Source organism: Micromonospora sp. AP08 (assembly GCF_008085935.1).
Classification (GTDB): domain Bacteria; phylum Actinomycetota; class Actinomycetes; order Mycobacteriales; family Micromonosporaceae; genus Micromonospora; species Micromonospora chersina.
This window is the reverse complement of record NZ_VSEZ01000009.1, coordinates 112,293-167,641: the sequence shown is the minus strand read 5'-3', so window position 1 is coordinate 167,641 and position 55,349 is coordinate 112,293. Positions and strand designations below refer to the sequence as shown.

The following is a 55,349-nucleotide window of genomic DNA, read 5'->3' as shown; positions in this document are numbered from 1 at the left end:
TTCAGCAAGGTCTGGTCCCAGCAGTTCGTGCTCTGGCTGCTCCCGCTCGCGGTGCTCGCCCGGCCGCGCTGGGGGGCCTTCCTGGCCTGGCAGGTCGCCGAGGTCTGCTACTTCGCCGCCTTCTACGGCGAGCTGCTCGGGGCGGCCACCACCCGGCCCGTCTTCCCCGAGGGCGTCTTCGTGCTGGCCGCCAGCCTGCGGCTGATCACCGTGGCGGTGCTCTGCGGCTTCGTGATCCGGGACATCCTGCGCCCCGAGCGGGACGCGGTCCGGGACACCTACGCCGACGACCCGGACGGCGGAGTGCTCGACGGCGCCGAGGACGCGCCCTGGTACCAGCGCTGGCGGCACCGTCCCGCCGCCCTCGACCGTCCCGCCGAATCGGTCACCGCCTGACCGGACCCCGGTCAGAGGCGGTAGACCACCGCGTCGCCGACCTCTTCCCGGGTCACGCCCAGCCCGTCGATTGGCCGGTCGAGCATCCCCTCCCACGGGGTGCCGCCCAGCCGGTCGCGGAGCACCACCACGTTCTTCACGCCCCGCCGGCGCAGGTAGTCGACACTGGCGAAGTCGGGGAAGCTGACCGTGGCCTCGCGTGCCTGGGCCTGGGAGTCCGGGGTGAACCCGCTGCCGCCGTTGACCATCCGCTGGAACCGGTCGGTCGACCAGAGCATCACCGGCTGGTCCAGGTTCTGGCTGCTCGGCAGCACCAGCATCGGGCCGTCCACGGTGCGCATCACCGCGGGCTGCCGCGGCACCACCGGGTGCGGCGTGACGTTCAACCCCTCCACCACGACCAGCAGCAGCGGCACCAGGGTGGCCAGCCGCAGCCACGGGCCCGGCCACGGCGGGACCCGCTCGGCGGCCAGCTCGCGTACCCGGGCGCAGAACGCGGTCACCGCGCCGGCCGCGAGCAGACCGAGCAGGAGGGTCGTCCAGAGCATCATCCGGCCCGGCGTCCGCAGCCCGTTCCAGCCCGGCAGGTGTTCGAAGAGCGGCACGTAGGTGAAGCGACCGTCGAGGAACCGGGTGCCCATGGCCAGCGCCATCGTGACCAGCACCCCGGCCAGCAGGAAGAGCCGGTGGCGGACCCGCCAGACCGAGAAGAACAGCCCGCCGGCGGCCAGCGCGTAGAGCACGAAGCCCGGCAGCAACGTCATCTCCGGGTGCCAGGGCAGCGCGGCCCGGGCGCCCTCGTGCAGCGCACCCCAGATCCGCGACTCCGCGGGAGCGGTGAAGAAGCCGCTGGCCGGCGGCGAGTAGAGCTGGATGTCGCCCAGCGTCCGCGCCGCGTTCGGGTGCAGCTCCGCCACCTTGAAGTACGGCACGGCCAGCGCGGCGCCCACCGCGGCGAAGACCAGCCCGCCGAGCAGGTCGGCCAGGAACAGCCGCCGGCCGAACGGGCGCTTCACCCGGCGCCGCCGCACGAACCAGACGACCGCCGAGACCAGCACGACACCGGCCAGCAGGTACGCGAACGGCAGCCCGATGCCGAAGCCGAGGCTGAGCTGCCAGGCGGCCACCAGCCAGCCGGCGAACGCCCAGCCGGCGTGCCGGCGCCGCGGCCGGTAGCCGTGCCGCAGCGACCAGCCGTGTCCCCGGGCCAGCATGGCCAGCGCCAGCGGGATGCCGCCGTTGGAGAGGATGTGCAGGTGCCCGGCCTGGGCCAGCAGCCACGGGGCGTACGCGTAGCTCGCCCCGGCCACCGCGCCGCCGATCCGGCCCGCGCCGAGCTGCCGTGCCAGCGCGTACGCCCCGAACGTGGCGAGCGCGTGGGCCAGCACGAACATGATGTTGTAGCGCAGCAGGGCGTCCTCGGGGCCCACCCCGATCATGCCGGCCGGGGCGTACCCGAGCAGGGTGTCGGAGAAGGCGAAGCTCCACGGCTCCGGGAAGAACGTGTTCGAGCTCCACAGCTGCCCCGGGTCGGTCAGCAGGATGTGCCCGGACCAGGCCAGCTGCCAGGACTGGAGGCTCGGGTCCCAGTAGTCCTGCGGCAGGGTGTAGCGCGGGTAGCGCAGCGTGGGCCAGGTCATCAGCACGGCCAGCGCCAGCGACGCCACGGCGGCCAGGGTCCACTCGTGCACCAGGAACCGGCCCACGGCGCGGACCGCCCGGCGCGGCCGGGTGAGCACCGGATCGGGGGCCGGACCGAACGCGGTCCAGGGATCACCGGCCTCGTCGCCCGCCTCGGCCTGTTCGCCCGTCCTGGCCCTGCTGTCAGTTCGGGCCTTGCCGTCAGTTCCGGCGATCGCGATCTCGGCCTTGCTGGGCTCGGCGCGGCTGGCGGTTCCGGCTTCGTCGTCGCGCCCCGCCTTGCCGCCGGTGTCGGCCCTGCCGTTGGCCCCGGCCTTGTCCACCGGCGCGCCGCCCTCGCTGTCAGTGGCGGTGCCGCCGTCCGCGCCGCTCCCGCCGGGCGGGGTGGCCGTGTCGGTGCCGCCTCCGACGTCCGGAGTCGCGTCGGGCGGGGTGTCGCCGGTGGCCGGTCGCGAGGCGCTGCCGGCCCGGCCGCCGGCCGCGTCGGACTGCTCGGTGGTCATGCCGCGGCGCCCAGCTGTCCGCGCAGGAAGGCGATGTCGGCGGCCTGGCCCTCGACGCCGCCGGGGGTCTCCACGATGACTGGCGCGCCCGCCGCCCGGATGACCGCGACCACCAGCTCCGGGTCGATCGTCCCGCCGGTCAGGTTGTCGTGCCGGTCCTGGCCGGAGTTGAACGTGCCCTTGGAGTTGTTCGCGTGGATCAGGTCGATGCGGCCGGTGATCGCCTTCACCCGGTCGACCAGCCCCAGCAGCTCCTCGCCCCCGGCGTGGGCGTGGCAGGTGTCGAGGCAGAAGCCCACCTCGTAGTCGCCGAGGGCGTCCCAGAGCCGGGCCAGCGCCTCCAGGTGCCGGGCGCACGCGTTGTCGCCGCCGGCGGTGTTCTCGATCAGGATGGGGAGCGGGAAGCCGCCGCAGTCCGCCGCGTACGCGAAGGTCTTCCGCCAGTTGTCGAAGCCGACGGCGAGGTCGTCACCGGCGTTGACGTGGCCGCCGTGCACGATCAGCCCCTTGGCGCCGACCGCGGCCGCGGCGGCGGCGTGGCCGAGCAGCAGCTTGCGGCTCGGGATGCGGATCCGGTTGTTCAGCGTGGCCACGTTGATGACGTACGGCGCGTGCACGTAGAGGTCGACGTCGGCCGCGCGCAGGCGCTCGGCGTCCTCCCGCGGCTTCGGGGCCTTCCAGCCCTGCGGGTCGGCGAGGAAGAACTGCACCGCCTCGGCGTCCCGGGCGGCCGCCTCGGCCAGCGGGTCGGTCGGATCGACGTGGGCTCCGATTCGCATGCAGGGCAGCCTACGTCGCGCCTCCGACGCACGGGGCTCGCGCACGCGGGGGTTGCGGGAACGGATCGCGTCACCACCCGGCCCGGCGGTCGTTGTCCGAGGTGGGATCGATGGTCGACGCTCCGCCCGGACGCGGGTCCACAGCGCGTACGGGCGAAGGGGAGGCCCCCGGCAACGGGACGCCCCGCCGTGCGGCCCGGCACGACGGGGCGGGATCCGGCTCGTCAGACCCGACGGCTCGTCCGCGAGCCAGCTGGGGTGAATTCCTCCATTTCCCCCAAGAGGTGACGAGAGCCGTTGTATGGTCAGACCAGGTAACAACACGATAAAGCTCCGCGGGGCGTCCTCGATCCAACCTCATCGGTGTGGTCGTTCCTCCCCAGGTCCCACCCAAGGAATGCGGACGGGACGCCCCGCGGCCCTGTGGACAGGGGTCCACCTTCCGGTACGCGAGCCGGAGGTGGGCCCCTGTCGTCGCGCCCGGACGCCGTGGACGACCGGCCCGGGCATGATCGTCCGGACCGGGTATCCTGGTCCGGTTGTCCGCGTCCGGCCGGGTTCCCCCGGCACCGGTCACGGGCAGCGACGCACGACCTCCTGCCACGGAAGGACCGTGGCCGCTTAGCCCACAGGAGGTGAGCACGTCTTGCGTCATTACGAAGTCATGGTGATCCTCGACCCCAGCCTCGAGGAGCGCACCGTCGCCCCGTCGCTCGACACGTACCTGAACGTGATCCGGACCGCGGGTGGCTCGGTGGAGAAGACCGACGTGTGGGGCCGCCGGCGCCTCGCGTACGAGATCAACAAGAAGGCCGAGGGCATCTACGCCGTCATCGACCTCCAGGCGTCGCCGGAGGCCGTGGCTGAGCTGGATCGTCAGCTCCGACTCAACGAGTCGGTGCTGCGCACCAAGGTCATCCGCCCGGAGATGCGCTGAGCATCTAGACCCGGCACGTCCGGATCAAGCCTCATCGACGCTGTCGGAGGGCTCTGAGAGCCTGTACGGCACAGAGATGAGTGCGCGAGGAGATGGTCATGGCAGGAGACACCACCATCACGGTCATCGGCAACCTGACCGATGACCCCGAGTTGCGGTTCACCCCCTCCGGGGCGGCGGTCGCCAAGTTCCGGGTCGCCTCGACGCCCCGCTTCATGGACAAGGCGTCCGGCGAGTGGAAGGACGGCGAGCCGCTGTTCCTCTCGTGCACGGTCTGGCGGCAGGCCGCCGAGAACGTCGCCGAGTCGCTGCAGCGCGGCGCCCGGGTGATCGTGTCCGGCCGGCTGCGTCAGCGGTCGTACGAGACGCGTGAGGGTGAGAAGCGCACCGTCATCGAGCTGGAGGTCGACGAGATCGGCCCGTCCCTGCGCTACGCCACGGCGAAGGTGCAGAAGATGTCCCGCTCGGGCGGCGGTGGCGGCGGCTTCGGTGGTGGTGGTGGCCAGGGTGGCGGCGGAGGCAACTTCGACGACCCCTGGGCCTCGGCTGCCCCGGCCCCCTCGCGCGGTGGTTCGGGCGGAAACTTCGACGAGGAGCCCCCGTTCTAATGGCGCCGAGCGCCCGCGATCGCAAACCAGGAGCAAGAGCAATGGCCAAGGCTGCGGCACTTCGCAAGCCGAAGAAGAAGGTGAACCCGCTCGACAAGGACGGGATCACCTACATCGACTACAAGGACACCGCGCTGCTGCGCAAGTTCATCTCCGACCGCGGCAAGATCCGCGCTCGGCGGGTGACCGGCGTGACCTCGCAGCAGCAGCGGCAGATCGCCCGTGCGGTCAAGAACGCCCGCGAGATGGCGCTCCTGCCGTACACGGCCACGACCCGCTGAGAGGAGGCACCGACATGAAGATCATCCTGACTCAGGAGGTGTCCGGCCTCGGTGCCCCGGGCGACATCGTCGAGGTGAAGGACGGCTACGGCCGTAACTACCTGCTGCCGCAGGGCTTCGCGATCGCCTGGACCAAGGGCGCGGAAAAGCAGGTCACGGTCATCCAGCGGGCCCGCGCGGCCCGGGAGATCCGCGACCTCGACCACGCCAACGAGGTCAAGGCCCAGATCGAGGGTCTGAAGGTCAACCTGAAGGCCCGCGCCGGCGACGGCGGCCGGCTCTTCGGCTCGGTCACCCCGGCCGAGATCGTCGACGCCGTCAAGGCGGCCGGCGGCCCGACCCTGGACCGTCGTCGGCTGGTGCTGCCCAGCCACATCAAGTCGCTCGGCGCCTACCCGGTCAGCATCCGGCTGCACCCCGAGGTGACCGCCAAGTTCGACCTGAACGTGGTCAAGGGCTGACACCCGCACAGCACGACGGAAGGGCCCGCACCGGCATCCGGTGCGGGCCCTTCCGCATGTCCAGGCGAGGACGCCCGTCGCCCCGTCAGCCGATCGGCTGGCCCGTCACCGCACTGATGATCACCGTGGACAGGCCGCCACCCACCACGGCAGCCGCCAGCGCCACCGTCGCCGACCGCCAGGTCGTGCCGACCCGGCGCAGCACCACCGCCACCACGAGACTGCTCAGCAGCGCCAGCCCGAATCGCGGCGCGCCCGCCACCAACGAGGCGACGGCGCGCGCCCGCGGCGAGTCACAACCGCCCCCGGTGATGTCCGTGACGCACCCCGCCGGCGGCTGCCCGTCGAGGAACAGCAGCCCGACGAAGAGCAGCAGGGCCGGCACCAGGTAGCACGCGGCCGTGTAGACCAGCGGCCGCAGCGGCCCACCCGGATCCGGGTCGAGCAGGTCGTCCTCCAGCCGGCGACTCCACGAACCACCGCCGATCGTCTCCACCCGCTGCCGCAGCGTCGACGCCCCGGCCCGCCCCGCCCTCACCGGCTCCACCGGCCGGCGCCGCGGCGCCGGCCGCGGCGCGGTGTAGGCGACCATCGGTGACCGAGGGGCCGACGGCGGCGTCTCCGTCCAGCGGGGATCGTCACCGGCCAGCCGCGTCCCCGACCAGAACCCCTCGGCCTGCTCCGGCGACGCCCAGCCCTCCCGGGCCGGCACCGGCGGCGCCGTCCGGTCCCACGCGTCGACCTCCGCGTACCGGTCCCCGGCCCCGGTCTCCCGGACCCGGTCCCACTGGCCCGTGTCCGCGTAGCGGTCCCACTGGCCGGTGTCCGCGAACCGGTCCCACTCGCCCGTCTGCTCCGTGCGGTCCCAGCGGCTTCCGGCCTGCTCCCACCGGCTGGCGGCGGGGCGGCCCCACGCGTGCACACCCGACGCGTCCCACGGGTCGACCGCCGGCTGCTCCGCACGATCCGGCTCGGCCGCCCGGCCCCGCTCCCACGGGTCCACCGCCGGACGCGGCCACGAATCCGCCGCGCGCCGGCTCCGCCGGGTCGGCCGCTCGGCCGCCCACCGGTCACCGTCGTCACCCGACTCGGGCGCCTCCTCCAGGCCCGACCAGGTCACCTGCGGTCGCCGGGTCGCCGCGCGGCGCGGCCGGCTCCGCGGAGTCACACCGGAGACCGGCTCGCCCTCGATCCCGTCGGCCCGCCGGCTCCCGACGTACCCCTGGTCCTGCGGGGTCTCCAGGGTCCACTCGGCGGTGTGCTCCGACACCGGGCCCGCGCCGATGGCCCGCAGGTCGCGGCGGTCGTCCTCCCGGCGCCAGCCGGCGTCCGCCCGCCAACCCCCACCCGGGGGGTACGACGGCTCGACGTCGGCGCCGTCGTCCGGAGCGGCGTGCCGGCCCCCGCCGTCCGCCCGGCGGATCCCGGACTCCAGCGCCCAGCGGGGCAGATAACTGTCGACCGGCTCGTCCTGGCCGCGCTCGACGGCACGTCGGCGGCTCGGTGTGCGGTAGCTGTCGGGGGCGGACGACTCGACCGGGAGCGGATCCGCGGGAGCGTGCCAGGAGGCGCTCGGCCGGCGCTCGCGCGGGCTGTCCTCCCCGCTTCCCCAGTCCCGGTGTCTCACGGCCGGAGCGTGACCCTTCTCAACCGAAAGTGCAATCCGCTGTCCAGGTGTAGCCGTTCGCAGAGATAGTACGGGACGAACGTCGCCAAAGCTCGACCCGAAATCTTCCCTCCACAGGGTGGGGATCGCAAAACCGCAGGTCAGCGCCGAGTGGCCCAGAATTCCCCATCACTTATCCACACCCTGTGCACACCCTGCGCACATGCCTGTCCACCGGTGTCCACAGGTTGTCCCGAGGCTCATCCACCGGTGCTGTTGAGGGGCTGAGCTCGGGTTCCGTATCGTTGGCCCCCGACCGTCCGGGCGATGGCCCCCGACCGACCGGAGGGTCGTCGGAAGTTGTCACACCCCGGCGGTAGAGCTGGAACCGATCCGACGCAGCAAGGGGGGACCCGTGTCGGTCACCGACGAGACGCGCTCGGAGCGGGCCGGGGGGCAACAGCCCGCGCCCGCGCAGCGGGACGGCCAGTTCGAGAAGACCCCGCCCCAGGACGTGGCCGCCGAGCAGTGCGTCCTCGGCGGCATGCTGCTCTCCAAGGACGCCATCGCGGACGTCGTCGAGATCCTCAAATCGAACGACTTCTACCGCCCGGTGCACGCCACCATCTTCGACGCGATCCTCGACATCTACGGCCGGGGCGAGCCCGCCGACCCCATCACCGTGGCCGCCGCGCTCGCCGACTCCGGCGACCTGGCCCGGATCGGTGGCGCGCCCTACCTGCACACGCTGATCGCCAGCGTCCCCACCGCGGCCAACGCGGCGTACTACGCCCGCATCGTCGGTGAGCGGGCGGTGCTGCGCCGGCTGGTCGAGGCCGGCACCCGGATCGTCCAGCTGGGCTACGGCACCGGCCAGGGCGGCAGCCGCGACGTCGACGACATCGTCGACCTCGCCCAGCAGGCCGTCTACGAGGTCACCGAGAAGCGGGTCAGCGAGGATTTCGCCGTCCTCGCCGACATGCTCCAGCCGACGCTCGACGAGATCGAAGCGGTGGGCGCCCAGGGCGGGGTGATGACCGGTGTGCCCACCGGGTTCAGCGACCTCGACCGCCTGCTCAACGGCCTGCACCCGGGTCAGCTCATCATCGTGGCCGGCCGGCCTGGCCTGGGCAAGGCGCTCGCGCTGGACACCCCGCTGCCCACCCCGGACGGCTGGACCACCATGGGCCAGGTGCGCGTCGGCGACGAGTTGCTCGCGGCGGACGGCACCCCGACCACCATCACCAACGTCTTCGACGTCATGCACGACCGCCCCTGCTACGAGGTCGAGTTCTCCGACGGCTCGGTGATCGTGGCGGATGCGGAACATCTCTGGAAGACGACCACCCGGGCCAGCCGCCGGCAGCCCGCGGCGCGGGCCCGCCGCTACTGGTCCGAGACCTCGCTGGCGAGGGTGCGGGCCGTCGAGGCGGCGGCCGGCATCGAGCCGCACCGCCTGGTCACTCTCGCGCAGACCCTCGACCAGGTCGGTCCCGAGTTCCGCAACGTCCTGCACACGGTGGCCCAGCAGGTCGGTACGAACGGCCGGGTGAGCCGTCCGGTGACCCGGGCCGGCAAGGTACGCAACTGGACCGCGCCCGGCTACCCCGCCGGACCGCTCCTCACCGGTCTTCGGGAGCGGGCCGAGCGGCAGGTCAACCCGGATGCCAGGACCAGTCACGACGGGGTGGTGACCACCGCGCAGATCGCGGCCACGCTGCGGACGGACACGGCGGACCGCCGGCTGAACCACGCGGTGGAGAACTGCGCGCCGCTCCAGCTACCGGAGCGGGAGCTGGTGGTTCCCCCGTACACCCTCGGGGTGTGGCTCGGCGACGGGAGCACCGGCACCAGTCGCTTCACCACTGCGGACGCCGAAATGGTCGATCTGGTCGCGCAGGACGGCTTCGTGGTGCGCCCCAGCGGGCCGATGGTCTTCACGATCGTGCTGCCCGCCGCCCCGGCGACCGCGGACCGGACCTGCGTCGACTGCGGCATCTCCACCCGAGCGCTGCGGGAGAACCCGGCCACCCGTCGGTGCACCGGCTGCCACGACCGGAACGGTTCCTTCCTGGCCCTGCTCCGCCGAGCCGGGGTGGCGCATGAGAAGCACATCCCGCAGGACTACCTCCGGGCGTCGGTGGCCCAGCGCCGGGCGCTGCTCGCCGGGCTGATGGACACCGACGGCACCGTGGCTCCGGCCGGAAACCTCCAGTACACGTCCACCTCCCGGCGGCTCATCGAGGGCGTCCGGGAGCTCGTGGTCAGCCTCGGCTACCGGTGCACGGTCAACGAGAAGCCGGTACGCGGGCGGACCCGGGCCTCGTCGACGGCCTACACCCTGAACTTCTCCACGCCCGACCCGGTCTTCCGGCTGGAGCGGAAGCGCACCGCGCACGCGGCACGGCGCCGGACGGCCTCGGACGTCCGCACCACCTCGCGCTACATCGTGGACGTCCGGCCGGTGCCGAGCGTCCCGGTGCGCTGCGTGACCGTGGACAACCCGGACCATCTCTACCTGGCCGGCCGTTCCATGATCCCCACGCACAACAGCACGGCGAGCATGGACTTCGCCCGTAATGCCGCTATCCGCTTCAACCAGGCGTCGGCGATCTTCTCGCTGGAAATGAGCAAGGTCGAGATCGTCATGCGCCTCCTCTCGGCCGAGGCGCGCGTACCGCTGCACGTGCTGCGCAGCGGCCAACTCTCCGACGACGACTGGACCAAGCTGGCCCGCTGCATGGGCGAGATCAGCGAGGCGCCGCTCTTCGTCGACGACACGCCGAGCATGAACCTCATGGAAATCCGGGCCAAGGCCCGGCGGCTCAAGCAGAAGCACGACCTCAAGCTGATCGTGGTCGACTACCTCCAGCTGATGACCTCGCCGAAGCGCACCGAGAGCCGGCAGCAGGAGGTCGCGGACCTGTCCCGTGGCCTGAAGCTGCTGGCCAAGGAGGTCGAGTGCCCGGTGATCGCGGTGAGCCAGCTGAACCGTGGCCCGGAGCAGCGCACCGACAAGCGCCCGCAGCTGTCCGACCTGCGTGAATCGGGCTCGATCGAGCAGGACGCCGACGTCGTCCTGTTGCTGCACCGCGACGACTACTACGACAAGGAGTCGCCGCGGGCGGGCGAGGCGGACTTCATAATCGCCAAGCACAGGAATGGCCCGACCGACACGGTCACCGTGGCGGCTCAACTCCACCTGTCGCGCTTCGTGGACATGGCCATCGTATGACCAGGGTTGGTCGCCGGCTGACTCCCGCCGAACGGGAGGAGATCCTTGCCCGGGCGACCAGTGGCGACAGCATCACCGCCATCGGCCTGCGCTACGGGGTGACGAGGCAGGCGATCCGGGGCCTCCTCCGTCGCAACGGAGTGCCGCCCCGTCGCGCGGGCACATTGACGGACGCCCAGAGATCCGAGGTTGTCCGCAGGTTTCTCGGTGGAGCGTCGCTCAGCCAGATCGCTGCGGACTTCGGCGTGACGGCCCCGTCCGTTCGTGGTCTCGTCCTTCGCCGAGGCATCCAGATCCGGTCGGTGTCAGAGGGTCTGCGGCACGACGCCTTCGACAGCTTCGAGCCGGACACCTGTTACTGGATCGGGTTCCTGTTCGCCGACGGATGTGTCAGCTACCGCCCGGGTCACATTCCCCAGATCTCCGTCGGCCTGGCCGAGCGGGACCGGGACCATCTGGTGGCGCTCCGGAACTACCTGGGCTGTGACAACAGCATCTCGCGCACGAGCCCCACTCACGGGTCGTGCCAGTTCTCGGTGCGCTCACACCGGCTGGCGGACCGGCTCGTCGAGCTGGGTCGGTACAAGCAAGCGATCGACGAACGGCTGGTGGTCTCACGCGACTTCTGGCGCGGCGTCGTTGACGGTGACGGATCGCTCGGCATCTACCGGCGCCCTGCCCCGAGCACTCGGTCCTTTGCCCAGTTCAGAGTGGTGGGCCGGCGCCACGTGATGGATGCGTTCGTAGCCTTCCTCGAAAACGAAGGAATAACTGGCCTGTCGGTGCGGCCGCACCGGAGCATCTTCACGGTGGGGACCACGTGTGGGCCGGCCGAGCGGATTGCCGCGCTGCTCTACGTGGATGCCGCGACAGCTCTTGCCCGTAAGGCCGAGACCGCCGCGCGGATGATTGCGCGGCAGCGCGAGGGCGCGTGAATCGCTAACGTCCGCCGTCAGCCGAGCAGGGGGAACCAGCCGGCGGCCTCGCCCAGTTCCAGCCGGTCGCGGTCGGTGAGTGGCACCCGGCCGGTGGCCTTGAGCAGGTAGTCCCGGTCGTCCCAGCCGGTCGGCCGGACCGCGTCGTCGCTGAGCAGTCCGTCCACGGTGGCCACCGCCACCCGAGTGGGCGCCGCGGCGGGGAGCGGAGCGTCGGGCAGGTCCACGACCAGGTCCAGGTGGTGGATGACCGCCTCGGTGGTCAGGGTGGCCAGGAGATCGGGTACGCGCAGGACGTGCCCCTGCGTGGTCACGTACCCGTCGGGGTCCGCGGCGGCGGCGGCCCGGGCGGCGGCGGGCGCGGTGTCGGACCAGATCCGCACCACGCCGCTGGGCCGGTCGAACGCGGCGGCCGAGCGGCGGGCCCACCAGGCGTGCTTGACGCTCGCGTCGTCGTCGCCGCCCGGGGAGAACGCGCGCCAGTAGCTGACGTCGTCGACGTCGGCCGGGCCGGGTGCGGGGCTGGCGAGCGCGACAAGTGCCCGTTGGGCGTCGCAGAGCACGTGGAAGAGCAGGTCGGCGACGAGCCAGCCCCGGCAGCGGGTGGGTCGTTGCAGGCCGGCGTCGTCGAGTGGGGTCACGACGGCGGTGATGCCGTCGTACGCCTGCGCCAGCGCCTCGTGCTGCCGGATCGCGGTCATGTCGTGCAGCCTGCCACGGCGTGGCGGGGTCGGCACGACGGCGACGCCGGGCCGGTGGGTCGCCGGCCCGGCGTGGCGGCGGTCAGTCGAACAGTTCGCCGAGGAAGCCGTGGTGCTTCTTCTTCCGCCGGTAGTGGCCGTGGTAGCCGTAGTGCTGCTGGCCGTAGGCCGGCTGCGGGTAGCCGTGGCCGGGCGGCGGCGGAGGGGGCGGGGGGACGGCGCCGTAGCCGGGCTGGTGCGGGGCCGCGGCGGGCGGGGGCGGCGGGGGCGGGGTGTAGCCGGCGCCGGCCGGGGCGGCCTGCCGCGCGCCGTGCTGCTGGTTCCAGTTCGCCTCGGCCTCGAACAGCTTCTCGAGCTCGCCGCGGTCGAGGAAGATGCCGCGGCATTCGCCGCACTGGTCGATGATCACTCCGCTGCGCTCGTACTGGCGCATCTCTCCGTGGCATTTGGGACAGGTGAGCTGCATGACACCGAAGGTACCCGGTGAAATCACGCGGTGGCGGTGAGCGCTTGCGTCACCTCGTCGTCGGAGACCTCGTGGAAGTCGTCGTAGTACGCCCCGACGGCGGCGAAGTCGGGTGGGATCTGGGGGCAGACCACCTGGTCGGCTTCGTGGGCGAGCATCTCGTACGCCTGGTCGGAGCCGACCGGGACGGCCACCACCACGCGGGCGGCGCCCAGGTGGCGGGCGACCTGCACGGCGGCGCGGGCGGTGGCGCCGGTGGCCAGTCCGTCGTCGACGATGACGGCGGTGCGTCCGGTCAGGTCGAGCTGCGGGCGGCCGCCCCGGTAGAGCCGTTCGCGGCGGTCGAGCTCGGTCTGTTCGTTCCGGCTTACCTCGGCCCGCTCGTCCTCGCCGATCCGGCCGGCGACCATCTCGTTGAGCACCTGCACGCCGCCGGGGCCGAGCGCCCCGTACGCCACCTCGGGGGCCCAGGGCACGCCGAGCTTGCGGACCACGAGCACGTCCAGTGGCGCGCCGAGTCGTTCGGCGATCACCCGGGCGACGGGTACGCCGCCGCGGACCAGCCCGAGGACGATGACGTCGGGTCGGCCGGCGAGGTCGCCGAGTTGATCGGCGAGCATCCGTCCCGCCTCGGCCCGGTCGCGGTAGGTGGTCATGCCTCAGGTCTACGCCCTCCGGCGGGGCCGTGCCGGCCAGTTGCGCGAAAGCCGGTCAGGCTGCGACGTCGGGGCGGCGTTCGGCGAGCGCCAGGGCGGGGGCGGTGACCAGCAGGGCGAGGGGGTAGAGCAGGTAGCCGAAGCGGGTCGAGGGCATCAGCAGGATCGCGGCGAGTAGCCCGTACCCGCAGATCAGCGCGGTGGCGGCGGCGGTGCGCGGCGGGCGGCGCAGCAGCCGGACGGCGATCGCCACGGCGACGGCGACGAGCAGCGCGGCGGCGATCAGGCGGCCGGCGGGCAGCGCGGTCGCGATGAGGTGGCCGGGGAACGGGGACTGCGCGGGGCTGGTCACCAGCCCGTGCCCGAGCGGGAAGCGCAGGACGTTCTCCACCAGGGCGTCGCGGTCGACCAGCAGCACGGGGAGCAGCGCGAGGACCGGCAGGCCGAGGGCGCCCAGGGCGGTGCGCAGGCCCGCCCGGCGGGTGACGGCCCAGCAGACCAGCACGACGGCCACGGGCCAGGCGAAGAGCTTCAGCGCGCCGGCTGCGCCGACCGCGAGGCCCGCGCGGCCGGGCCGGCCGGCGGCGGCGAGGGCCAGGGCGAGCAGGCAGAGCGCGAGTACGGGCAGGTCGTCGCCGCCGGTGGCCAGGGTGAGCGCGCAGATCGGCAGGACGGTGGCGGCCTGCACGGCGCGCAGGACGGCGGCGTCCCGCCGGGGCGCGGCGGGGCCGGCGGTGGTCCGCAGGGCGAGTACGGCGGCGGCCAGCGCCAGTGCGGTGACCAGGGCGAACCAGACCCGCGCGTCGGTCCACCAGGCGTCCGCGGCGGCCCGGGGCAGCCCGAACAGCGCCATCCCGGGCTGGTAGGGGGTGTAGCCGAGCAGTTGCTCGCCGGGGGGCAGGGCGGCGATCGCGTCGTGCCCGAGGTAGGGGGTGCCGTGCTCGGCGAGCCGCGTGCCGGCGTGTTCGACCACGACCACCTCCTCCTGCGCCCGGTCGGTGCGTCCACCGGCCCGTTGGATGCTCTGCGCGACGACCGGCAGGAGGGCGGTGGTGGCCCAGGCGAAGCCGGTGACGGCCCAGCGGGCGGGCAGGCTGGCGAGGGGGGTGCCGGGGCGCCGGTGTCGGGCCAGGAGTTGGGCGGCGGCGGCGAGGGCCGCCAGCGCGTACCCGATGGTGGCGAGCGTGCCCCAGGCGCGGTGCGGCAGCAGCGTGGAGGTGGCGGCGGTGACCGCGGCGAACACCGCGGAGACGGCGTAGAGACCCAGGTCGAGGGGGAGGCCGCCGCCGGCGGTGTCGACCGCCTGCCAGCGGCGGGTGGCGGGGGTGGTCCGGTCGGCGTCGGCGGTCACGCCGGCCAGTTTGGCAGACCCGCGGATCTTGGTGGGTCGCGTGGTCAGGGAGCGGGGGTGGCGGTGCGGTTGCGGCCGCCGCCGGTGCGGCGGCCGGGCAGGCGGATCACCGCGCCCGCGTCGTGTAGCGGCGGCGCGAGGGCTCCCGGGCGGCCGCCCGCGCCGCGCTGGAGGGCGGCGAGCAGCGTGCCGGACGGCAGCGGCCGGGCGAACAGGTGGCCCTGCCCGGCGGCGCAGCCCAGCTCCCAGAGGGCCCGCCGCTGCGGCTCGCTCTCCACGCCTTCGGCCACCACGGTCAGGTCGAGGCTGCGGCCCAGGTCGAGGGTGGAGCGGATCACCGCGGCGGCCTCGGCCGTGCTCTCCATCGCGGTGACGAAGCTCCGGTCGATCTTCAGTTCGTGCACCGGGATCCGGGAGAGCAGCGAGAGGGAGGAGTAGCCGGTGCCGAAGTCGTCCAGGGCCAGCCGTACGCCGGAGTCGCGCAGCCGGCTGAGCACCCGGTCGACCACGTCGAGCTGGCTGAGCGTCAGGGTCTCGGTCAGCTCCAGCACGAGCCGGTCCGGCGGCAGGTCGTGCGCCCGCAGCCGGGCCAGCACCGCCCCGGGGAAGCGGGCGTCGAGGAGGCTGCGCGGCGACACGTTCACCGAGACGGGCAGGTCGAAGCCGGCGTCCCGCCAGGAGCCGGCGGCGATCAGGGCCTGGTCGAGGATCGCCTCCGCGAAGGCGGGCAGCAGTCCCGAGCGCTCGACCGCTTCCAGGAACCGCAGCGGGTCGATCATGCCGTGCGTCGGGTGGTGCCAGCGGGCCAGCGCCTCCGCGCCGATCACCTCGCCGCTGCCCAGGTCGACGATCGGCTGGAAGTTGACGGTGAACTCATGGTCGGCGACCGCCCGGGGCAGTTCGCCGCCGAGGGTGAGCCGGCCCAGGTCGGCGGTGTCGCGGGTGGGGGCGTACGTGGCGATGCGCTGGCCGGCCCGCTTGGCCTGGTACATGGCCACGTCGGCGCGGCGCAGCAGCTCGGGCATCCCGCCGCTGGCCGGGGCGACCGCGATGCCGCCGCTGGCCTCCACGCTGATCCGCATGCCGTCCAGGTCGAGCGGCTCGTGCAGCGCGGCCAGCAGCGCCTCGGCGCGGTGCGCGGCGATCGCCGGGGCGGGCAGGCCGCGCAGCAGGACGGCGAACTCGTCGCCGCCGAGCCGGGCCACCAGGTCGTCGGGGCGGGCCGCGCCGCGCAGCCGGTCGGCGACCTGCGTCAGCACCCGGTCGCCGGCGCCGTGCCCGAGGGTGTCGTTGACCTCCTTGAAGTGGTTGAGGTCGATCAGCACCAGGGCGGTGACGCCGTCGGCGTGCCGGTTGGTGAGCTGCTCGGTGCCCTCGTCGAGCAGGTGCCGCCGGTTGGAGAGCCCGGTGAGGGCGTCGTGGGTGGCGGCGTATGCGTGCTCGTCGGCGATCCGGGCCAGCTCGGCGTACGCCTGCGCGTTGCGGACCGCCGTGCACAGCGCCGAGGCGAAGGTGCGCAGGGTGTACTGCTCCCGCTCGGACAGCTCGACCGGCCCGGCGAACCGCAGCCGCAGCACGCCGAGGTCCACCGCCCGGTCGTGTCCCTCCAGCGCGACCGGCATGACCCTGCCGTCCACCGTGCTGGGCTCGGGAGTCGCCCCGTCGTACGCGATGCCGCCGGCGTTGCCGCGGACCGTGCGTCGCCGGTCGCGCAGTTCGATCTCCACCTCGTCCGCCGAGAAGAGTTCGGCGGCCTCGGTGACGGCGGTGGTCAGCACCTGGTCGAGGTCGACCACGTTGAGCGCGTCGGTGGCCCGGGCGAGTCGCTGCCAGGCGTGCTGCTCGGTGCGGGTGCGGATCCGGGTCGAGTAGGCCAGGTGCAGGCTGAGCACCAGCGGCGGCACGGCGAGCAGCAGCCGGGGGTCGACCGACAGGATCGCCAGGGTGCAGGCGGTCACCACGAACCGGACAGCGAAGCCTGCGATCCGCAGGTCGAGGTTGGTGCGGAACTGACGACGCACCTGGGTGCCGGAGGCGAGAGCGATGACCGGGATCGCCAGCAGGTCGTCGATGAGTGCGACGACCAGGTAGGCGATGCCGAGGGGCGCCAGCATCACCAGTGGGTGCTGCCCGGGCCATGTCCAGTCCAGCAGGGCGAGAACGGTGCCGGCGCCGGCGGCGACCAGGACGTTCTTCCCCACGCCGAACGCGATCTTGATCGGCGACAACCGCAGGGACGCGAGCGCGATGCCGACGGCGGTGCAGAGCACGACCCAGTGCACCGACATGATCGCGGCGCCGATGACGATCGCGGTTTCGTTCCAGCTGATCGACTGGGTCGTGGACCGGATCCGGATCCGTGCCTTGACGAGGGTGCCGACCGCGATCATGAAGGTCAACATGGTGAGAGTGGCGACGTCGTAGGCGGACCTCGGGGGCTCCCTGAGGAGCGCGCCGGGGAGGGACGTCACCACGACGACGGCTGCCACCACGACGACGAGACCGACCAGCAGCCGCAGCCGCCTGTCGGTCTCGATCTCACGTCGCTGGGAAAGAGTCACACCGCTCCCAGTACTGCGCCGGCTGTGGCAAGAGACTACCTCGGACGCCGGTGGTCCTGGATCCGCTTTCAGTTCCAGTCGGTACCGCGCATGTTGCCCGCCTCCTTCGACCCCCGGCGCCTCAACAATTTGGGCGCCCCTTCAGACGAAAAGCAGCTTAGGTCAGGAAGGTGGCGTTTAGAAGGCATATATGTAACTATATGCAATATCAGCGAATGTGATGGCTTATCACGACTATGCGTTCACAGAATGTGTGCGGAGCGCGTCGGCTCCTCTCCTTTCCGTGTCCGATCAACTGCGGAACGCGTTCCCGGTCTGGAGTGCCCTGTCGTGCTGCTCACCAGTCTCGCCGTTCGTCGGGCGGTTGCTCATCCGCGCTTCAGTCCGACTCCTTCCCGAAGCAGTGGAAGTGGTGCGACCGCAGCTTCCCGGCCATCGCCTTACGTGCCGATGGCGCTGCGTTCCGTGGGCGAAAGGCCGTGCATATCGACCACCGAGGAATCCCGAACACCTAATCGAAACAGGAACGGCGAGGTAGGGCAAAGAACGCGCACCGTGATCGCCCGTTTCCCCTTGTCGAGTGGAGGAATTGACAGCGCCGGACAGGTCTCCCGCAGGCGGCGAGGGACGGACGTCCCGAAGCTCCGCGGGCGCGACGCGCCTCCGCCGGGGCGCTGCCGCGGTCGTCCGACGGATAGGCTCGCGCCGTGACCGAACCCGCGCAGCTCACCCACGTCGACCCGGCCGGCGCGGCCCGGATGGTCGACGTCTCCGCCAAGCCGGTGTCCGGCCGGCTCGCGGTGGCCGCCGGCCGGCTCCGCACCACCGCCGAGGTGGTCGAGCTGCTGCGTCGCGACGGCCTGCCCAAGGGGGACGCGCTGGCGGTCGGCCGGCTGGCCGGGATCATGGGGGCCAAGCGGACACCCGACCTGATCCCGCTCTGCCACCCGATCGCCCTGCACGGCGTCACCGTCGACCTGCGTCTCACCGACGACACGGTCGAGATCACCGCCACGGCGCGGACCGCCGACCGGACGGGGGTGGAGATGGAGGCGCTCACCGCGGTGGCCGTCGCCGGGCTCGCCCTGGTCGACATGGTCAAGGCGGTCGACCCGGCTGCCTCGGTGGACGCCGTCCGGGTGCTGCGCAAGCAGGGCGGCAAGACCGGCGAGTGGGTCCGGCCGGAGGACCGGCCGTGATCCGGGGCCGGGTGATCGTGGCCTCGAACCGGGCCGCCGCCGGGGTCTACGCGGACACCAGCGGCCCGCTGCTCGTCGCCGGCCTGCGGGAGCTGGGCTGCGAGGTCGACGAGCCGGTGGTGGTGCCCGACGGCGACCCGGTCGGTGCGGCGCTGCGCGCGGCCCGCGACGAGGGCGTCGACGTGGTGCTGACCAGCGGCGGCACGGGCGTCACCCCGACCGACCGCACCCCCGAGGTGACCCGCGCCGTGCTCGACTACGAGATCCCCGGCATCGCCGAGGCGATCCGGGCGTACAGCCGCGACGCGGTGCCGACGGCCGCGCTGTCCCGCGGGCTGGCCGGGGTGGCCGGCCGGATGCTGGTGGTGAACCTGCCGGGCTCGCGCGGCGGGGCGAAGGACGGGCTGGCGGTGCTCGGGCCGATCCTGCGGCACACCGTCGACCAGCTCCGCGGCGGCGACCACTGACCACGCGCGGCCACTGGGCCGGCGATAGGCTCGGTCGATGAGCACGGAAACCGCCGCCGCCGCGGCCGAGGTCGTCGCGCCGTCGCCGGCCGGCTGGGAGGAGGCCCGCTCCCGGGTGTACGCGGTGGGTCTCGCCGCCGCCCTCCCGGCGGTCAGCCGGCCGCTCGCCGACGCCGACGGGCACACCCTGGCCGAGCCGCTGACCCCGCGGACCGACCTGCCGGCCTTCCCCACCTCCAGCGTGGACGGCTGGGCGGTGCGCGGGGACGGCCCGTGGCAGGTGGTCGGCCGGGTGCTCGCCGGGCACACGCCGCCCCCGCTGGAGGCCGACGGCAGCACGGTGGAGATCGCCACCGGCGCGATGGTCCCCGAGGGCGCGACGGCGATCCTGCGGATCGAGGAGTCGACCCGGACGGCCGACGGCCGGGTGGCCGGCACGCCCCGTCCGGCGCCGGAGTGGCGGGAGCCGGGCGAGGAGGCGTACGCCGGGGAGGAGCTGTTGCCCGCCGGCACGCCGGTGGATCCGGCGGTGCTCGGCCTGGCCGCCTCCTGCGGGCACGACACCCTGCGGGTCCGCCGCCGGCCCCGGGCCGCGCTGCTGGTCTTCGGGGACGAGCTGCTGACCTCGGGCCCGCCGGGGGCCGGCCGGGTCCGCGACGCGCTCGGCCCGTCGGTGCCCGCCTGGCTGCGCCGGTACGGCTGCCAGGTGCGCCCCGCCGACGTGGTGGGCCCGGTGGCCGACACGCTGCCCGCCCACGTGGCCGCGCTGCGCGCCGCGCTGGCCGACGCCGACCTGGTCTGCACCACCGGCGGCACCATGCACGGCCCGGTCGACCACCTGCACCCGACGCTGGAGGCGCTCGGCGCCGACTACGTGGTGAACACCGTGGCGGCCCGGCCGGGCTTCCCGATGCTGCTGGCCCGGCTGGTCGACGACGACGGCGGGGTGCGCTTCGTGGCCGGGCTGCCGGGCAACCCGCAGTCCGCGGTCGTCGCGCTGGTCTCGCTGGTCGCGCCGCTGCTCGCCGGCCTGCAGGGTCGGCCGATGCCGGTGCTGCCGCAGGTCACGCTTGCCGAGCCGGTCCCGGGGCGGGGCGATTACACCCACCTCGCGCTGGTGCGTTGGGACCGGGTTGCGGGCGCCGCGCACCCGGTCCGGCACGTCGGCTCGGCGATGCTGCGCGGCCTGGCCGGCGCGGACGGCTTCGCGGTCATCCGGCCGGGCACGAGCGGCGCGGCCGGCGACCGGGTGCCGGTGGTGCCGCTGCCGCTGACCCCCGGGGAGCGGTCGTGGTGAGCGCGAGGAGTGAGCCGGAAGGCGACGCTGTGAGCGCGGCCGCCGGCGTGGTCCTCGGCGCCGTGACCGACCGGCCGTTGGACCTGGCCGCGCACGAGGCGGCGGTCGCCGACCGCCGGGCCGGTGCCGTGGTCTCGTTCCAGGGCGTGGTCCGCGACCACGACCACGGCCGCACGGTCGACCTGCTGGAGTACGAGGGCCACCCGACCGCCGAGGCCGTGCTGCGTGAGGTGGCGGCCGGGGTCGCCGCCGACCCCGAGGTGTACGCGGTGGCCGTGTCGCACCGGATCGGCCCGCTGGAGATCGGCGACGTGGCCCTGGTGGCGGCGGTCAGCACGGCGCACCGGGCGGCGGCCTTCGCGGCCTGCGCGCGACTGGTCGACGAGGTGAAGGCGCGGCTGCCGATCTGGAAGCGGCAGGTGTTCGCCGACGGCACCGAGGAGTGGGTGAACTGCCCCTGACTCCTCAGCGCCGGGCGGCGAGCTGTGCCGTCCGGGCGAGCCGGTCGTGGTAGAACGCCGGCTCGGCGCCGGGACGCCACGGCAGCGCGGCGACCAGCACGATCAGGGCGATCGCCAGGGAGTTCTCCATGAGCGCGCCGAACAGGCCGTCCTGGTAGTGGGACACCTCGGGGAGTTGGTGCTCGTACGGCCAGATCGGTGAGATCAGGAAGAGCAGGTAGAGCCCGAGCGCGCCGACGCCGTGCCGGAGCCCGGTCAGGGTCGGATACCAGATGGGCGGGCGCAGGGCCGGCACCCCGGTGGCCGGCGGCGTGCCGGTGGCCCGGGGCAGCAGGCCGCGGCTGGCCTCGCGGCGGCGTACCGCGGCGTCGGCCAGCACGATGACGGCCGGGATGACCCAGACCAGGTGGTGCGACCAGGAGATCGGGCTGATCACGTTGGCGGTGAGCCCGACCAGGGTGAACGCGGTCAGCTCGTCGCCGTCGGCGCGGGCACTGGCGGCCCGGGACAGCCCCAGCGCCAGCATGAGCACCGAGAACGCCAGCCAGAGCAGGCCGGGCGTGTCGATCGAGTCGTAGAGCCGGGCCAGCAGGCCGGCGAGCGACTGGTTGGCGGTCATGTCCGCCGCGCCCACCCGCTCGGTCTGCCAGAGCACGGTGGTGAAGTAGGTCCGCGACTCGGCGCCGACCAGCCCGAACGTCGCGATGGTCACGCCGACGGCGGTGCCGACCGCGGTGAGCGCGGCCCGCCACTGCCGGGTGATCACGAGATAGCCCACGAACAGCGCCGGGGTGAGCTTGACCGCGGTGGCCAGCCCGATGCCGACCCCGGCCCAGGCACCGCTGTAGACGAACCGGGCCAGCGCCGAGTCGGCGGTCTCGTAGTGGGTGCCGCGCCGGGCCCGCCAGCGCAGGCCGACCAGGTCCGCCATGATCAGCGCGAAGAGCAGCAGGTTGACCTGGCCGTAGCCGAGGGTCTCCCGGGACGGCTCGATGGCCGCGGCCAGCGGGGTGGCGATGCCGACGGTGAACCAGAGCGACCAGCCGAGCCGGTCGACGATCGGGCGCAGCAGTGCGGCCAGCACGACGGCGAGCGCGGCGATGCTGGCCAGCGCGTTGAGCCAGCCGGAGGCGTCGACCGGCAACCAGGACATCGGCAGCATGGCCAGGCCGGCGAAGGGCGGGTACGTGAAGCCCAGGGTCGTCGACGGTGCGATGAAGTCGTACAGCTCGTTGCCGCTCGCCCAGTACACGACGGCACCGTGGTAGATCTTCATGTCGAAGAAGTTGTACGGCCGCCCGAAGGCGCCGATGGCGAGCCAGGCGGCGTAGGCCACGGCGGCCACGATGCCGGTCCGTGTGACCGTCCTGCGGTCGATCCCCCGCGTCACGCGTTGGAGGGGAGCGAGGCGGTCCGTCCGTCTACCGACTGTCGTCGGCATGGCGTGGCCACCCCCGTACCAAGGTCGTCGTCCTGCCCGTCCAGGTCCAGCACGGAGCCTAGAACGGCGCCTCACGTCACTGCCTCCCGCGTTATGCGACCGTGTCCGATCCCACACGTGTTTTTGACATTTCCGCCGGGTTAACGGGTCTCGGACGGTTCAGGTGATTGGTGGCCTTGCGGGGGGTGGTGGCCGTATAGATGCAGGTCAGCCTGGGATTCGACGGGCGGTGGCCGCCGAGCGTACGGCGATCTTCGCCTCGCGGCGTGCGGTCCGGACCGCGCGCTGCACCGAGCGGCGCGAGTGGTTGATCCGGTGGCCGGTGCGCCAGCGGAGCCCCGGCTTGCCCTCGGTGTCGGCGGCGGCGAGCAGGAGACCGCCGAAGAGCCCGAGGTTCTTCAGGAAGTGGATCTGGTTGTTGTTCCGTGCCGCCGGGTCGTCGGTGTTCCAGAAGGGATGGCCGGCGGCGGTGGTCGGCACCAGGGTGGCGGCGAGGACGAGCGCGGCCGGCCGGGTGAACTTGCCGGTCGCCAGCATCAGCCCGCCGATCAGTTGGGTGGCCGAGTTGGCCCGGACCAGCGTCGCGGTGTCGGTGGGGAGGCGGGGGTTGAGGTTCTGGATCAGCGGCGTCACCTTGTCGGTGATCGGCTGCGCGGCCGGGACGAGCCGTCCCGGGTTCCGCAGGTTGCGGGCGCCGCTGACCACGAAGATGCCGCTCAACATGACGCGGGCGAGGGAGCGCACGGGCTTCATGGCTCAGTCATACCCCGTCGCAGACTTCGGCACCCCTGCAACACCCGAAAGGGATCGGCCGACGTGGACGTCCGCGCGGCACCGATTTCAGCGACCGTCGCGGATGGACGGCCTCCGCACGGTAAGGTCGCGCGGGTGACGACCCTGCGACTCCGACCCGAGGACCCGGCGGACGAGGCGCCGGTCGCCCGGGTGCTGGCCGCCGCGTTCGCCCGCCCCGACGTGACCACCCCGCCGGAGGTCGGGCTGGTGGAGGACCTGCGGCGCAGCGACGCCTGGATCCCGGAGCTGGCCATGGTCGCCGAGTACGGCGGCGAGGTGGTGGGCTACGCGCTGCTCACCCGGGTGCAGGTGCGCACCGACGGCGGCACCTGGCCGGCGCTGGCGCTCGGCCCGGTGGCGGTCGCCCCGCACCGGCAGCGGATCGGGCACGGCGCGGCCGCGGTGCAGGCCGCCCTGGACGCCGCGACCGAGCTGGGCGAGCGGCTGGTGGTGGTGCTGGGCGACCCGGCTTACTACCGCCGGTTCGGGTTCGGTCCGGCGGACCGGCTGGGGCTGACCAGCCCGTGGTCGGGGCTCGGGGAGCCGTGGCAGGCCCTGGTGCTGCCGCCGTCCACCAGCGACGAGCCGCCGCCCCCGCCCGGCGAGGTGGTCTTCCCGCCGCCCTGGTCCAAGGTGTGACCGGCGGTCAGGCCGGCTGGGTGCGCAGGTAGCGGCCGAAGTGCGGGACGGTGAACGCGACCGTCCCCCGCTCGCCGGAGTAGATCAGCCCCTTCTTGATCAGAGCGTCGCGGGCCGGTGAGAGGCTGGCCGGCTTGCGGCCGAGCGCCCGGGCGATCTCCGCGGTGGGCACGGCCGCGTCCATGTCGTCGCGGCCGCTCTCCTCCCCGTCCACCAGCGCGAGCGTCGCCATGGCGCGCATGTACTCCCGCTCGGCCGGGGTGGCCCGCTCGAACCGGGAGCCGAAGAAACCCACCGCCAGCTCGGCCTCCGCCTCGGGCGCGGCGACCCGCACGTCCGCCGCGGTGATCGGCGAGCGGGGGGCGTGGTCCCAGGTGGCCTTCCCGTACGCCTGGACGAAGTACGGGTAGCCGCCGGACTTCTCGTAGAGCAGGTCGAGGGCCTTCTGCTCGTACTCGACCTCCTCCCGCTCGGCCGGGGCGCAGAGCGCCTGGTCGGCGGCGATCCGGTCCAGCCGGTCGATCCGCTGGTAGCGGAAGAGCCGTTCGGAGTACGACTTGGCGGCGCTCAGCACGGCCGGCAGGTGCGGCAGCCCGGCGCCCACCACGATGAGCGGCGCGCCGAGCTGGGACAGCTCGTGGCAGGCGGCGCAGAGCGCGGACACGTCCTCCGCGCCGAGGTCCTGCATCTCGTCGATGAAGATCGCGATGCCGGTGCCGACGTCGGTGGCCACCGCGGCGGCGTCGGTGAGCAGCTCGACCAGGTCGATCTCGATGTCGCCGGAGTCGGCGCGGCCGCTGCTGGCCGGCACGTCGATGCCGGGCTGCCAGCGGTCGCGCAGCTTCGGGGCGGCCCCACCGCGCCCGGTCGGCGCGGCCCGCTGGGCGAACGCCTTGAGCACGCCGAGGAAGGCGTCGATCCGGTCGGGGGCGCGGTGCCGGGGAGCCAGCTCGCGGACCGCCATGTGCAGGGCGGCGGCGACCGGCCGGCGCAGCGACTGGTCCGGCCGGGCCTCGATCTTGCCGGTGCCCCAGAGGTGGTTGATGGCCTGCGAGCGCAGCGTGTTGAGCAGGACGGTCTTGCCGACGCCGCGCAGCCCGGTGAGCATGAGGCTGCGTTCCGGCCGGCCGCGGGCGATCCGCTCCAGCACCACGTCGAACACGTCCAGCTCCCGCCCCCGCCCGGCGAGTTCGGGCGGGCGCTGGCCGGCGCCGGGGGCGTACGGGTTGCGGACCGGATCCACGAATCGCACAGTATCGGGCCGTCTAGCGGCGGGGCTAGACATGCGTAGATGCGACTACCGCGTGTCGGGACCGTCGAGACAAAACTAGGGCTATCTAGCCTCAACGCTAGACAGCCCTAGTTTTGGCTACGGGCCCTACCGCCGCTTGAGGCAGAGCACGAAGTCGAGCGTGTCGAGCTGGCTGTCGAAGAAGTACCAGTCGGTGTAGCCCTCGACCTTGGCGCACTTCGACTCGGCGTCCTTCTTGCCGCTGGTCGACCCGTCGATGCGGCGCAGCACCTGGTAGGTCTTCGCGCCGCACTCGGCGATCACCAGCTTCGGCTGGGCGGAGCCGCCCTCGTTGGCGACGCACTGGCCCGCCTTCACGAACCGCGGGTCCGTCGAGGACGCCGGGGCCGGCGGGGTGGTCGCCACGTCGGCCGGCTCGCTCGCCGCCCCGGTCGGCTCGGCGGCCGGCGTGGTGGAGGACGCCGTCCCGCCCGCCGGGGTCGCGTCGTCCCGGCCGAGCACCCAGTACGCGCCGGCGCCGCCGAGCAGCAGCACCGCCAGCACGACCAGCACCACGAGCAGCGGCCCCTTGCCCCGCTTCGGCGGCGTCGGCTCGGCGTACGGCGGCTGCCCGCCGTATCCGGGGTAGCCCGGATCGGCCGGGTAGCCCTGGAAGGGCGGGGCGGCGGGCGGCGGGCCGGCGTTCCAGGCGGTCGCCGGCTCGTAGCCCTGCGTCGGCTGGTCGTAACGCTGGGCGGGGGGCTCGTAGTGCTGCGTCGGTGGCTCGCCCCAGCCGCCCGGCTGCCCGCCGTACCCGGGGTCGTAGCGCGGATCGGCCGGCGGAGCGTACCCGTCGTCGGGGCGCCGCCCACCCCACGGCTCCGGGGAGCCGCCGCCCGGTGGTCCGAAGTTCGACATGAACGCCCTCCTGCGTACGCCAGTGCTGAGAGGCCGGCCACCAACGGGGGACGCCGACGCAGTGGTCACCGTAGCGTGGTCCACCGATGAGCTCACGCCCCACGAGTGCGACGCCCGCACCCGACCGCCCCGCCGCCCCGACCCGCCCGGCCCTGATCTGGACCGCGCTGGTCCTCGTCTACGTGCTCTGGGGCTCGACCTACCTGGGCATCCGGGTCGCGGTCGAGTCCCTGCCGCCGCTCACCTCCGCCGCCCTGCGGTTCGCCGCCGCCGCGGCGGTGCTCGCCCTGGCGCTGCGGCTGCGCCGGGGGCCCGGCGCGCTGCGCGTCGACCCGCGGCAGCTCGGCTCGGCCGCGCTGGTCGGCGTGCTGCTGCTGGCCGGCGGCAACGGTCTCGTGGTGCTCGCCGAGTCCGGCCCCGAGGGCACGGCACTGCCCTCCGGCATCGCCGCGCTGCTGGTCGCCACCGTCCCGCTCCTCGTCGTGCTGCTGCGGACGGCCGGCGGCGACCGGCCCCGGCCGTGGACCTTCGCCGGTGTCGCCCTCGGCTTCGTCGGTCTCGTGCTGCTCGTCCTGCCGAGCGGCGGGTCGGGGAGTGTGCCGCTGGTCGGCGCGCTGACCGTGGTCGCGGGGGCGGTCAGCTGGTCGGTCGGCTCGTACCTCTCGAACCGGATCCGGATGCCGGACGACCCGTTCGTGGCCACGGTCTACGAGATGGTCGCCGGCGCGGCGGCGCTCGCCGTGATCGCCACGGTCCGGGGTGAGCTGCACGGCTTCTCCCCCGCCGAGGTGACCGGCCGCTCGTGGGCGGCGCTGGTCTACCTCATGGTGGCGGGCTCGCTGGTGGCCTTCACGGCGTACGTCTGGCTGCTGGCCCACGCCCCGATCTCCCTGGTCTCCACCTACGCGTACGTGAACCCGGCGGTCGCCGTGGCGCTCGGCGCGTTGCTCGCCGCCGAGCCGGTGACCGTGCAGGTGCTGCTCGGCGGCGCGGTGATCGTGGCCGGCGTCGCGGTGGTGGTGAGCACCGAGCGCCCACGCCGGTCCGCGGCACCAGCCGTCGACGGGGCGGCCCCGGAGGCGGCCCGCCGGTAACGTTCGGGCCCGTGTCGGCCGGGCTGGTGACGGGTGTGGCGCTCCTCGGCGCGCTGGCCGGCCGGGCCGCCGGCCCACTCGCCCGGGTCTTCACCGACTCTCCGCCTCCGGCCGTCCGGTCCCCCGGGCCGGTAGTCCCCGTGTCCGACCCTGACCTGGCGGCCGCCGCGTTCGACAGCGGACGTCCCGCCGACGACCTCGGGACCGGTCGCGGAGCGGGGGCGGCGGCGCTGGCCGGAACGCTGGTGTTCGGGGCGCTGGCCGCCACGCGGGGCGGTGACCCGGCGCTGCCGGCGTTCCTGGCGGTGGCCGCCGTCGGGCTGGCGCTCGCCCTGGCCGACCTGGCCTGCCTGCGGCTGCCCGACCCGCTGGTGGCCGCCGCGGCGGCAGCGGCCACGCTCGGCCTGGTCCCGGTCGCGCTGGCCGGCACCCCGGAACGCCTGCTGACCGCCCTCGCCGGCGCGGCCGTCTCCTTCGTCGGGTACCTGCTGCTCGCGCTCCTGCCCGGCGCCCGGCTCGGCTTCGGCGACGTCAAGCTCGCCGCCGCGCTCGGCCTGCCGCTCGGCTGGCTGGGCTGGCCGACGCTGGGCCTCGGCCTGCTCCTCCCGCACCTGCTGAACGGGGTGGTGGTCGTCGCGCTGCTCGCCGCCGGCCAGGTCCGCCGGGACACCCCGCTCCCGTTCGGCCCGGCGATCCTGGCCGGCGCCTGGCTGGCGGTCCTACTCGTGTGACGAGGGCGCGCGCCCGAGCCGGATCGCGAGGGTGGGTCGGGGTCCCGTCACCGCGGCGAGCCGGCGCCGAGGGCTCAGATCAGCCGGAGCTGCCGGTCCTTGGGGCGGCGGGGTTCGGTGTCGCCGAAGCGCTCGAACAGCCCCGGGTCGATCACGTCGAGGAACGGGGAGGGGCGGCACTCGCGCTCGGACCCGTGCCGGGTGCGCCGGGCCGCGTGGCTCACGTAGAGCCGGTCCTGGGCCCGGGTCAGCCCGACGAAGAACAGCCGCCGCTCCTCGGCCACCGCGTCGTCGTCCGGCTCCTGGCCCGGCCAGCGCAGCGGCAGCAGCCCGTCCTCGGCGCCGACCAGGAAGACCACCGGGAACTCCAGCCCCTTGGCCGCGTGCAGGGTGAGCAGGGTGACCGCCTCGGCGCGCGGGTCGAGGGCGTCCACCTCCGCCCCGGTCGCGAGCTGGGCGAGGAACAGCCCGAGGTCGTCGCCGCAGCGCCGGGCCAGCGGGGTGAGCAGGTCGACCGCGGCGCGGACGTCTTCGGGGCGTACCGCGCCGGAGCCGTCGAGGGTCGGCACGGCGAAGCGCTCCGCCACCAGTTGGCCGGCCAGGCGTACCCGGGCGGGTAGGGAGCCGTCGAGCCCGGCGTGCCGCAGCTCGCGGGCGATGGCCGTCACGCCCGGCCGGTCGCGCAGCCGGTCGTGCGAGCGCTTCTGCACCGGGATGTTCGCCCGGGCCAGCGCGTCCACGATGGGCGCGGCCTGCGAGTCGGTGCGGTAGAGCACCGCGATGTCGGAGAACGACAGCGACGTGGCCCGCCCGTCGATCCGCCCCGAGTCGAGCGAGCGGTGGGAGAGGCCGCCGACCAGGTCGTCGATGGTGCGTACCAGGAAATCGGCCTCGTCGGAGACGGAGGTCGCGGCGTAGCGACCGACCAGCGGCGCCTCCGGGTCGAGCCGGGCCGGGTCGAGGCGGCGGCCGCGGACCAGCGACGACGGCGCGATGGCCTGCACGGCGGCGGCCAGGATCGGCGCCGACGACCGGTAGTTGCGGTTCAGCCGGACCAGCCGGGCGTCGGTGAAGTCCTGGGAGAAGCGCAGAAAGTAGCCGACGTCCGCGCCCCGGAACGAGTAGATCGCCTGGTCGGGGTCGCCGATCGCGCAGAGGTTGCCGTCGGCCGGGCTGAGCAGCCGGAGCAGGTCGTACTGGACGGCGTCGACGTCCTGGTACTCGTCGACGAAGATCCACTTCCAGCGCTCGCGGTACTCCTTCACGAGCTTCCGGTCGCCCTTCAGCAGCGCCACCGGCAGGGTGAGCAGCTCGTCCAGGTCGACCAGGTCCCGCTTGCGCAGCAGCGCGGCGTAGCGCTCGTCGTCGTCGCCGGCCTCCGCGCGGGCCGCGGCCCGGTCGGCGTCGTCGGCGATCCGGAAGTCCGCCGGCAGCCCGGCGGCCTGCGCGTTCTCCCGCAGGATGGTCAGGCCCAGCGAGTGGAAGGTGCCGACCGTGACGTCCTCGGCCACCGGGCCGAGCAGCCCGTCCAGCCGGTGCCGCAGCTCCTCGGCGGCCCGCCGGGTGAACGTGATCGCCAGGCACTGCTCCGGGAAGACGTTCAGCTCCGCGCAGAGGTAGGCGATCCGGTGGGTCAGCGTGCGGGTCTTCCCGGTGCCCGGGCCCGCCACGATGAGCAACGGACCGCCGGGCGCGGAGGCCGCCACCCGCTGCATGGCGTCGAGCCGGTCCAGCAGGCCGGTGCCGACCTCCTCCATCCCGGCGAGCATCGGCTCGAACGGCTCGTGCGGGGAGGGCGCCGGCGCGATCGGTGGCGGGGGCGGCGGGGCCGGCTTGCGCTTCGGCTCCGCCTTGGCCGCCGGCGCGCGCCGGGCCTTCGGCTTCGGCGCCGGCTCCGCGGGCTTCCGCTGCGCGGGCACGGGTACGTCGAAGAGCGCGTCCTGACCGGCGCCTCCGCCCGACGAGCCCAGCTCGGCCGGGTCGAAGAGGGTGATCACGCCGTACTCGCCGTCGTAGCCGGGAACCCGGCGCACCTCGCCGCGGCGCAGCCGGCCGATGCCCTCGGCGAGCAGTTCGCCGCCGACCCGGCCGATCTCGTCCAGCGGGGTACGGGTGAGGATGTCCAGCTCCGGGCCGAGCGCTGCGATCAGCTCGTGGAGCTTCCCCTCGACCTTCTTGGAGCGCGCGCCGACCTGGTTGAGCTCCCCGAGGATCTCGGCCAGCGGCACGAGGTGGGTCACCTCCCGGGCGTGCGCCGGCCGGTGCCCCTCGGGCCGGTCGGCCAGCTCCGCCACCCGGCTCAGTACGCCCACCGTCAGCGGCTTGCCGCACTCCGGGCAGCGCCCGCCGGCCTCGCGGGTGCGCTCCGGGGACCAGTTCACCCCGCAGAGCCGGTGCCCGTCGGCGTGGTACTTGCCCTCCTCCGGGAAGAACTCGATCGTGCCGGTCAGCCCGTCGCCGGTGCGCAGCGCCTCGCGGATCGCGAAGTAGTCGCGGGCCGAGTTCAGGACGCTGGCCTCCCGGGCCAGCGCCGGCGGCGAGTGCGCGTCCGAGTTCGACACCAGCTGGTAGCGGTCCAGGCTGCCGACCCGCCAGTTCATCTCCGGGTCGGAGGACAGGCCGGTCTCCACGGCGAAGATGTGCTCGGCCAGGTCGGCGTAGCAGTCGGCGATCGCGTCGAAGCCGGACTTCGAGCCGAGCGCGGAGAACCAGGGCGTCCAGATGTGCGCCGGCACCAGGTAGCCGTCCGGGCTGGCCTCCAGGGTGATCTCCAGCAGGTCGCGGGAGTCCAGCCCGAGGATCGGGCGGCCGTCCGAGCCCAGGTTGCCGATCCGCCCCAGCGCGGCGTTGAACCGGGCCACCGCGTCCAGGTCCGGCAGGTAGATGAGGTGGTGCACCTTCCGGGTCCGGTCGTCCCGCTTGTAGATCGTGGAGATCTCCACGCTGAGCATGAACCGGACCGGGTCCGCCTCCGCCTCGCTCGCCAGCCGGGGCGGCAGCCGCCGGGCGATGTCCCGCTCCGCCTCCGGGCTGAGCCGGTAGAGGCCGGGCTCGGCCGGGTGCAGGGTCTCGCGCAGGTGGTCTTGCCAGGCCGGGTGGGTGAAGTCACCGGTGCCGAGCACGCCGATGCCCTTGCGTCGGGCCCACCAGCCGAGGTTCGGCAGGGTCAGGTCACGGCTGCACGCGCGCGAGTACTTCGAGTGGATGTGCAGATCCGCGACGAATGGCGGGAGGCCACCGGGGGGTACGGCGCTGAACGGAGGCACGCCGCATCCTGTCACGGCCGGTCCCCTGCCCGCCCGCCGCCACGCGTACGCGTGACGTGAGCAATGCGGTGCTGGACCCGGCGGCCGGGACGCGCTATGGGGCGCGCAGCTCGACCAGGGTCACCTGCGGCGGCGCGCCCACCCGGACCGGCGGGCCCCAGAAGCCGGCCCCGTTGGTCACGTAGACCTTGGTGCCGTCCACCTCGCCCAGCCCGGACACCACCGGCTGCTGGAGCTTCACCAGCAGGTTGAACGGCACCATCTGGCCGCCGTGGGTGTGCCCGGAGAGCTGGAGGTCCACGCCGAACTTCGCGGCCTCCTGCGCGGCCACCGGCTGGTGGGCCAGCAGCACCACGGGGCGGCTCGGGTCGCGGCCGCCCAGGGCGGCGGCGTAGTCGGCGGGGGCGGCCAGGCCGGTGCCGGCGGCGGTGACGTCGTTGACCCCGGCCAGGTCCAGCACGCCGCCCCGGGCCCGGATCTCCTGGCGCTCGTTCTGAAGCACCCGCAGGCCGAGCCGGTCCACCTCCCGCACCCACTCCTCCACGCCGGAGTAGTACTCGTGGTTGCCGGTGACGAAGAAGCTCCCGTAGCGGGAGCGCAGGTCGCGCAGCGGTTCCGCGGCCGCGCCCAGCTCGGCCACCGAGCCGTCGACCAGGTCACCGACGACCGCCACCAGATCGGCGTCGAGCCGGTTGATCATCGCGACGATCCGCTCGGTGTGCGCCCGGCCGCGTAGCGGCCCGAGGTGGATGTCCGAGACGGTGGCGATGCGCAGCCCGTCCATGCTGCGAGGCAGCTTGGCCAGCGGGATCCGCACCCGGTCCAGCCGCGGCGGTCCCATCGCGGTGCGTACGCCGTACCCGGTGACGCCCGCGGCGGTGAGCCCGGCGAAGATCGCGGCCCCCCGGGCGAGCAGCAACCGGCGGGACGGGTCGTGGTCCGGCCGGTCCCCGGCGGCCCGCGGCCCGCTGTCCCCGCCGACCGGCGGCTCGGCCGACCCGGCGGACTCCGCCTCCACTGGCGCGGCGGGCGGCTCCGCGAGCGCGACGGGCGACGTGGCGGTGGGGCCGGTCGCCGCCGGTTCCGCGACGTGGCCCGTCGTGGCGGTGTCCGCCCGGCCGCCGCCGCCCGCCGGCAGCACGGCCGGCTCCCCGACCGCGCCGGTCGCGGCCCGCTCGCGGCGGCGCAGCACCAGCTTCGCCACCGCCACGGGCACTTCGAGCACCAGCAGCAGCACGAGCAGGTAGAACATGAGGGCCAGCCACAGGTAGCCCGGCCAGGCCAGCCAGTACGAGCCGTTGCGGGTGCCCACCATGGTCGCCGGCACCAGCAGCGCCAGCAGCAGCGCGGCCACCCCGCCGGCCTTCCGCCAGCGGCCCGGCCGGGTGGTGTCGCGGACCAGCCGCTTCCACAGGTAGAGGTGGATCAGGGCGGTGACGAGCACAGCGAAGCCCACGAAGGTCGCCATCGCCAGCACGGGAGCCTCCTCAGCCGCCCGCGAAGGGCGGCAGCACGTCCACCGTCGCCCCGGCCGGCAGCGGTGCCTGACGATCATGGCAGGCCAGCCCGTCGACCAGGAAACTCGCCGCCTTCAGCACCACGGCCAGCCGCTCGCCGTGCCGCTCGGTCAGCTCGTCGAGGAGTTCGTCGAGCGACCGGCCGGCCGGCGCGGTCTCCTCGGCGCGGCCGGCCGCGGCCCGCGCGCCGGCGAAATAGCGGACGGTGAGCTGCACCGGTCAGCCTCCGATCGCCGACATGGGGCGGGCGGGTTGCAGGAAGGTGGGGTCGTCGATGCCGTGCCCGGCCCGCTTGCCCCAGGTCGCGGCGCGCCAGCGCCGGGCCAGCTCCTCGTCGTCCGCCCCGGCGCGCAGCGCGCCGCGCAGGTCGGACTCCTCGGTGGCGAAGAGGCAGTTGCGGACCTGACCGTCGGCGGTGAGCCGGGTCCGGTCGCAGTCGCCGCAGAACGGCCGGGTCACGCTCGCGATCACCCCGACCCGGGCCGGCCCGCCGTCCACCAGCCAGGTCTCGGCCGGGGCCGCGCCCCGCTCGCCCGGGTCGGCGGTCAGGGCGAACTCGGCGCGCAGGGCGGCGAGGATCTCCTCGGCGGTGACCATGGTGGACCGGTCCCAGCCGTGCTGGGCGTCCAGCGGCATCTGCTCGATGAACCGCAGCTCGTAGCCGTGGGCCAGGGCGAACCGGAGCAGCGCGGGCGCCTCGTCGTCGTTGACCCCGCGCATCAGCACGGCATTGATCTTCACCGGGGTCAGCCCCGCCGCCGCCGCGCCGGCCAGCCCGGCCAGCACGTCGGCGTGCCGGTCCCGCCGAGTCAGCTCGGCGAACCGGGACCGGTCCAGGGTGTCCAGCGAGACGTTGACCCGGTCCAGCCCGGCGGCGCGCAGGGTGGGCGCCAGGCGGTCCAGGCCGATGCCGTTGGTGGTCAGCGAGATGCGCGGGCGGGGCGCCAACGCGGCCACCGCCGACACGATGCGGGCCAGGCCCGGGCGGATCAGCGGCTCGCCCCCGGTGAAGCGGACCTCGGTGACGCCGAGCCGGTGCACCGCCACCCGGATGAGCCGGACGATCTCGTCGTCGTCGAGCAGCTGCGGCCCGGCCAGCCAGGGCAGCCCCTCCGCCGGCATGCAGTAGGTGCAGCGCAGGTTGCACTTGTCGGTCAGCGAGACCCGCAGGTCCCGGGCGATCCGGCCGTACCGGTCGACGAGGACCCCGTCGGTCGTCATCGGCGCGGCGGTCACCCGTCGACCGTAGCGCGTCCGGTGCCGCGCAGCGCGGCGCGGGCGGCGGAGTCCACGGCCGCCCGGTACGCCGCGCCGAACAGCGCGGTGTGCACCAGCAGCAGGTGGAGCTGGTGCAGCGGCACCCGCTCCCGCCAGCCGTCGGCCAGCGGCCACGCCTCCCGGTAGGCGGCCGTGATCCGGTCGAGGTGCGGCGGGCCGCCGAAGAGGGCGAGCTGGGCCAGGTCGGTCTCGCGGTGGCCGCCGTGCGCGGCGGGGTCGACCAGCCAGACCCGGTCGTCGGCGCCCCAGAGCAGGTTGCCGGGCCAGAGGTCGCCGTGGATCCGGGCCGGCGGCTCGTCGCCGCCGAACTCGGCGATCCGGTCGACCAGGGCCTCGACCGGGCCGGCCTCCGCGCGGGTGAGCGCGCCGTTGTCGACCGACATCCGCAGGTACGGCAGGAGCCGCCGCCGGGCGAACCACTCCGACCACGGGCCCGGGTCGGGGCTGTTGTCCTGCGGCAGCAGGCCGATGAACCCCGGCCACTCGGCGCCGAAGGCGGGCGCCCCGGCCCGGTGCAGCCCGGCCAGCTCGCGGCCGAACAGCTCGGCCGCCTCCGGGGTGGGCTCGTCGGGCTCGACCCAGTCGAGCGCCAGCAGCTCCGGCAGCGCCACCACCACCTCCGGCACGGCGACCGTGCCCGCCTCACGCAGCCAGCGCAGCCCGGCCGCCTCGGCGGCGAAGAACCCCTCGGGCACGGCCCGCTCCGCGTGCTCCGGCCAGGTCTTGGCGAAGACCGAGTGCCCGTCGTCCAGGGTGAGCCGGGACGCGGCGCAGCTGTCCCCGCCGGAGACCGGCGTCTCCCGGATCCGCTGGTGGGTCAGGAAGGTCGGCAGGTGCTCCGGGTGTGCCCGCAGGTACGCCAGGTCCATGAGCGCAACGTAGCCGGTCCGCGGAGCCCGCGCGGGGCCGTGCCCGGCTCCGGGGCGTGCCGCTCCTCGCCGACCTGGACCGATACTCTCCGTGGCTGTGGACAACCTGCGTGTCGTCCACAGGGCCTGTCGCGGCGGCGGCCGTCCGCCGCAGGCTCCCGGCATGAACTCCACCGAGCGTCCCCGCCTCGCCGTCCGCTCGCCCGCCGACCTCGTCGCCGCCGTGCCGTACCTGCTCGGCTTCCATCCCGCCGACAGCGTCGTGGTGGTGGCGGTACGCGGCCGGCGCGTCGTCTTCGCCGCCCGGGGTGACCTGCCCGAGCCGGGCGCCGACCCGCGTCCGGCCGCCCGGCACCTGGCCGAGGTGGTCGCCCGGCAGGGCACCGACGCCGCCACCGTGATCGGCTACGGTCCGGCCGCCCGGGTCACCGCCGCCGTGGACGCGGTCGGCGAGGCTCTGGACCGGGCCGGCCTGCTGGTGCTCGACGCGCTCCGGGTCACCGACGGGCGCTGGTGGTCCTACCTCTGCGCCGAGCCGGCCTGCTGCCCGCCCGAGGGCACCCCGTACGACCCGGCGGCCAGCGAGGTCAGCGCGGCGGCCGTCTTCGCCGGTCAGGTCGCGCTGCCCGACCGGGCGGCGCTGGCCGCGCAGGTGTCCCCGCTCGGCGGGCCGGTCCGGGTGGCCATGCGCCGGGCCACCGCCCGGGCCCACCGCCGACTGGCCGGGCTGGCCGGTGAGGCGTCCTCGGTCCGCTCGGCCGGGGTGGCGGCGGTGCGCTCGGCGTTCCGCCGGCACCGGCGCAATGAGCGGCTCGGCGACGACGAGGTGGCCTGGCTGACCGTGCTCCTCACCCACCTCGCCGTACGCGACCACGCCTGGTCCCGCACCGACGGCCGGGACGCCGACATCAGCCTCTGGACCGACGTGCTGCGCCGGGCCGAGCCGGAGCTGATCGCCGCCCCCGGTTGTTTGCTGACCTTCGCCGCTTGGCGGGCCGGGCACGGCGCGGTGGCCGCCGTCGCCCTGGAACGGGTGCTGGCCGCCCACCCCGGCTACTCGCTGGCCGTGCTCCTCGACGACGCGCTCCGCCGCGGGCTCTCCCCGTCCGGGCTGGACGGCTGGCCGGCCATCACCGGCCCGCCCGTGCTCCGCCGCCGACGCCGTCGACCCCGCCGATGACCGCCGATGCCGACGTCCTCGCGAAAGGTCGAGCCCCGACCGACAGGAATCGGTCGGGGCTCAGTTGCGTTGCGCCCCCCACGACCTAGGGGGTTGGGGAGGTGTTCCGGCTGACGAGCACCTCTACGACGCCCCATGGGAGCAGCAGCCGAAGTACCTTGCAGGCCGCCTCGCGGCGTTCCTCCGTGTAGGCGAAAGCACCTGCACCTGCCAGGAGGATGACGATCCCCGCGTAGGCAAGGATGATGGATGGGGGGAGCCATTGCGGAAGCATGGCCATGCTCCTTCCTGTGGATGGCCCTCGGGCGACCGCCCGGTCGGGTGGACCGGTCGCCTGGGAGTCGTTCTTTGTCGGGCTACTCGACGGCTCGACGTGGGCGTAGCCGGAGGCTGAGTGCGAGACGGGGGGCCGCCCGCAGGACTAGGTCTAGACAGATCGCGAGTCGTCGGTACCGGCCCTCGCCCTCTTCGCGCGCGTCGTGCAGCCACCCTCGCCATTCCTCCACGTAGCGCTCGCGGTCACCCGGCGGCAGCAACCGGGCGGCGAAACAGCAGGCGGCGTCGCCGATCGGAGAGCGTCGGGAGGGAGGGGTTATGCGGCTGAAGTAGATCGTTGTCTCCGTCGACTCCACGACCGGCTGATCGCTGTTCTGCAGCAGCCGGACGTGGCCGGCCGCAGTTGTGACCCTGAGCTGCACGCCGCAGCTCCCACATACAAGATCGACACTGCGGTCAGAGTCCCGCAGTGGGCGAAATCTCCCTCGCTCGTTGCAAGCGATGCAGGAGATGCCGGAGATGATCGGCTGAAGCTTGAACGTACCCACCGTCTCCTCCTAGTGGCCCGGGGCAAGGCGACGGCGGGTGGAGGCAATGACGGCAGTTTGCGTGACCGCTGCAAGCGCAAGTCGAGCGCGTTCGGCGCCGTCCGGTGTGAAGCGGTAGTACCGCCGACGAGGGCGGCCCTGGTCTTCATGGGCGGCGGGCTCCTCCCAGAAGCTCTCTACCAGACCCGCGTGCTCCAAACGCGCGAGGATGGGGTGGAGGGTGCCGGACTTCAATCCAAGTTCCTGGCCTAGCTCTCGGCCGTACTTCGGCTTCGTCGGCTTCGCTAGGAGGGCGCGGAGAACGTCCACGGTCTGTGGCGTCATTCGTGGTAGGCCGTTCATAGGCCGCACTCTACCTAGGTTGAGGGAGAAAGTCTACCTAGGTTGAGACGAGAGGCTTCGGATCGACCGTGTCATCGGAAGCCGCCCGAAGCCAATCCGGAAACTCCCGCGTGACGTCCTCCTCGGCGCGATCGGCGGCCCGGCAATGGCCGGATTAGGCGGCGACGCGCTGCGCCCCCGTGTAGACGTTCATGGTCCCGCCGCGCAGGAAGCCGACCAGCGTCATCCCGGCCTCCTCGGCCAGGTCGGCCGCGAGCGTGCTGGGCGCCGAGACCGCGGCCAGCAGCGGCACGCCGGCCATCCACGCCTTCTGGGTCAGCTCGAAGCTGGCCCGGCCCGACACCAGCAGCAGGTGCCCGGTCAGGGGGAGCCGGCCCTCGCGGACCGCCCAGCCGACCACCTTGTCCACCGCGTTGTGCCGGCCGACGTCCTCGCGCAACACCACCAGCTCGCCGTCGGCGGTGAAGAGGCCGGCCGCGTGCAGGCCGCCGGTGCGGTCGAAGGTGCGCTGGGCCGCGCGCAGCCGGTCGGGCAGCGCGGCGAGCAGTTCGGCGCTCACCGCGAGCGGGTCCTCGGCCACCGCGAACCGCGAGCGGGTCCGGACGGAGTCGATGCTCGCCTTGCCGCAGACCCCGCACGAGCTGGTGGTGTAGAAGTTGCGGGCCGGGTCGGTGGCTGGCTCCGGCACGCCGGGCGCCAGGACCACGTCGACCACGTTGTAGGTGTTCGGGGTCTCCGCCCCGGCGCAGAGCTGCGCGGTGCGCACGTCGTCGGCCGACCGGATCAGCCCCTCGGTGAGCAGGAAGCCGATCGCCAGGTCCAGGTCGTCGCCGGGAGTCCGCATGGTCACCGCGAGCGGCCTGCGCCGGCCGGGCCCGGCCGCGCCGACCCGGATCTCCAGGGGCTCCTCCACGACCAGGGTGTCCTGCCGGCGCAGCCGCGCCCGCCCGTCGGCCTCCGCGCCGAGGTCGATCCGGAGCACGCCGCGTCGGTCAGTCGCCCGTCCCATGCCGCCATCCTGCCCCGCGCCCCACGACACCCGCACGGCGACGCCGTCCCGGTTACCGTGGCCCGGTGACGGCGTACGCGGCGGTGGTGCTCTCGGGCGGCGCGGCCCGCCGGATGGGCGGGGTGGACAAGCCGGCCCGTCCGGTCGGCGGCCGGCCGATGCTGCACCGGGTGCTGGCGGCGGTGGCCGACGCGGGCACGCGGATCGTGGTCGGCCCGGCCGGGCCGGTGCCCGAGGGGGTCCGGGTGACCCGCGAAGAGCCGCCCGGCGGCGGCCCGGTGGCCGCGGCCGCGGCGGGGCTGGCGCTGCTCGATCCCGGCACGGACACCGTCGCCCTGCTCGCGGCCGACCTGCCGCTGCTCACCCCGGCGGCGGTGGCCGAGCTGCGGCGCGCGCTCGACGACTCGACCGCCGGAACGGCCTGCTACGTCGACGGCGACGGCCGCCGGCAGCACCTCTGCGCGGTGTGGCGGGTGACCGCGCTGCGGTCCGCCCTCGACCGGCTGGCCGCCGAGCGTGGCGGCACGGTCGACGGGGCGCCGGTGCGGCGGTTGCTGGCCGGCACGACCGTGCGGGAGGTGTCCTGGACCGGGTCCGGGCCGCCGCCCTGGTTCGACTGCGACACTGACGAGGACGTACGCCGGGTCGAGGAGTGGACGAGATGACGGTGATGGACGACTGGGTCACGGCGGCCTGCGCGGAGCTGGGGCTGGACCCGGCCGAGGTGCCGGTGCCGACCGTGCTCGACCTGGCCAAGGACGTGGCGCACCAGGTGCTGCGGCCGGGGGCGCCGGTGAGCGCGTACCTCCTGGGGGTGGCTGTGGGGCGCGGCGCGGCACCGGCCGCGGCGGCTGCCCGGCTCAGCGCGCTGGCCGGCACCTGGCCGGTGGAGCTGGACGGGACGGCTCCCGCCGGGTAGCACTCCGCGGGCCGCTGTCCGATCCCGGTCGGGGTGATTCGACCCCCACCGTCCGTGGGTAGGGTGGCGAGGACGGACGGAGGCGATCATGACGGCAGACCACCCCTCGGCGCCGGCTGGTGAGCCCGCCGGCGCGACGCCGGAGCAGCACGAGTCGGTCCTGCTGGACGAGCCGACCACGGCCGACCTGCGGGCCAAGGTGACCGAGGCCTGGCGGGAGTTCGCCCGGGCGCTGGCCGAACGGCTGCGCGGCCTGCCCGCCGGCGCGCACCTGGAGGTCACCCTCGACCCGACCGCCTCCGGCACCGGCGACGCCGTCTACTCGGTGAGCGTGGACGCCGGTGAGGAGGGCAGCCTGTCGGCCCGGGCGGTCGGCAACGCCACCCTCCCGCAGGGCTATCGGCTGGACCGGGCCGCGGTGGCCGACATGATCGCGCTCGGCTGGTCCCCGCCCGGCGTGGTGCCGGGCTCCGGCGAGCAGTTCGGCCTGGACTGCGTGGCCGACGAGGCCGCCCGATTGTCGGCCGTGCTGTCCCGCACCCTGCGCGACGTCTACGGCGCCCCGCACCCCGCCTTCCTGGTCTATCTGGTGCACGACGCCGAGGGGGAGCCGCTGCCGGTCGAGCCGCTCGGCACCGCGCGCAGCGAGTTCGGCCCGGACCGCGACGTGGAGGCCGACCTCGACGAGGCCCTCGCCGCCGCCGCTGCCGCCCAGGCCGGCGAGAACGACGTGCTGGCCCTGGAGGAGCGGGTGCGCACGGTCGTCTCCACGATGCTGAAGTCCAAGGCCGACCAGGTGCAGGTCGACTCGGACGGCGACATCAACATCCGGGCCGGCTCCGCGATGGTCTTCGTGCGGGTGCGCGACAACCCGCCGCTGGTCGACGTCTTCTCGCCGGTGCTCACCGAGGTCGAGCCCACCGAGCGTCTCTACGTGAAGCTCTCCGAGCTGACCAACCGGATGCCGATCGGCCGGCTCTACTGCGCCGACGACACGGTGTGGGCCTCGATCCCGGTGTTCGGCCGCAACTTCCAGGCCACCCACCTGATGCTCGCCGTGCAGGTGATGACCGGGCTGGCCGACGAGCTGGACGACCGCCTGCACGGGGAGTTCGGCGGCAAGCGCTTCTTCGGCGAGGGGGACAAGCCGGCCCGGCCGCAGGAGCACCGCACCGGCATGTACCTCTGACGCCGCCCGTCAGCGGACGTCGAGGAGGGTCTTGCCGACCGTGGCCCGGGACTCGATGGCGGCGTGCGCGTCGGCGGCCCGGTCCAGCGGGAAGCGCTGCCCGATGAGCGGCCGGAGCCGGCCGGCGGCGCCCTCGGCGAGAGCCTGTTCGGTGAGGGCGCGCAGCTCGTCGGGCGTGCCGCCGGCGCGGACCAGGGTCACCCCGCGGGCGGCGGCCTCCTCCTCGGGCAGGTCCGCCCAGGCGCCGCTGGCCAGCCCGAAGCTGAGCATCCGCCCGCCCCGGTCGAGCAGGTCGAAGGCCGCCCGGGCGAGTGGCCCACCGACCCCGTCGAAGACCACGTCCACCCCGCCCACGGCGGCCCGGACGCGGTCGGTCCAGTCCGGCTCGCGGTAGTCGACCACCGGGTCGAGGCCGCGCCCGCGGAGCAGGGCGACCTTGCGGGGACCGCCGGCCGCGGCGACCACCCGCACGCCGGCCGCGGTGGCGAGCTGGGTGAGCAGGCCGCCCACCCCGCCGGCCGCCGCCTCGACCAGCACCCGCTCGCCGGGCCGCAGCGCGGCCGCCCGGGCCAGCATCAGCGCGGTCCGGCCGTCCGCGAGCAGCGCCACGGCCGCGTCCAGCGGCAGCCCGTCCGGTACGGAAATCGGCGCGCCCTGGTCCACCACGACGCGCTCGGCGTACCCGCCGGAGCCGCCGGTGGCGCTGACCACCCGCCGGCCGACCAGCGCCGGGTCCACGCCGGGGCCGACCCCGGTGATCGTCCCGCCCACGCCGTTGCCGGGGATCACCGGCAGGGCCGCGGCGAACCGGCCGAACCCGGTCGCCCGGAACATCGTCTCGACGAAGGTGATGTTCGCGTGCGCCACCTCGACGAGCACCTGCCCCGGACCGGGCGCCGGATCGGGCGCCGGTCCCGGGACCAGCACCTCCGGCCCGCCGAACTCCCGTAGCCACACCGCCCGCACGTCGCCTCCCCGCTGTCGCTGTCGCACGCCCGCGGTCCAGTGGACGACCTGAAGTGCGGTTGAGGTCAAGTCGAGGAGGGCCCGACGCCGGGGGACTCGACCAGCCGGGAGAGGACGATGGTGCTGCGCGACGAGGTGACGAAGGACTCGGCCCGCAGCCGCTCCAGCGCCTCCTCGAGGTGCGCGATGTCGGCGGCCCGCAGGTGCACGAGCGCGTCCGCCTCGCCGGAGACCGTGTACGCCCCGACCACCTCGGGGTGCCGCCGGGCGGCGGCGCCGATCTGGGCGGGGGTGGTCCGGCCGGCGCAGAACAGCTCGACGAACGCCTCGGTGGTCCACCCGACGGCGGCCGGGTCGACGACCGCCGTGAATCCCCGGATGACCCCCGCCGATCGGAGCCGGTCGACCCGGCGCTTGACCGCGGGGGCGGAGAGTGACACCCGGGTGCCGATGTCCGCGTACGAGGCGCGGGCATCTGCCACGAGCAACGCAATGATTCGCTGGTCAACCGCGTCGATCTGCAACGTTCCGCCTCTGGGAAGCAATGGTTGTGGCTGTTACCAAAGTTGTACCGTACCTACTCTTGGTGACCGTGAACCAGCAGCGAGTCCCGCGAAAGCGGACATATCTCATGTGCTCGCCCGAGCACTTCGCGGTCGAGTACGCCATCAACCCGTGGATGGACGTGACGGCCCCGGTCGACGCCGAGCTGGCGGTCAAGCAGTGGGACCGCCTGCGCGAGACCCTGGTCGGTCTCGGCCACGAGGTGCACCTGCTCACCCCGGAGCGCGGGCTGCCGGACATGGTCTTCGCCGCGAACGGCGCGTTCGTGGTCGACGGCACGGTCTACGGCGCCCAGTTCAAGCACGAGCAGCGGCACGCCGAGGCCGCCGCGCACCGGGCGTTCTACGAGGCGAACGGCTGGCGGTTCATCGCGCCGAGCGAGACCAACGAGGGCGAGGGCGACTTCGCCTACCTGCCGGAGGCGCACGGCGGGCTGATCCTCGCCGGCCACGGCTTCCGCACCGAGACGGCGGCGCACGCCGAGGCGCAGGAGGCGCTCGGCCGGCCGGTGGTCTCGCTGCGCCTGGTCGACCCGCGCTTCTACCACCTGGACGTGGCGCTCGCCTCGATCGACGACGAGAACGTCGTCTACTACCCGGGCGCCTTCTCGGCGGCCAGCCAGCGGGTGCTCACCCAGCTCTTCCCGGACGCGGTGATCGCGGACGACGAGGACGCCCTGGCCTTCGGCCTCAACCTGGTCAGCGACGGGCTCAACGTGGTGCTGAACAGCGAGGCGACCCGGCTGGCCGGCAAGCTCAAGGCGGCCGGCTACCACCCGGTCCCGGTCGAGCTGGCCGAGCTGAAGAAGGGCGGCGGCAGCGTGAAGTGCTGCATCGCCGAGCTGCGCCACTGACGCACGGGAACGGGCGGTCTCCCCGAGGGGAGGCCGCCCGTTCCGCGTACGCGGGGGAGGATCAGCCGAGCGTGGCCAGCTCGCTGATCACGATGTTGGAAAGCAGCTGGCCGTCGAGCTGCACCTTGCGCAGGTACCACTTCTGCTGCGGGGTGCGCGGCTGGTTGAACTGCCAGGCGCCGCGCGGGCTGTCGATCTGGCCGATCTTGCCGAGCGCCAGGTTGACCTGCTGCGGGGTCGGGTTGCCGCCCACCAGCCGGATCGCCTTGTCCAGCACCTGCGCGGCGTCGTACGACGCCATCGCGAAGGTGCTCGGCGAGGCGTTGTGCGCCTTGCGGTACGCCGAGGCGAACACCCGGTTGGCCGTGTTGTTCAGGTCGGCCGAGTAGTTCAGCGCGGTCTCGATGCCGCAATTCTGGATCAGCGCCCGCTCCTCGCCCCGCTCGCCGTCGTCGAGTTGGCTGAGCACGGTGCCCTCGGTGAGGAAGCCCGGCGCGTAGATCGGGCCCCGGTAGCCCTGGGCGTAGAGCTGCTTGATGAACTGCACGGCCTGCACCCCGGTGTAGTGGCAGAAGATCGCGTCGGGCGGCCCGGGCTTCCGGTCCAGGGCCGTGCGGATCGCGCCCGTGTAGGCGGTCTTGCCGGGACTGGGGTAGTCGGGGGTGAAGATCGGCTCCTCGGTCAGCCGCCGGCCGCCCTGCTCGTACCCGTCCCGGAGGCCGTCGATGACGTCCCGGCTGCTCTGGCCCTGCGTGCCGAAGATGGCGATCCTGGCGGACTCCTTGTTCTTGAAGATCTGCCGCAGGTACTGCCCGAGCGCCACGCCCGGCTCGTTCAGCACGTACGAGGTGCGCCAGATGTAGACGACGCTCTGGAGGCTGATGGGGGAGGCGTTGGAGCCGATCAGTGGCACCCGTGCCTGCTCCACGGCGTCGCGGATGCCGGTCATCACGACGGAGCTGACCACGCCGGTGAGCGCCAGCACGCCCTCCTTGAGCAGCTGGTCCACGGCGGCCTGGCCGGTCTTGGCGGTGTCGCCCTCCTCGGCCGTCACCACCGTCACGGGGTGCCCGCCGAGCTGCCCGTCGTTGAGGGCGAGGAAGAGCTGGAACCCGTTGGTGATCTCGTCGCCGATGACCTTGTTCGGACCGCTGCCCGGAACGATCAAACCGATCTTGATCGGGCTGCCGGGCTTGGTCTCATCCGCGGTGTCGGTCCCGCCGCAGCCCGCCGCCAGCCCGGTGGTACCCAGCGCGGCCAGCAGTTGTAGCGCCCGCCTGCGGTTCATCTGCGACACCGATTTCCTTCCCGATGGAGCGGCCAGGGTGCAACGCCCCTTCGGCGTTCTACCTGCTTGGCGACGCTGCGTCAATGCCCTGAAGATCATCGTGCAGGGACCGCAATGCGGTGACCACCTGCGGCCAGGCGGCCGAGTCCGGCGCGATCAGCCCGAAATGTTCGCACGCGGGCAGCTCGACCAGTGTGGCAGGGCTGCCGGCGGCCCGGGCCGCGGCCACCCAGGAGCGGCTGATGGCGACCGGCACCTGCTTGTCGAGCGCCCCGTGCATGACTACTGTGCGTGTTCGGATCGGTACCAACGACGCTGGATCGGCCGTCGCGTACCGGTCGGGGACCTCGGCCGGGCCACCGCCGAGCAGCGCGGCCACCGCGCCGGAGTCCAGGTCCAGCCGGTACGCCTCGGCGAGGTCCGCGACCGGCGCCAGGGCCAGCACGCCGCCGACCGTGGTCGGAGCGTGCGCCGCCACGTACAGGGCCAGGTGGCCGCCCGCCGAGTGCCCCACCAGGATCGGTGGGGCGGCCGTCACGAGCCCGGGCAGCGCGGCCGCGGCCAGCCCGGGCAGCGCCGCCACCCCGGCCAGCACGTCGGTGAGGGTGTGCGGCCAGCCGCCGCCCGGCCGGCCGGTGCGCCGGTACTCGACCTGGGCGACCGGGTGGCCGAGCGCGGCCAGCGCCGCCGCCATCGGGCCGGTGTGGGTGCGGTCGTACTCGGCCCGCCAGAATCCGCCGTGCACCACGACCACCAGCCGCCGGGGCGGTCCGTCGCCGGCCGGCCGGCGCAGATCGGCACACTGGTCCGGGTGGTCGCCGTAGGCGACGGTGGCGTCCGGCGGCGGGGCCGGCCGGGTCAGCACGTCGCGCGGGTCTGCGGGCATGAGGGCGACGGTAGCGCGCCCCGGCCGGGTGGTTCCGCGCCGGCAGCCGGTCCGGGCGCGTGCGCGTGGTGGGGGTGGGTAAAGATGGGTCCCATGACCGAAGCGCGCTCCGCCGGACAGGACGACGAACAGGGCAACGATGGCATCCCCGGCACCGTGGTGGTGGTCGGGCCGGACGGTCGGCCGGTCGGCACCGTCCAGACCGACGAGGGCCAGGGGGAGGATCCGACCCGCCTGGTCGAGCAGCCCGCCAAGGTGATGCGGATCGGCAGCATGATCAAGCAGCTGCTGGAGGAGGTCAAGGCGGCCCCGCTGGACGACGCCAGCCGGCACCGGATGCGCGAGATCCACGAGCGCTCGATCGTCGAGCTGAAGGAGGGCCTCGCCCCCGAGCTGCGCGAGGAGCTGGAGCGGATCTCGCTGCCCTTCACCGAGGACCAGGCGCCCAGCGAGGGCGAGCTGCGGATCGCCCACGCCCAGCTGGTCGGCTGGCTGGAGGGGCTGTTCCACGGCATCCAGGCCGCGCTGGTCGCCCAGCAGATGGCCGCCCGCGTCCAGCTGGAGCAGATGCGCTCCGGCCGGCAGGCGCTGCCCAGCGGCCCGGGTGGGGTGCTGCCGGGCATGCCGGGCATGCCGCAGACCAACGAGGGCCACGCCCCCGGCCAGTACCTCTGACCCACGTCGGCGACGCCGACCGGCCGGCAGGCCCGGCCGGTCGGCACACCCGGGTCAGGCCACCCCGAAGACCTTCTCCAGGTACGCGGCCACGCCGTCCTCGTTGTTCGCCCCGGCCACCTCGTCGGCGATCGCCAGGACGGCCGGGTGCGCGTTGGCGACCGCCACCGCCCGCCCGGCCCAGGTCAGCATCGGCACGTCGTTCGGCATGTCACCGAAGGCCAGCACGTCGCGCTCGTCGATGCCGAGCCGCGCGGCGTACCAGGCCAGGCCGGCCGCCTTGGTCACCCCGGCGGCGGAGATCTCCACGAGCCCGCTGTACGACGAGTGGGTCGCCTCGGCCAGCCCCTGGAGGGCGCCGGCCACCACCCGGACGAACACGTCGGGGTCCTGCTCGCCGGCCCGGGCCAGCAGCTTCACCGCCGGCACGGCGAGCAGTTCCTCCGGCGACTCGATGGCGCGGATCGCATCGGCGTCCGCGTCCCAGCGCAGCGGGTAGTGCGCCTCGTGCCGCATCTGCCGGCTGTCCACGATCTCCACGGCGAAGCTCACGTCGGGCACCTCGGCACGCAGCCGCCGGGCCACCTCGGCCAGCAGCTCCGGGGCGAGCGGGTCGGCGCGGAGCACCTCGTCGGCGACCGGGTCGTACACGACGGCGCCGTTCGCGCAGATCGCCGGCAGCGGCTCGGCGAGCTGGTCGTACACGAGCTGGAGCCAGCGGATGGGACGGCCGGTGACCAGCACGACCGGCGTGCCCGCCGCGGAGATCCGGGCCAGCACCCCCGCCGTACGCGGGCTGAGCGTCCGGTCGTCCCGGAGCAGCGTGCCGTCGATGTCGGTCGCGACGAGCCGAGGTGCCTCTCCCATCACCGGGAGAGTAGTCGGTCCAGGTAGACCGCGACGCCGTCGTCGTCGTTGCGAAGGGTGATCTCGTCGGCCGCGGCGCGCACGTCCGGGTGCGCGTTGGCCACCGCCACCCGACCCCAGCCGGCCCAGCCGAACATCGGCAGGTCGTTCGGCTGGTCGCCGAAGACCAGCACCTCCGCCGGGTCGACGCCGAGCCGCTCGGCGACCACGGTGAGCCCGGTGGACTTGTCCACCCCGGGCGGGCAGATCTCGACGAATCCGAGCCCCGCCTGGGTGAGCGTGGCCAGCTCGGCCGGGACGATCCGGCGGGCCACCGCCAGCAGCTCGTCCACGTGGTGGTCGGCGGTCCGCGCGAACGCCTTGAGCACGTCGCCGGCGAGGCACTCGGCGCGGCTGCGCGCCTCGAACCGGTCCTGGTAGGGCCAGCTCGGGTGGTAGTCGCCCCAGAGCGGCGCGTCGTGCTCGTCGGACGCCTCCACCATCACGGTGAGCGGGCCGACGGCGGCCTCCAGGTCGGCCAGGATCCGGGCCAGCACCGCGCCGGGGAGGCGTTCGTCACGCAGCACCAGCGGGCCCGCCGGGTCGCTCTGGTCGACCACCCGGCCTCCGCCGGCCATCACCAGGAAGTCGGCGGCGCGGATGTCGTTGCGGGTCAGCTCGGTGAGGCGCGGCCCCCGGCCGGTGGCGCCGACCACCGGGATCCCCGCGGCCCGCACCCGGTCGAGCACCTTGTGGGTGTACGCGGAGACGGTCTCGTCGCTGCGGACGAGCGTGCCGTCGAGGTCGGTGGCGATCAGCTTGGGCAGTCCCGGGCGGGTCATGGTTCCTCCTTCGCCCGCCGCCGTCGCGTCGGCCGTCCAGGTCCTCGGTGCCGCGGCCACCGGACGGCGGGCAGCAACCGTATCTCGCGGAACGGGTCGCAACCATGGCTTTTCGGCGAATCGGACACCAACCCGCGGCGGCCGTCGGGTGTCCCACCACGGCCGGTCCCCCGCGGCGGTTCCGGGCGGCCGGGAGGACTCGGCGGCGCCGGGTCAGCGGGGCGGTTCGGGGTGGGCGAAGGGCGTCGTGGGCTGGACGCTCAGGTCCGCCGGCGCGGGCGGCAGCTCGTCCTCGGTGGCCCGCCGCCGGCCCCGGCCGGACCGGCCGTCCGCGAACCCGGTGGCCGGCTCCGCCCCGGGCTCGCCCGCCCGGTCGGCGGGCTCGGCGCCGATCCGGCCGGACAGGTGCAGCGCGGCGGCGAGCAGCACGACGGCGAGGAAGGCGGTGACCAGGCCGCGCCCGTGCTCCACCTGCAACCGCTGCTCGGCGGGGAAGAACAAGGTGCGCCGGGCCAGCTCCTGAAGCGAGGCGGCGGTCGCGACCAGCATGGCGAGCAGGGCCGCAGCGAGGCCGAGACCGGCGAGCCGGGCGTGCTGCCGGATCGCCGGCGCGCCGCGCAGCGCCAGCGCCACGGCGACCGCCAGGCCGAGCAGTCCCACCAGGTACGCGACACCGAAGCCGCCCACCTGCGCCGCACCGCTCGGCAGGCGGACCGGGGTGCTTCCGTCCGGGCCCTCGTTGGGCACGGTCATCACCAGCCACTCGCCGATCAGCGAGGCGACCGCGGCCACCGCGCCGAGACCGGCGAGCACCGGCGGAAGGCGATGGTCCCGCGCCAGGCCGGCGAGCGAGCGCCCGACCCGGCCGGGCGGAGCCGGTTCGGCGTCGCCCCACTCCACGACCGTGGTGCCGTCGGACCGGTTGTCCTGCCTGGGGATGGGGAGATCCTGGGACATGGGCCACCCTTCCCGTACGCGGGCCTGCGTCGAATCATGACACAGCCGGCACCGGTGACAGGGGACCGCAAGCGCACAGGCCGGTGCGGGGCGGCCCGCTTTCGGTTAGCGTCGGTGCCATGCCTATCCGTACCGCTTCCGCTCGTTGGCAGGGCAACCTCACCGAGGGGTCCGGCACCGTCCGCACCGGCAAGGGCGGCCTGACCGGCAACTACTCCTTCAAGTCCCGCTTCGAGGAGGGCGAGGGCACCAACCCCGAGGAGCTGATCGGCGCCGCGCACGCCAGCTGCTTCTCGATGGCCCTCTCCAAGCAGCTCGCCGACGCGGGCGCCACCGACACGTCGGTGGAGACCACCGCCAAGGTCCACTTCGACAAGACCGACGCGGGCATGACCGTGACCCGGATCGACCTGGAGACCGTCGGCCAGGCTCCGAGCCTGGACGAGGCCCAGTTCACCAAGCTGGCCGAGGCGGCCAAGGAGAACTGCCCGATCTCCCGGCTGCTCTCCCCGGGCGCGCAGATCACGCTGAACGCCCGCCTGGCCTGACCACGCGCGACACGGCGAGGGTGCCCCGTCGGGCGCCCTTGCCGTGCTGCGTGCCGATCGTGAAGGGGTGACGGGGCGGCGTGGCCGTGCAGATGAGCCGGGAGCGGTTCGAGGAACTCGTCGGCGAGGCGCTCGACGAGGTGCCCGAAGAACTGCTCGGGCTGATGAGCAACGTGGTCATCCTGGTCGAGGACGACCCGCCGCCCGGCGAGGACCTGCTCGGGCTCTACGAGGGGCACGCGCTCACCTCGCGGGGCTGGGACTACGCCGGCGTGCTGCCCGACCGCATCCTCATCTTCCGGAACCCCATCCTGGCGATCTGCGACACCGAGGACGACGTCGTGGACGAGGTGGCGGTGACGGTGGTGCACGAGATCGCCCACCACTTCGGCATCGACGACGACCGACTGCACGTCCTCGGCTGGGGCTGACCGGGCGCGCGTCGCGCCCCGCTCGGCCGATCCCCGCTGTTGCGCGGGTCCCCTAACCTCCGGTGCAGGCACACCCCGATGCAGGAGGAAACCCATGCGCAGCGCGCTGTTCTCCGCGGAGAACCTTGAGAAGGAGTCCCAGCAGCCGGGCATGCGGCTGCAGAACTCCAAGATGCTGAAGATCGAGCTGAACGGCGAGGCGATGGCCCGGGTCGGGTCCATGGTCGCGTACCAGGGTCAGGTGCAGTTCCAGGCGCTCGGCTCCGGCGGCATCGGCAAGTTCATCAAGCAGCGGCTCACCGGTGAGGGTGTGCCGCTGATGAAGCTGGCCGGCCGCGGCGACGTCTTCCTGGCCGAGCTGGCCAAGGACGTGCACATCATCGACCTGGAGCCCGGCGACGCCCTGTCGATCAACGGCTCCAGCGTGCTGGCCTTCGACTCCACCCTCCAGTACGACATCAAGATGGTCGGCGGCGCCGGGATGGCGTCCTCGGCCGGCCTGTTCAACTGCGTCTTCACCGGCTACGGCCGGATCGCGATCACCACCAAGGGCACCCCGGTCGTGCTCAACGTCGACCAGCCCACCTACGTCGACCCGCAGGCCGCGGTCTGCTGGTCGGCCAACCTCCAGACCGGCTACCACCGGGCCGAGCAGCTCGGCCTCGGCACGCTGCTCGGCCGCAGCACCGGTGAGGCGTTCACGATGAGCTTCGCCGGGCAGGGCTTCGTCGTGGTCCAGCCCTCGGAGGAGCCTCCGGTGCAGGGCAGCGGCGCTCAGCAGCAGCAGGGCGGCCTGCTCGGCGGCCTGCTGCAGTGACCGCCCGGTGCGTGGGGCGCCCGCTCGGGCGCCCCGCCCACCGTCAGCTCAGCTCGCCGGCGCGCAGCCGGGACAGCCAGGCCGCCGCGTCCGCGTAGTCGGCGTCGGAGAGGCCGGCCGGCGCGGGGACCGGACGGTCGCTCGCCGCCGGGTTCCAGCGGTGCCGGGGGTACGAGCCGAGGAAGCGCACGTCCGCGCAGACCCGGCGCAGCCCCTGCAACGCCTCGCCGAGGCGTACGTCGGCGACGTGCCCGGTGCAGTCGAGGAAGAACACGTACCGGCCGAGCGCCTCGCCGGTCGGGCGGGACTCGATCCGGCTCAGGTTGACCCCGCGCGTGGCGAACTCCGTGAGCACCGACAGCAGCGCGCCGACCCGGTCGTGCGCGATGTAGACCGCCAGCGAGGTGACGTCGTCGCCGGTCGGCGGCGGGGGCGGGCCGGGGCGGGAGACCAGCGCGAACCGGGTCACCGCGTCCGGGTGGTCGGCGATCTTGTCGGCGAGCACGGTCAGCCGGTGCCGGGTGGCCCCGATCGGGGCGCAGATGGCGGCGTCGTGCTCGCCGCTCGCGGCGCCCGCCGCGGCGGCGCCGTTGGAGAGCACGTCGACCACGGTGGCATCGGGCAGGTGGTCGCGGAGCCAGCCCCGGCACTGGGTGGACGCCTGCGGGTGGGCGGCCACGCTGCGCACGTCGGCCAGCGCGATCCCGGTGCGGGCGGCGAGCACGAACTCGACCGGCAGGATCACCTCGCGGGTGATCACCAGCGGCTCCCCCTCGGCCAGCTCGTCCAGGGTCACCCCGACCGCGCCGCCGATGGAGTTCTCCAGCGGCACGAGCGCCGCGTCCGCCTCCCCGGCCCGTACGGCGTCCAGCGCCTCGCCCACGCTGCGCGCCGGTGTGCGGTCACCCCGCTCGGCGGCGGGGACGGTGCGCAGCGCCTGCTCGGCGAAGGTGCCCTCGGGACCCAGGTAGACGAAGCGGGTCGGCGGTGTTCCCGGCATGTCGACCAGACTACGCACCCGGGGTGCCGTCGCAGGCCAGGGTCCGGATGCCGGACGGGGCGGCGACGCGTACCTCCACGCCGCAGACGTCCGTGCCGGCGGTCACCAGCTCCAGCGCGGCGGGCCGGCCCCGGGTGACCACCTGGAGCTCCTCGTGCCCGCTCACCGCCAGCACCGTGTACTGCCAGTCCTCCGCGCAGAGCGGCCCGGTCCGCACCGTGACCCGGACGTCCCGGGGCAGCACGCGGGCCGAGCCGCGCAGCAGGGCGACCACCCGGTCGCCGGAGGGGCCGGACCGGCAGGGCGTGGCGGTCGGGTCCGGCATCGGCACTGTGCGGGTGGGCCGGGTCGGGGTCACCGGTGCGGCCGGCGTCGGGCTGGAGGTGGGGGTGGCGGAGGCGGTCGGCGCGATGGTCGCGGACGCGATGGGGTGGCGCAGCTCGGGCGGCGCCCCGCAGCCGGCGAGGGCGAGCAGGGCGGCCAGCGCCACCGGGAGGTGTCGGCGGGCGGGGCGGGGCGGGGTGCAGGGCACGGTGCGATCCTCGGCATCGAGGGACGTCGTCATGGCCGGTCGGCCGAGCCCATCGTAGGAGGATCACCCGATCGGGTGAAGGTCACTTGTGGACCCGGTGCCCGGCGCGCTCCAGTGCGCTGGTCGCCTCGGCCAGCCGCACGGTGGGCACCAGCACGTGGTCGGTGTCGTACGTGGAGAAGGCCACCACGTCGACCCGGGCCCGGGTGAGCGGGTCGACCAGGGCGGCGAGCGTGCCGGTGACCGCCGCGTCCAGCGGGCCGACCAGCCGCAGGCAGCGCCATTCGGTCTCCACGTCCGCCCCGGCGGGCGCCCGCTCGGCGGGGCAGATCACCGAGACGCCGTCGGCGGTCCAGCTCACCGTCACCACGTCGCGGCCGGCCAGCGCGCCCCAGAGCCGTGGGGGCAGCACGGTGCCGGCCGGCAGGCGGCACACGGCGTACTCGCCCGGCAGCAGAGCGACATCGAGCATGAGGGCACCCTAAGGTCTCGGCGCGTCAGGGGCCCAGCACCGCCCGGTGCGGCGAGCGCCACACGTCGCAGGTCAGACGGCTGAGAAGAAGGTGAGCGAGCCGGCCACCTCGCCGTCGGCGAGCACCGGCGTGGAGATGGCGTCCACCGTCGTGCCGGCGTCGGCGCCGGGCCCCTGGACCCGGAGCAGGCCCCGGGCCAGCCGGCCGGAGAGCAGCGCGAGCAGCGGCGGGATCTTGTCGGTCTCCTGCTCGGTCAGCTCGCTCGGGCTGGCGGTGAAGTCGACCAGGCGCAGGCCGCCCTCCAGCAGCGGCCGGCCGATGACGTCCTCGGGGGCGCCGAGACAGAGCAGCTCGCAGCCGGACGAGGAGATCGCCACCACGGTGGTGTCGGCGTCGATGAGCAGGCAGGGCTCGGCGGCCCGGGACACCGTGCCGGACCACTGCCCGAAGTTGTCGGACTCCTGCTCGGTCGGTGTCCCCGCCACGGGCACGAACACTTCCGAGAGCGAGAGCTCGACGTGGGCCACCGCGCCTCCTATGTACACCGACGGTCTGTCCACGCTAGCCGGTCGTCTCGACGACCGCCCGACCGCGCTGCGTCCGGTCACCGGAGCCGCACGGGGATCCGAGCGCTCGAAGGGGACCGGGGGACAGGGGTCGGTGCGACGGGTGCCCGGTGTCGGGCGGCCGGCGACGGCGCGGGCCGACGGGACCACCGGGGCGGAGCCGCGGACCGCGTGGCGTCGCCGGAGACGTTACCGGCGGGCGGCCCGCTTGTCAGCGGCCGTTCGGCCCTCCTCGTACCACCGGTAGTCGGCCGCTGGACGGTACGTGCCGTTGAGCCACGTCGACGGGGCCTGGGCGACACGGGAGAGCTTCTCGGCGGTGGCCGGACTGATCCGGTTGCCGCCCGCCACGAGCAGGCGGTCCAGCTCCCGGTGGGTGGCCATGAGGCAGTCCTTGGGCAGGCCGTAGACGCTGATGACCCCGGAGCCGACGAAGGTCAGCACCGGGGTCACCGGGATCGGCAGGCCGACGGCGTCGGAGAGGGCCTTGGCGGCCCGCTTGGCGTCGCGGCGGGCCTCGGCCACATAGGGCGGACGCTTGCCGTTGATCTGCACGACGTCGCCCGCGACGAGCACCCGGGCCCGGCCGTGGTCGGCGACGGTGACCGCGAAGAGCCCGCTCGGCCCGATGGCGAGGAAGCCGGCCCGCTCGTCCTGCGTGCGGTCGAGGAGCACGTCCGCAGCGTCCGTGCGGGGCCACTCGATGACGTGCCAGGCGGGGCCGAGGTGGTCGAGTTGGCCGAGGGCGCGGGCCCCGGCCGCCTCCAACCGGCGGGCCCCCCGCTCGGCCCGGCGGCGGCGGGCCCACTCCAGCGGAGTGGGACGGGCCGGCTCGAGCACCGAGGTGGACTCGACCCGGGGATGCGGCACCGAGACGGGCGGCAGTGCCCGGGTCGGTACGGCTCGGCGAGCGGGAAAGACAGTCATCGCGACCTCCGGCAAAAGGTCTCTCGAAGTTATGTCTCCACTACCCTACGTTGCGCACCCCGGTGCTCGGCAAGTTGGAGCGCCGGAATGAGTGCGGATGAATGCCATATTCATTCACACTTCTTTTCCCGGATGGTGCGGAACCCTGCCCTACGCTGCGAGGGTGACCCACTACGTGGACAGCGAGGTCGGTCGGCTCGGCACGGTGCTGCTGCACCGCCCGGGGCCGGAACTCGCCCGCCTCACCCCACGCAACAACGACTCCCTGCTCTTCGACGCTATCCCATGGGTGGGTCGGGCGCAGGAGGAGCACGACGCCTTCGCGGCGGCTCTGCGGTCCCGCGGTGTGGAGGTGCTCTACCTGGCCACCCTGCTGGCCGAGACCCTCGCCGTGCCGGACGCGCGGGCCGAGCTGACCGATCTGGTGCTCCGCTCGCCCCGGCTGGGCGACACCCTGCGCCGCCGGGTCGCCGACCAGCTCACCTACCTCGACCCGGCCGCCCTGGCCGACGTGTTCGTGGCCGGGCTCGCCCACGAGGAGGTGCGGATCGGCCCGGACCGCCCCGGCGGTCTGGTCTGGACGCTGATGGACCGGCACGACTTCGTCATCGATCCGCTGCCCAACCTGCTCTTCACCCGCGACTCGTCGCTCTGGATCGGCGACCGGGTGGGTGTGACCAGCCTGGCCATGCCGGCCCGCCGCCGCGAGACCACGCTGACCGACGCGATCTACCGCTACCACCCGCGCTTCGTCGGCACCGAGTTCGTCTACCACCCCGAGCTGGAGCACCTGGAGGGTGGCGACGTGCTGCTGCTCGCGCCGGGGGTGCTCGCCGTCGGCGTGGGCGAGCGCACCACGCCGGCCGGCGCGGAGCGGCTGGCCCGGCAGGTCTTCGCCGCCGGGCTCGCGCACACCATCCTGGTGGTGCCGATCGCCCAGGAACGGGCCACCATGCACCTGGACACGGTCTGCACGATGGTCGACGTCGACGCCGTCCTGATGTACCCGAACATCGCCAGCGAGCTGTCCGCGTACACGGTCATCGCCGGCGCGGACGGCGAGGACCCGCGGGTCGACGGCCCGGCGCCGTTCCTGCGGGCCGCCGCCGACGCCATGGACCTCGACCAGCTGCGCGTGATCGACACCGGTCTCGACCCGGTGACCGCCGAACGGGAGCAGTGGGACGACGGCAACAACACCCTCGCCCTGGCGCCGCGGCTCTGCGTCGGCTACGAGCGGAACGTGGAGACCAACGCCCAGCTGGAGCGGGCCGGCATCGAGGTGATCGCCATCGCGGGTTCGGAGCTGGGCTCCGGCCGGGGCGGACCGCGCTGCATGTCCTGCCCGCTGGTCCGCGAACCGCTGCGCCGATGAACGGCGACGGGCCCCGGTCACCGACCGGGGCCCGCGACGCAGATCGGGTCAGCGCAGGGTGAGCTGGCGGCCGAGCAGGCCCTGGCGGGCCCGGCGCCCGGCGGCGTCCAGCGGCTCCCGCTCCTCCAGCGCCTCGGCGTACCGCTTGGCGAACCCGGTCACCGGCTCCTCCCAGTCGGCGGCCGGCGCGTCCTCGGGCAGGTCCCACACCGGCACCAGGCGGCCGTGCGCCCGGAACATGCCGGCGAACCGGGTGTTGTCGCCCAGGGTCAGGGTGCCGGCCGCGCTCAGCCGGGACAGCGCGTCCAGCGCCACGTCCTCGTCCTCCGGCAGCACCCAGCGCACGTGCGCCTTCTCCGGCACCTGGCACCAGTACGCGGCCCGCGCCGCGGCCAGCTTCACCGTCGGGTAGATCGCGGCGTTGGCCCGCTCCAGGGACGCCTGCACGTTCGGGTCGTCGGCGGCGCCCGGGTCGAGCCAGAACTCGAACCCCTCGTGCATGCTGATCTCCAGCGGGCCGTCCACCAGGATGTCCTGGAGGCGGGGGCCCGGCCCCGGCAGCGGCGGCACGCTGACCTGGCCACCCGGCTCGGTGCGCAGCGCGCAGAGCAGCGCGTCGGCCAGGTCCCGGGACACGTCGCCGGACTGCTGGTGCCGCTGGAGGCCGATGAAGACCCGCCCGTCCGGCTTGGTCATCGCCGGGGCGGCCATCGGCAGCACGGTGGCCAGGGTGACCGGGCGGTCGCCGTGCTCCTCGACCAGTTCGGGGGTCAGCCGCAGCGGCGCGGAGGCGGCCGGCACCAGCTCGCGCAGGGCGATCCACTCCGGCTCGTCGACCAGGCCCTCGAACGGTCGGGGCACGAAGACGTCGCGCACCTTCTCCCGCTTCGGGGTGGCTTCGGCGGCCCGCTGGCTCTTTCGACGCTTGCTCACGGCGAGACAGCCTAGATGCCGGGACCGACGGCCGTGGGCGCAACCCGCCTCCCCGGTCGGCTCAACCGGCCACGACCAGGTCCGACC

57 protein-coding genes (2 of these 57 cut by a window edge) are annotated in these 55,349 nt (G+C 74.1%); 24 read left to right on the top strand and 33 right to left on the bottom strand.

Annotated elements, in window-relative coordinates; all coding sequences use genetic code 11:
* Window positions 1–396, top strand: partial view of a glycosyltransferase family 87 protein gene (locus tag FXF50_RS17610; protein ID WP_148429143.1) — the end only. 1,191 nt of this gene lie to the left of the window's left edge; only the last 396 of its 1,587 coding nucleotides appear in the window; the start codon falls outside the window, past its left edge; it ends in the stop codon at window positions 394–396.
* An 11-nt stretch (window positions 397–407) separates the two neighbouring features.
* Here the strand turns inward: FXF50_RS17610 and FXF50_RS17605 are convergent, their stop codons facing one another.
* Both FXF50_RS17605 and FXF50_RS17600 read right to left on the bottom strand, forming a co-directional pair.
* Entirely contained in the window at window positions 408–2,540 is a 2,133-nt protein-coding gene (locus FXF50_RS17605; RefSeq protein WP_148429141.1) for a hypothetical protein, read from the bottom strand.
* Window positions 2,537–3,319, bottom strand: a complete 783-nt coding sequence (locus FXF50_RS17600; protein WP_148429139.1) for a deoxyribonuclease IV — start codon at window positions 3,317–3,319, stop codon at window positions 2,537–2,539. The genes FXF50_RS17605 and FXF50_RS17600 overlap by 4 nt, the downstream gene beginning before the upstream one ends.
* Window positions 3,320–3,965: 646 nt before the next feature.
* Between FXF50_RS17600 and rpsF the strand changes: the two genes are divergently transcribed.
* The 4 genes from rpsF to rplI all read left to right on the top strand — a co-directional run bounded on the left by rpsF (window position 3,966) and on the right by rplI (window position 5,606).
* On the top strand, window positions 3,966–4,256 hold the full coding sequence (gene rpsF / locus FXF50_RS17595; protein WP_046563719.1) for a 30S ribosomal protein S6: 291 nt from the start codon (window positions 3,966–3,968) through the stop codon (window positions 4,254–4,256).
* Between the two features lie 80 nt (window positions 4,257–4,336).
* A complete protein-coding gene (locus FXF50_RS17590) occupies window positions 4,337–4,864 on the top strand; it encodes a single-stranded DNA-binding protein (RefSeq protein WP_018788497.1) in 528 nt (175 codons plus the stop codon).
* A gap of 41 nt (window positions 4,865–4,905) precedes the next feature.
* On the top strand, window positions 4,906–5,145 hold the full coding sequence (gene rpsR, locus FXF50_RS17585; RefSeq protein ID WP_013289355.1) for a 30S ribosomal protein S18: 240 nt from the start codon (window positions 4,906–4,908) through the stop codon (window positions 5,143–5,145).
* A 14-nt stretch (window positions 5,146–5,159) separates the two neighbouring features.
* Window positions 5,160–5,606: a 50S ribosomal protein L9 gene (rplI, locus tag FXF50_RS17580; protein ID WP_148429137.1), complete on the top strand. Its 447-nt coding sequence runs from the start codon at window positions 5,160–5,162 to the stop codon at window positions 5,604–5,606.
* Between the two features lie 85 nt (window positions 5,607–5,691).
* Here rplI and FXF50_RS17575 read toward each other — a convergent pair whose 3' ends face one another.
* On the bottom strand, window positions 5,692–7,233 hold the full coding sequence (locus FXF50_RS17575) for a hypothetical protein (RefSeq protein ID WP_148429135.1): 1,542 nt from the start codon (window positions 7,231–7,233) through the stop codon (window positions 5,692–5,694).
* A gap of 394 nt (window positions 7,234–7,627) precedes the next feature.
* Between FXF50_RS17575 and dnaB the strand changes: the two genes are divergently transcribed.
* Both dnaB and FXF50_RS17565 read left to right on the top strand, forming a co-directional pair.
* On the top strand, window positions 7,628–10,447 hold the full coding sequence (gene dnaB / locus FXF50_RS17570; RefSeq protein WP_148429133.1) for a replicative DNA helicase: 2,820 nt from the start codon (window positions 7,628–7,630) through the stop codon (window positions 10,445–10,447).
* Complete coding sequence (locus FXF50_RS17565) at window positions 10,444–11,382, top strand: helix-turn-helix domain-containing protein (RefSeq protein WP_148429131.1); 939 nt, start codon at window positions 10,444–10,446, stop codon at window positions 11,380–11,382. The genes dnaB and FXF50_RS17565 overlap by 4 nt, the downstream gene beginning before the upstream one ends.
* Window positions 11,383–11,399: 17 nt before the next feature.
* On the opposite strand, the gene FXF50_RS17560 is transcribed toward FXF50_RS17565, so the two are convergent.
* From FXF50_RS17560 to FXF50_RS17540, 5 genes are all read right to left on the bottom strand, one after another.
* On the bottom strand, window positions 11,400–12,083 hold the full coding sequence (locus FXF50_RS17560) for a maleylpyruvate isomerase N-terminal domain-containing protein (RefSeq protein WP_148429129.1): 684 nt from the start codon (window positions 12,081–12,083) through the stop codon (window positions 11,400–11,402).
* A gap of 82 nt (window positions 12,084–12,165) precedes the next feature.
* Window positions 12,166–12,549: a zf-TFIIB domain-containing protein gene (locus FXF50_RS17555; protein WP_148429127.1), complete on the bottom strand. Its 384-nt coding sequence runs from the start codon at window positions 12,547–12,549 to the stop codon at window positions 12,166–12,168.
* Window positions 12,550–12,572: 23 nt separating this feature from the next.
* Window positions 12,573–13,205 (bottom strand): phosphoribosyltransferase, encoded by a 633-nt coding sequence (locus FXF50_RS17550; RefSeq protein WP_148429125.1) that lies wholly within the window; start codon window positions 13,203–13,205, stop codon window positions 12,573–12,575.
* 55 nt (window positions 13,206–13,260) lie between these two features.
* A complete protein-coding gene (locus tag FXF50_RS17545) occupies window positions 13,261–14,556 on the bottom strand; it encodes a glycosyltransferase 87 family protein (RefSeq protein ID WP_148429123.1) in 1,296 nt (431 codons plus the stop codon).
* Between the two features lie 44 nt (window positions 14,557–14,600).
* Complete coding sequence (locus FXF50_RS17540; RefSeq protein WP_187399709.1) at window positions 14,601–17,117, bottom strand: bifunctional diguanylate cyclase/phosphodiesterase; 2,517 nt, start codon at window positions 17,115–17,117, stop codon at window positions 14,601–14,603.
* Window positions 17,118–17,824: 707 nt separating this feature from the next.
* On the opposite strand from FXF50_RS17540, the gene moaC reads away from it, so the two are divergent.
* The 4 genes from moaC to FXF50_RS17520 are packed head-to-tail and all read left to right on the top strand — an operon-like array spanning window position 17,825 to window position 20,541.
* Entirely contained in the window at window positions 17,825–18,316 is a 492-nt protein-coding gene (gene moaC, locus FXF50_RS17535) for a cyclic pyranopterin monophosphate synthase MoaC (RefSeq protein ID WP_148429121.1), read from the top strand.
* Window positions 18,313–18,783 (top strand): molybdenum cofactor biosynthesis protein B, encoded by a 471-nt coding sequence (locus FXF50_RS17530; RefSeq protein ID WP_148429119.1) that lies wholly within the window; start codon window positions 18,313–18,315, stop codon window positions 18,781–18,783. The genes moaC and FXF50_RS17530 overlap by 4 nt, the downstream gene beginning before the upstream one ends.
* A gap of 37 nt (window positions 18,784–18,820) precedes the next feature.
* Window positions 18,821–20,080 carry a molybdopterin molybdotransferase MoeA gene (locus FXF50_RS17525; protein ID WP_148429117.1) on the top strand — a complete coding sequence of 420 codons (1,260 nt, stop codon included), beginning with the start codon at window positions 18,821–18,823 and terminating at the stop codon, window positions 20,078–20,080.
* Between the two features lie 29 nt (window positions 20,081–20,109).
* Entirely contained in the window at window positions 20,110–20,541 is a 432-nt protein-coding gene (locus FXF50_RS17520; RefSeq protein ID WP_187399708.1) for a molybdenum cofactor biosynthesis protein MoaE, read from the top strand.
* Between the two features lie 4 nt (window positions 20,542–20,545).
* Here FXF50_RS17520 and FXF50_RS17515 read toward each other — a convergent pair whose 3' ends face one another.
* The gene (locus FXF50_RS17515) at window positions 20,546–21,982 is read right to left on the bottom strand and encodes a glycosyltransferase 87 family protein (RefSeq protein WP_148429113.1); all 1,437 of its coding nucleotides are present in this window, start codon (window positions 21,980–21,982) and stop codon (window positions 20,546–20,548) included.
* A gap of 207 nt (window positions 21,983–22,189) precedes the next feature.
* Complete coding sequence (locus FXF50_RS17510) at window positions 22,190–22,735, bottom strand: DoxX family protein (protein ID WP_148429111.1); 546 nt, start codon at window positions 22,733–22,735, stop codon at window positions 22,190–22,192.
* Between the two features lie 135 nt (window positions 22,736–22,870).
* On the opposite strand from FXF50_RS17510, the gene FXF50_RS17505 reads away from it, so the two are divergent.
* A complete protein-coding gene (locus tag FXF50_RS17505; RefSeq protein ID WP_148429109.1) occupies window positions 22,871–23,416 on the top strand; it encodes a GNAT family N-acetyltransferase in 546 nt (181 codons plus the stop codon).
* 7 nt (window positions 23,417–23,423) lie between these two features.
* Here FXF50_RS17505 and FXF50_RS17500 read toward each other — a convergent pair whose 3' ends face one another.
* Complete coding sequence (locus FXF50_RS17500; RefSeq protein WP_148429107.1) at window positions 23,424–24,659, bottom strand: ATP-binding protein; 1,236 nt, start codon at window positions 24,657–24,659, stop codon at window positions 23,424–23,426.
* Window positions 24,660–24,794: 135 nt separating this feature from the next.
* Window positions 24,795–25,565: a flagellar basal body protein FliL gene (locus FXF50_RS17495; protein WP_148429105.1), complete on the bottom strand. Its 771-nt coding sequence runs from the start codon at window positions 25,563–25,565 to the stop codon at window positions 24,795–24,797.
* Between the two features lie 86 nt (window positions 25,566–25,651).
* On the opposite strand from FXF50_RS17495, the gene FXF50_RS17490 reads away from it, so the two are divergent.
* Both FXF50_RS17490 and FXF50_RS17485 read left to right on the top strand, forming a co-directional pair.
* On the top strand, window positions 25,652–26,659 hold the full coding sequence (locus FXF50_RS17490; RefSeq protein WP_148429103.1) for an EamA family transporter: 1,008 nt from the start codon (window positions 25,652–25,654) through the stop codon (window positions 26,657–26,659).
* Window positions 26,660–26,670: 11 nt separating this feature from the next.
* Window positions 26,671–27,390 carry an A24 family peptidase gene (locus tag FXF50_RS17485; protein ID WP_148429099.1) on the top strand — a complete coding sequence of 240 codons (720 nt, stop codon included), beginning with the start codon at window positions 26,671–26,673 and terminating at the stop codon, window positions 27,388–27,390.
* Window positions 27,391–27,464: 74 nt separating this feature from the next.
* Here FXF50_RS17485 and FXF50_RS17480 read toward each other — a convergent pair whose 3' ends face one another.
* The 5 genes from FXF50_RS17480 to FXF50_RS17460 form a co-directional block, all read right to left on the bottom strand.
* Complete coding sequence (locus FXF50_RS17480) at window positions 27,465–30,656, bottom strand: UvrD-helicase domain-containing protein (protein WP_148429098.1); 3,192 nt, start codon at window positions 30,654–30,656, stop codon at window positions 27,465–27,467.
* 94 nt (window positions 30,657–30,750) lie between these two features.
* Window positions 30,751–32,133 carry a metallophosphoesterase gene (locus FXF50_RS17475; RefSeq protein ID WP_148429096.1) on the bottom strand — a complete coding sequence of 461 codons (1,383 nt, stop codon included), beginning with the start codon at window positions 32,131–32,133 and terminating at the stop codon, window positions 30,751–30,753.
* 10 nt (window positions 32,134–32,143) lie between these two features.
* Window positions 32,144–32,389 carry a MoaD/ThiS family protein gene (locus FXF50_RS17470; RefSeq protein ID WP_107079563.1) on the bottom strand — a complete coding sequence of 82 codons (246 nt, stop codon included), beginning with the start codon at window positions 32,387–32,389 and terminating at the stop codon, window positions 32,144–32,146.
* A 3-nt stretch (window positions 32,390–32,392) separates the two neighbouring features.
* On the bottom strand, window positions 32,393–33,394 hold the full coding sequence (gene moaA, locus FXF50_RS17465; RefSeq protein ID WP_222866070.1) for a GTP 3',8-cyclase MoaA: 1,002 nt from the start codon (window positions 33,392–33,394) through the stop codon (window positions 32,393–32,395).
* Window positions 33,395–33,405: 11 nt separating this feature from the next.
* Window positions 33,406–34,320: a fructosamine kinase family protein gene (locus FXF50_RS17460; protein ID WP_148429092.1), complete on the bottom strand. Its 915-nt coding sequence runs from the start codon at window positions 34,318–34,320 to the stop codon at window positions 33,406–33,408.
* A gap of 163 nt (window positions 34,321–34,483) precedes the next feature.
* Here FXF50_RS17460 and FXF50_RS17455 point away from each other — a divergent pair, with 163 nt between their 5' ends.
* Window positions 34,484–35,500, top strand: a complete 1,017-nt coding sequence (locus FXF50_RS17455) for a DUF4192 domain-containing protein (protein ID WP_148429090.1) — start codon at window positions 34,484–34,486, stop codon at window positions 35,498–35,500.
* A gap of 833 nt (window positions 35,501–36,333) precedes the next feature.
* Here FXF50_RS17455 and FXF50_RS17450 read toward each other — a convergent pair.
* Both FXF50_RS17450 and fdhD read right to left on the bottom strand, forming a co-directional pair.
* Complete coding sequence (locus FXF50_RS17450; protein WP_148429340.1) at window positions 36,334–36,648, bottom strand: PadR family transcriptional regulator; 315 nt, start codon at window positions 36,646–36,648, stop codon at window positions 36,334–36,336.
* Between the two features lie 172 nt (window positions 36,649–36,820).
* Window positions 36,821–37,675, bottom strand: a complete 855-nt coding sequence (fdhD, locus tag FXF50_RS17445) for a formate dehydrogenase accessory sulfurtransferase FdhD (RefSeq protein ID WP_148429088.1) — start codon at window positions 37,673–37,675, stop codon at window positions 36,821–36,823.
* 65 nt (window positions 37,676–37,740) lie between these two features.
* Here fdhD and FXF50_RS17440 point away from each other — a divergent pair, with 65 nt between their 5' ends.
* The 3 genes from FXF50_RS17440 (at window position 37,741) to FXF50_RS17430 (ending at window position 39,783) form a co-directional block, all read left to right on the top strand.
* A complete protein-coding gene (locus FXF50_RS17440) occupies window positions 37,741–38,340 on the top strand; it encodes a molybdenum cofactor guanylyltransferase (RefSeq protein WP_148429086.1) in 600 nt (199 codons plus the stop codon).
* Window positions 38,337–38,594, top strand: coding sequence for a DUF6457 domain-containing protein (locus tag FXF50_RS17435; RefSeq protein WP_148429084.1), 258 nt, complete (start codon window positions 38,337–38,339; stop codon window positions 38,592–38,594). Before FXF50_RS17440 ends, FXF50_RS17435 begins: the two co-directional genes overlap by 4 nt.
* Window positions 38,595–38,682: 88 nt before the next feature.
* Window positions 38,683–39,783: a YbjN domain-containing protein gene (locus FXF50_RS17430; protein WP_148429082.1), complete on the top strand. Its 1,101-nt coding sequence runs from the start codon at window positions 38,683–38,685 to the stop codon at window positions 39,781–39,783.
* 9 nt (window positions 39,784–39,792) lie between these two features.
* Here FXF50_RS17430 and FXF50_RS17425 read toward each other — a convergent pair whose 3' ends face one another.
* Both FXF50_RS17425 and FXF50_RS17420 read right to left on the bottom strand, forming a co-directional pair.
* Entirely contained in the window at window positions 39,793–40,749 is a 957-nt protein-coding gene (locus FXF50_RS17425) for a zinc-binding dehydrogenase (protein ID WP_148429338.1), read from the bottom strand.
* A gap of 65 nt (window positions 40,750–40,814) precedes the next feature.
* Window positions 40,815–41,273: an Lrp/AsnC family transcriptional regulator gene (locus FXF50_RS17420; protein WP_148429080.1), complete on the bottom strand. Its 459-nt coding sequence runs from the start codon at window positions 41,271–41,273 to the stop codon at window positions 40,815–40,817.
* Between the two features lie 59 nt (window positions 41,274–41,332).
* Between FXF50_RS17420 and ddaH the strand changes: the two genes are divergently transcribed.
* Window positions 41,333–42,166, top strand: coding sequence for a dimethylargininase (gene ddaH / locus FXF50_RS17415; protein WP_357826344.1), 834 nt, complete (start codon window positions 41,333–41,335; stop codon window positions 42,164–42,166).
* Between the two features lie 61 nt (window positions 42,167–42,227).
* Here the strand turns inward: ddaH and FXF50_RS17410 are convergent, their stop codons facing one another.
* Window positions 42,228–43,463, bottom strand: a complete 1,236-nt coding sequence (locus FXF50_RS17410; protein ID WP_148429078.1) for an ABC transporter substrate-binding protein — start codon at window positions 43,461–43,463, stop codon at window positions 42,228–42,230.
* Between the two features lie 49 nt (window positions 43,464–43,512).
* Window positions 43,513–44,340, bottom strand: a complete 828-nt coding sequence (locus FXF50_RS17405) for a S9 family peptidase (RefSeq protein ID WP_148429076.1) — start codon at window positions 44,338–44,340, stop codon at window positions 43,513–43,515.
* Window positions 44,341–44,424: 84 nt separating this feature from the next.
* On the opposite strand from FXF50_RS17405, the gene FXF50_RS17400 reads away from it, so the two are divergent.
* Window positions 44,425–45,015 carry a bacterial proteasome activator family protein gene (locus FXF50_RS17400; RefSeq protein WP_091316424.1) on the top strand — a complete coding sequence of 197 codons (591 nt, stop codon included), beginning with the start codon at window positions 44,425–44,427 and terminating at the stop codon, window positions 45,013–45,015.
* Window positions 45,016–45,069: 54 nt separating this feature from the next.
* Here FXF50_RS17400 and FXF50_RS17395 read toward each other — a convergent pair whose 3' ends face one another.
* The 3 genes from FXF50_RS17395 to FXF50_RS17385 form a co-directional block, all read right to left on the bottom strand.
* Complete coding sequence (locus tag FXF50_RS17395; protein ID WP_148429074.1) at window positions 45,070–45,882, bottom strand: HAD family hydrolase; 813 nt, start codon at window positions 45,880–45,882, stop codon at window positions 45,070–45,072.
* Window positions 45,882–46,703 carry an HAD family hydrolase gene (locus FXF50_RS17390; RefSeq protein ID WP_148429072.1) on the bottom strand — a complete coding sequence of 274 codons (822 nt, stop codon included), beginning with the start codon at window positions 46,701–46,703 and terminating at the stop codon, window positions 45,882–45,884. The genes FXF50_RS17395 and FXF50_RS17390 overlap by 1 nt, the downstream gene beginning before the upstream one ends.
* A gap of 213 nt (window positions 46,704–46,916) precedes the next feature.
* A complete protein-coding gene (locus tag FXF50_RS17385; protein ID WP_148429071.1) occupies window positions 46,917–47,660 on the bottom strand; it encodes a hypothetical protein in 744 nt (247 codons plus the stop codon).
* Between the two features lie 119 nt (window positions 47,661–47,779).
* Between FXF50_RS17385 and FXF50_RS17380 the strand changes: the two genes are divergently transcribed.
* From FXF50_RS17380 to FXF50_RS17370, 3 genes are all read left to right on the top strand, one after another.
* The gene (locus FXF50_RS17380; protein WP_091316434.1) at window positions 47,780–48,208 is read left to right on the top strand and encodes an OsmC family protein; all 429 of its coding nucleotides are present in this window, start codon (window positions 47,780–47,782) and stop codon (window positions 48,206–48,208) included.
* 86 nt (window positions 48,209–48,294) lie between these two features.
* The gene (locus FXF50_RS17375) at window positions 48,295–48,639 is read left to right on the top strand and encodes a metallopeptidase family protein (RefSeq protein WP_187399718.1); all 345 of its coding nucleotides are present in this window, start codon (window positions 48,295–48,297) and stop codon (window positions 48,637–48,639) included.
* A gap of 94 nt (window positions 48,640–48,733) precedes the next feature.
* Window positions 48,734–49,456: an AIM24 family protein gene (locus FXF50_RS17370; RefSeq protein WP_148429069.1), complete on the top strand. Its 723-nt coding sequence runs from the start codon at window positions 48,734–48,736 to the stop codon at window positions 49,454–49,456.
* A 43-nt stretch (window positions 49,457–49,499) separates the two neighbouring features.
* Here the strand turns inward: FXF50_RS17370 and pheA are convergent, their stop codons facing one another.
* From pheA to FXF50_RS17345, 5 genes are all read right to left on the bottom strand, one after another.
* Window positions 49,500–50,456, bottom strand: coding sequence for a prephenate dehydratase (gene pheA, locus FXF50_RS17365; RefSeq protein WP_148429067.1), 957 nt, complete (start codon window positions 50,454–50,456; stop codon window positions 49,500–49,502).
* A gap of 10 nt (window positions 50,457–50,466) precedes the next feature.
* Complete coding sequence (locus FXF50_RS17360; RefSeq protein ID WP_370464123.1) at window positions 50,467–50,988, bottom strand: hypothetical protein; 522 nt, start codon at window positions 50,986–50,988, stop codon at window positions 50,467–50,469.
* 82 nt (window positions 50,989–51,070) lie between these two features.
* On the bottom strand, window positions 51,071–51,460 hold the full coding sequence (locus FXF50_RS17355) for an ACT domain-containing protein (RefSeq protein WP_148429063.1): 390 nt from the start codon (window positions 51,458–51,460) through the stop codon (window positions 51,071–51,073).
* A 72-nt stretch (window positions 51,461–51,532) separates the two neighbouring features.
* The gene (locus FXF50_RS17350; RefSeq protein ID WP_148429061.1) at window positions 51,533–51,988 is read right to left on the bottom strand and encodes a hypothetical protein; all 456 of its coding nucleotides are present in this window, start codon (window positions 51,986–51,988) and stop codon (window positions 51,533–51,535) included.
* Between the two features lie 228 nt (window positions 51,989–52,216).
* The gene (locus FXF50_RS17345) at window positions 52,217–52,954 is read right to left on the bottom strand and encodes a hypothetical protein (protein ID WP_091316449.1); all 738 of its coding nucleotides are present in this window, start codon (window positions 52,952–52,954) and stop codon (window positions 52,217–52,219) included.
* 163 nt (window positions 52,955–53,117) lie between these two features.
* Here FXF50_RS17345 and FXF50_RS17340 point away from each other — a divergent pair, with 163 nt between their 5' ends.
* Window positions 53,118–54,329 carry an arginine deiminase gene (locus tag FXF50_RS17340; protein WP_148429059.1) on the top strand — a complete coding sequence of 404 codons (1,212 nt, stop codon included), beginning with the start codon at window positions 53,118–53,120 and terminating at the stop codon, window positions 54,327–54,329.
* Between the two features lie 48 nt (window positions 54,330–54,377).
* On the opposite strand, the gene FXF50_RS17335 is transcribed toward FXF50_RS17340, so the two are convergent.
* Both FXF50_RS17335 and FXF50_RS17330 read right to left on the bottom strand, forming a co-directional pair.
* Window positions 54,378–55,262: a DUF5926 family protein gene (locus FXF50_RS17335; RefSeq protein WP_148429057.1), complete on the bottom strand. Its 885-nt coding sequence runs from the start codon at window positions 55,260–55,262 to the stop codon at window positions 54,378–54,380.
* A 61-nt stretch (window positions 55,263–55,323) separates the two neighbouring features.
* Window positions 55,324–55,349, bottom strand: the 3' portion of a protein-coding gene (locus FXF50_RS17330; RefSeq protein ID WP_187399716.1) for an ATP-binding protein. The gene runs 391 nt beyond the window's last position; only the last 26 of its 417 coding nucleotides appear in the window; its start codon lies beyond the right edge, outside the window; its stop codon occupies window positions 55,324–55,326.

Excerpts from the sequence above, each read along its gene's own strand:
- FXF50_RS17605 (WP_148429141.1), bottom strand. The coding sequence starts at position 2,540 with ATGACCACCGAGCAGTCCGACGCGGCCGGCGGCCGGGCCGGCAGCGCC.
- FXF50_RS17600 (WP_148429139.1), bottom strand. The coding sequence starts at position 3,319 with ATGCGAATCGGAGCCCACGTCGATCCGACCGACCCGCTGGCCGAGGCG.
- rpsR (WP_013289355.1), top strand. The coding sequence starts at position 4,906 with ATGGCCAAGGCTGCGGCACTTCGCAAGCCGAAGAAGAAGGTGAACCCG.
- rplI (WP_148429137.1), top strand. The coding sequence starts at position 5,160 with ATGAAGATCATCCTGACTCAGGAGGTGTCCGGCCTCGGTGCCCCGGGC.
- FXF50_RS17565 (WP_148429131.1), top strand. The coding sequence starts at position 10,444 with ATGACCAGGGTTGGTCGCCGGCTGACTCCCGCCGAACGGGAGGAGATC.
- FXF50_RS17560 (WP_148429129.1), bottom strand. The coding sequence starts at position 12,083 with ATGACCGCGATCCGGCAGCACGAGGCGCTGGCGCAGGCGTACGACGGC.
- FXF50_RS17555 (WP_148429127.1), bottom strand. The coding sequence starts at position 12,549 with ATGCAGCTCACCTGTCCCAAATGCCACGGAGAGATGCGCCAGTACGAG.
- FXF50_RS17550 (WP_148429125.1), bottom strand. The coding sequence starts at position 13,205 with ATGACCACCTACCGCGACCGGGCCGAGGCGGGACGGATGCTCGCCGAT.
- FXF50_RS17525 (WP_148429117.1), top strand. The coding sequence starts at position 18,821 with ATGAGCACGGAAACCGCCGCCGCCGCGGCCGAGGTCGTCGCGCCGTCG.
- FXF50_RS17515 (WP_148429113.1), bottom strand. The coding sequence starts at position 21,982 with ATGCCGACGACAGTCGGTAGACGGACGGACCGCCTCGCTCCCCTCCAA.
- FXF50_RS17510 (WP_148429111.1), bottom strand. The coding sequence starts at position 22,735 with ATGAAGCCCGTGCGCTCCCTCGCCCGCGTCATGTTGAGCGGCATCTTC.
- FXF50_RS17495 (WP_148429105.1), bottom strand. The coding sequence starts at position 25,565 with ATGTCGAACTTCGGACCACCGGGCGGCGGCTCCCCGGAGCCGTGGGGT.
- FXF50_RS17490 (WP_148429103.1), top strand. The coding sequence starts at position 25,652 with ATGAGCTCACGCCCCACGAGTGCGACGCCCGCACCCGACCGCCCCGCC.
- moaA (WP_222866070.1), bottom strand. The coding sequence starts at position 33,394 with ATGACGACCGACGGGGTCCTCGTCGACCGGTACGGCCGGATCGCCCGG.
- FXF50_RS17460 (WP_148429092.1), bottom strand. The coding sequence starts at position 34,320 with ATGGACCTGGCGTACCTGCGGGCACACCCGGAGCACCTGCCGACCTTC.
- FXF50_RS17455 (WP_148429090.1), top strand. The coding sequence starts at position 34,484 with ATGAACTCCACCGAGCGTCCCCGCCTCGCCGTCCGCTCGCCCGCCGAC.
- FXF50_RS17450 (WP_148429340.1), bottom strand. The coding sequence starts at position 36,648 with ATGACGCCACAGACCGTGGACGTTCTCCGCGCCCTCCTAGCGAAGCCG.
- fdhD (WP_148429088.1), bottom strand. The coding sequence starts at position 37,675 with ATGGGACGGGCGACTGACCGACGCGGCGTGCTCCGGATCGACCTCGGC.
- FXF50_RS17435 (WP_148429084.1), top strand. The coding sequence starts at position 38,337 with ATGACGGTGATGGACGACTGGGTCACGGCGGCCTGCGCGGAGCTGGGG.
- FXF50_RS17430 (WP_148429082.1), top strand. The coding sequence starts at position 38,683 with ATGACGGCAGACCACCCCTCGGCGCCGGCTGGTGAGCCCGCCGGCGCG.
- FXF50_RS17405 (WP_148429076.1), bottom strand. The coding sequence starts at position 44,340 with ATGCCCGCAGACCCGCGCGACGTGCTGACCCGGCCGGCCCCGCCGCCG.
- FXF50_RS17400 (WP_091316424.1), top strand. The coding sequence starts at position 44,425 with ATGGGTCCCATGACCGAAGCGCGCTCCGCCGGACAGGACGACGAACAG.
- FXF50_RS17395 (WP_148429074.1), bottom strand. The coding sequence starts at position 45,882 with ATGGGAGAGGCACCTCGGCTCGTCGCGACCGACATCGACGGCACGCTG.
- FXF50_RS17390 (WP_148429072.1), bottom strand. The coding sequence starts at position 46,703 with ATGACCCGCCCGGGACTGCCCAAGCTGATCGCCACCGACCTCGACGGC.
- FXF50_RS17385 (WP_148429071.1), bottom strand. The coding sequence starts at position 47,660 with ATGTCCCAGGATCTCCCCATCCCCAGGCAGGACAACCGGTCCGACGGC.
- FXF50_RS17380 (WP_091316434.1), top strand. The coding sequence starts at position 47,780 with ATGCCTATCCGTACCGCTTCCGCTCGTTGGCAGGGCAACCTCACCGAG.
- FXF50_RS17370 (WP_148429069.1), top strand. The coding sequence starts at position 48,734 with ATGCGCAGCGCGCTGTTCTCCGCGGAGAACCTTGAGAAGGAGTCCCAG.
- pheA (WP_148429067.1), bottom strand. The coding sequence starts at position 50,456 with ATGCCGGGAACACCGCCGACCCGCTTCGTCTACCTGGGTCCCGAGGGC.
- FXF50_RS17355 (WP_148429063.1), bottom strand. The coding sequence starts at position 51,460 with ATGCTCGATGTCGCTCTGCTGCCGGGCGAGTACGCCGTGTGCCGCCTG.
- FXF50_RS17345 (WP_091316449.1), bottom strand. The coding sequence starts at position 52,954 with ATGACTGTCTTTCCCGCTCGCCGAGCCGTACCGACCCGGGCACTGCCG.